The sequence below is a fragment of the Mycetocola sp. 2940 genome (assembly GCF_040548835.1).
Lineage (GTDB): Bacteria > Actinomycetota > Actinomycetes > Actinomycetales > Microbacteriaceae > Mycetocola_A.
The window spans coordinates 1-52,312 of the sequence record NZ_JBEPSK010000019.1; the positions used below are offsets into that span (position 1 = coordinate 1).

Below are 52,312 nucleotides of genomic sequence, written 5' to 3' on the forward strand. Positions count from 1 at the left end.
GGGGGGGGGGGGGGCCGCGGGGGGGGGGGGGGGGGGGCGCCGCCCCCCCCCCCCCCGCGGGGGGGGGGGGGGGGGGGGGGGGGGGGGGGTTGGGGGGGGGGGGGGGGGGCCCCCCCCCCCCCCCCCCCGACTCCTTCACCGGCGCGAGCGGGGGAGACCAGCCCGAACGAGGATGTTCACCATTCGGGACGGCGGGTACAGGTCTGCCGGCTCCCAGCGTGACACGGTGCGGACGATGCGCCGCAGCCGGTTCTCCCGATTTTTTTCGGCGATGACGACGTCTTCGGGCTTCCGTCCGCGCAGGAAGGCGGGATTCCGGTACTTGTCCCGCCCATCACATTCGCCGGCGTGATCGAACTCACGCCAGTAGAAGTCCGTATCGGCGACGAACCCATCGGAGTACACGAACCTCTGCTGCAGCTCGGGCCGGGGAAAGCCCGCGAGGTGGATCTGGACCCTGCTGTGGGATTCCTCGGGCGAGTCGGAGAGAGGGGTGGCGAAATTCGCCGCCGCCCACGCCTTCCTCCACCCTGGTTTCCCTTCGATCGCAGAGCAGCGATCCAGGAGGTCCCTCGTGGTCGTCAGGATGCCGCCCGCACGATTGCGGTGCAACGCGGAGTCCATCGCGACGACGGCATCGGGGAAAGGGAGGATGCGAGAGAGGTCGACGACCGTCTGGGCTGGGGAAGTGACCATCAGCTCGCCGACGCGAAACACCTCGGTGCTTTCCAACCCGGTGCAGTGGCGGATCATCCGCCCGTCCGAGCGACCACCCGAGGCGCGTTCAAGGGTCACATCCACGTTCTGCGGCCACTCGCCGAGAAGCTGGATCCCCCACAGCGCGGCCGCAGCGTAATGCGAGAAGACGACGGGTGTGCGCAACCGTTCGGCCGTGGCGAGCACCAGCATCCTGTGGCGAAGAAGAGGATCGAGCGCTTTCCACCGCTCCGAGTCTGCGTAGATGCCCGCGGTTACGCGCACCAGTTCGTTGCGGCGCAGGCTTCCCCTGACGGTGTGGTCTGCTCCGATGGCGACGAGGTCGCGCCGCCGGACAAGGAGGTCATAGTGAGGATCGGTCATCGCAGCAGCATCCGTCTCCGCCGGACCGTCACAGCCGGTTCAACGCTGTCCGTGGGAAGCATGCAGGGCAGCTGGCGGTGTGGAGGAGTTGCGGCGGAGGACCGTTGCGCGGGTGCGGTGGTGTGACGCTGGCGCGATTGCGCCCGCGCGGCGCGCATAAACCCGCGCGGCGCGCATAAACCCGCGCGGCGCGCGTAAACCCGCGCGGGCACTGCGTATGCGACCGCAGTGGCGAGCCCGCAGTGGCGAACCCGCGGAGGCGATTCGGCAGAGGACGGGCGGCTCGGCGCGCGTGTTTTCGTCGGGCGCGGGTGCACTTGCGCCCGCGCCCCATAAAAACACCCGCGCGGGCCCCCGTCGAGGTCCTCCCGCGCGACCGGCAGTCAACCCGCAGCCCGCCTGCGTATACTTAGGCGCACAATGGACGACCCCCCACCTGCCAGTTCGCCCGAAGCCCACCAACCCGTCTCGCCCTGGCGGGAGTTGATCCATGTTTGAGTGGATCCTCCTCGCCGCCGGACTCGCCCTCACGGTCGGAACCGGTCTCTTCGTCGCGAGCGAATTCGCCCTGGTCAACCTCGACCGATCCGATCTCGAGGCTCGTCAGGCTCGGGGTGAGACCCGGCTGGGCATGACCATCGCCGCGCTCAAGATCACCTCGACCCACCTGTCGAGCGCCCAGCTCGGCATCACCCTCACGACACTGCTCACCGGTTACACGATGGAACCGGCGATCAGCACGCTCCTCACGCCCCCGCTGCTCGCGGTCGGCCTGCCCGAAGCAGCGGTCACGCCGATCGCGGTGACCGTCGCGGTCGTCGTCGCCACCCTGCTGTCGATGATCATCGGCGAGCTGGTTCCGAAGAACTTCGCGCTGGCACTTCCGGTCGCCACCGCGAAGCTGGTGATCCCGTTCCAGACGCTGTTCACCACGGTTTTCAAACCGGCGGTGAGCCTTCTCAACGGCAGCGCCAACGGCATCCTGCGCTCCATGGGCATCGAGCCCAAGGAGGAGCTGTCTGGCGCCCGCACGGCTGAGGAGCTGTCGAGCCTCGTCCGGCGCAGCGCCGGCGCCGGAACCCTCGAGAACGACACGGCCACCCTGCTGAACCGCACGCTGCAGTTCGCGAACCACACGGCGGCCGACGTCATGACCCCGCGGCCGCGCGTCGAATCCGTGCGCCGCAGCGCCTCAGCGCAGACCGTCGTCGAACTCGCCCGCACCACGGGCTACTCCCGGTTCCCGGTGATCGATGAAGACGCCGACGACGTCGTGGGCCTCGTCCACGTCAAGCAGGCGATCGCGGTTCCGCGGAGCAAGCGAACGGATGTTCCGGTGTCGGCCCTGCAGTACGACATCGTCCGCGTCCCCGAAACGATGCGTCTCGACGCCCTGCTCGAGGAACTGAGGGGGCGCGGCTACCAGATGGCCGTCGTCGTCGACGAGTACGGAGGAACGGCGGGCATCGCCACCCTCGAGGACCTCGTCGAGGAACTCGTCGGTGACGTGGCCGACGAACACGACCGCACCCGGGCCGGCGTCGTCAAGTCGCTGGACTCGATCGTCTTCCCCGGCAGCCTGCGACCGGACGAACTTCTCGAACGCACGTCGATCTCGGTGCCGGAGGACGGCCCGTACGACACCGTCGCCGGTTTTGTGATGAGCGAACTCGGCCGGCTGCCCGTGGTCGGCGACGAGGTGTCGATCGCCTCGGGAACGCTCCGGGTCGAACGTCTCGACGGACGCCGCATCGACCGCATCCGCTTCACCCCCACCCCCGCCGAGGAGGGCGAAGACGATGAGTGACTGGGCAGGAATCGCCTGGCTGTTCGTGCTGCTGGCCGGGAACGCGTTTTTCGTCGGCGCCGAATTCGCCGTCATCTCGGCCAAACGGTCGCAGATCGAGCCGCTGGCTGAACAGGGCAAACGCAGCGCCATCACCGCGCTGTGGGCGATGGAACACGCCACCCTCATGCTGGCCACGAGCCAGCTGGGCATCACCGTCTGCTCACTGCTGATCCTCAACGTCTCCGAGCCGGCCATCCACCACCTCCTCGAGGTGCCCCTCGGCCTGACCGGCCTGCCGGAGGAGGCCATCGGCACGATCGGCTTCATCATCACGCTGGTGCTCGTGTCGTATCTCCACGTCGTCTTCGGCGAGATGGTGCCGAAGAACCTCTCGTTCTCGGTGCCTGAGAAGGCCGTGCTGTTCCTCGCGCCCCCGCTCGTCTTCGTCGCGCGCGTGTTCAAGCCGGTGATCTGGGCGCTCAACGGCACCGCGAACGCCGTGCTGCGCCTCTTCGGGGTCGAACCCAAGGATGAGGCGACGTCGACGTTCACGCTCGACGAGGTCGCCACCATCGTCAACCAGTCGACGAAGGAGGGGCTGCTTCTCGACTCCACCGGCGCGCTGCTCGCGGCCTTCGAATTCACGAACAAGAAGGTTCTCGACGTCGCGATTCCGGTCGAGAACCTGGTCACGCTGCCGTTCGACACGACACCTGAGCAGGTCGAACGGGCGGTCGCCAAGCACGGTTTCTCGCGCTACGTGGTCGTCGACCGTGACGGACGGCCGAGCGGGTACCTGCACCTCAAGGACATCCTCCGCCTCGAATCGTCGGCGGAACCCGGGGACGAGAACCTGCCGGTGCCGGCGAAGCGGATCCGGCAGCTGGTCTCGATCTTCCAGGACACCGACCTCGAGGACGCCCTCGCCATCATGCGCCGGTCGGGCGCCCACCTGGCCCGGGCGTTCAACACCGAGGGAGAGACCACGGGTGTGCTCTTTCTCGAGGACATCATCGAGGAACTCGTCGGCGAAGTTCAGGATGCCACGCAGCGCCGCTGACCGGCGCGTTCAGGCAGACAGGTACGGTGCCCGCAGGTACTGGCCCGGCGCGAGGCCGTCGACGCCGGCCGAGGCCGCGGCGCCCAGCGCGAAGTGCGGGTCGCGGAGCGCCTCGCGACCGATCATCACGGCATCCGCGCGCCCGGAGCGGACGATATCCCCTGCGTCGACCGCGTCGGTGATGAGGCCAACCGCGGACACCGGCACCCCGGCGGTGTCCCGGACGTAGGTCGCGAACGGCACCTGGTAGCCCGGCGCGAGCGGAATCTGCACACCCGGGATCGCTCCGCCGGTGGAGATGTCGAAGAAGTCGGCGCCGGCGTCCGCTGCCCACCGGGCGACGGATGCCGTGTCGGCCTCGTTCCAGCCGCCCTCGGCCCAGTCGGTCGCTGAGAACCGGACCATGAGCACGGTCTCGCCGATCGCGGCGCGCACCGCCTCGACCACCTGGAGCAGGAAGCGCGCGCGGTTCTCGAGCGGCCCGCCGTACGCGTCGGTGCGCGTGTTGACGAGCGGGCTGAGGAACTGGTGCAGGAGGTACCCGTGGGCGGCGTGGAGTTCGACGACGTCGAAGCCGGCGGTCACCGCGCGGCGGGCGGCATCCGCGAACGCCGTGACGATGCGGGCGATTCCGCTGTCGTCGAGGGCGGCCGGTGCGTCGAAGTCGGCGAAGGGTTCCGGGGTGGGGCCGACGGCCTGCCAGCCTCCCTCAGCGGGAGGTACGGTGCCGCGACGCTCGGTTCCCCACGGCGCGTACACGGAGCCTTTGCGGCCGGCGTGGCCGAGCTGGATCCCTGCCGCGGCGCCCTGCGACCGGAGGAAGGCGGCGATCCGAGCCCACGCCGCAGCCTGCTCGTCGTTCCAGATGCCGGTGTCCTGCGGCGAGATCCGGCCGACGGGCGTCACCGCGGTGGCCTCGGTGAACACGAGGCCGGCCCCGCCGATCGCGAACTGGCCCAGGTGCACGAGGTGCCAGTCGGTGGGAACGCCGTCTTCGGCTTCCACGGAATACTGGCACATCGGGGCGATCCACAGCCGATTGCGCAGGGTGAGTGACCGCAGGATCAGCGGTTCGAACAGTGTGGGCATGGTGCTCCTCCCGGCTCTTCAACCTATCGTGAAGGCATGGAGAAATTTCCCGGTACGAACTGGATGCCGTGGGCTGAACGCGACGCGGCCGAGTACGTCGCGGTTCCCACCGTCGCGAGCGACAAGTACAGTCGTGGCGTGCTCGGCGTCGTCACCGGCTCCAGCGCCTACCCGGGGGCAGCTGTCCTCGGTGTGGAAGCGGCGGCGAGGACCGGGATCGGCATGATCCGGTATCTCGGTGACGCCACCGAGCAGGTTCTGGCACGGCGGCCGGAGGTCGTGTCAGCGCCCGGCCGGGTCCAGGCCTGGCTGATCGGCTCAGGCACCGATGCGCAGGACCTCGGCCTGCTCGGCGCCCTGTTCTCGGACGCCCTCGCCTCGACCGAGCCTGTCGTCGCGGACGCCGGTGCGCTGGAGAGCGTCGCGCTCGCACCGCGACGGGGCGTCATCGTCACGCCGCACTATCGCGAACTCGCTCGGATGCTGGCCGCCGCCGGCACCACCGTCGACGTCGCCGCCATCGCCGCTGAACCCGAACGCTGGGCGGTCCGCGCCGCGAACCGCCTCGGCGTGACCGTGCTCCTCAAGGGCGCGACGACCTGGATCGCCGAACCGGACGGCCCGCAGCTGTCGGTCTCCCTCGCACCATCGTGGACGGCCACGGCCGGCGCCGGCGACGTCCTCGGCGGCATCCTCGGCGCCCTCCTCGCCACACACACCTCAGCGGCGCTCGAGCCGGGGATGCCCGCCCGTCTCGCCGCGTCGGCGGCGGTGATCCACGGGCTCGCCGCGTCGATCGCGTCGCGCGGCGGCCCGATCGTCGCCCTCGACATCGCCGAGCGGGTGCCGGACGCCATCCGCCGCCTGCTCTCCGGAGAATCAGCGTGACGCCTTTCACAGCCAGCTCACAGCCACCGCAACGAAGAGCTTCTGACACCCGCGCTAGCGTTACGGGCACGGCAGGGAAATCACCGGAAAGAGACAGGCAATGCAGATTCGAACAAGACAGAACGTCGCAGCGGCCCTCGCCGGAATCGCGATGGTCGGCCTGGCCGGATGCTCCGGTTCCGGTTCGACCGCCACCGAACGGTCGGAGGCGCCGTCGGACTCGACGGAGAGCCAGGACTCATCTGCGAGCGCCGAGTACCAGGACGGTGAATACACCGCCGAGGGAAGCTATGTCTCGCCGGGCGGTCCGGAGTCCGTCACCGTGACGCTGACCCTCGAGGACAGCACGATCACGGCCCTCGAAGTGACCGGGTCGGGCGGCACCCCGAACGCGAAGAAGTTCCAGGGCGAGTTCATCGAGGGCATCGATGAGATCGCCGTCGGCAAGAACATCGACGAACTCGACGTGTCGAGGGTCGCCGGGTCGTCCCTCACCAGCGGCGGCTTCAACAACGCCCTGGAGCAGATTCGGGCTGATGCCAGCTGACCAGACCACGACACCGCTGGTCTTCGAGGCGATCGGCACACGGTGGCGCATCGACTCGGCCGTCCCGTGCGACCGGGCGCTCACCCGTGCGATCCTGGACCGGATAGCCGAATTCGACCAGACCTGGTCGCGGTTCCGGAGCGACTCCGTCGTCGCCGCAATGGCGCTGGCGGCGGGCAGCTGGGACCTCGGCGCCGACGCTCCTCCGCTCTTAGCCCTCTACCGTCGGCTGGCGGATGCCACGGACGGCGCGGTTTCGCCGTTCCTCGGAGACGCGCTCAACCGGCTCGGCTATGACGCCTCCTACTCGTTACGCGAACGCGACGAGCCGCGGGCGGCGGCGCCCGGCTGGGACGACATCGCCGGGCCGGACGGGCTGGTCGGAACCGGGCTGGTCGGAACCGGGCTGGTCGGAACCGTGCTGACCACGACCCGCCCGGTGACCATCGACATCGGCGCCGCGGGCAAGGGATACCTCGTCGACCTGGTCGCCGGCCTCCTCGCCGCCGCCGGCCACACCGCATTCACCGTCGACGCCTCCGGCGACATCGCCCACCGGGGGGCGCCGATCCGGGTCGGGCTCGAGCATCCGTACGATCCCACCCGCGCCATCGGGGTCGTGACCCTGGCCGGCGGCGCGCTGTGCGCGTCGGCGACCAACCGCCGCGCCTGGGGCGACGGACTTCACCATGTGCTCGACGGCCGGACCGGATCGCCGGTCGAGGAAGTCGTCGCGACCTGGGCGCTCGCGCCTGAGACGGCAACCGCCGACGGAGTCGCCACCGCGCTGTTCTTCGCGGCGCCCGGCGGCCTCGCCGCCGAATTCGGGGCCGAGGGCGTGCGGATGTTCACCGACGGGCGGATCGAACGATCTCCCGGTTTTCCGGGGGAGCTGTTCCGATGAGACGCCACGTCGACACCTGGATCCACAGTGTCACCATGTACCGCCTGGTCAGCATCCTGCTCGGGATCCTCGCGGCGGTCAGCGTCGTCCTGTCGGTCACCGGGGTGCTCTTCTTCACCCCGCTCGAACTCGCCGCGGGCCTCGTCGTTGCGGTCGGCGTCAGCGTCGTCTCCAACCTGCTGGTCGCGCCGCTGTTCCGGGTGGTCCCGCACACCGAATCGGCCATCATCACCGGACTGCTGCTGTTCTTCATCCTGCGGCCGAGCATCGAACCGCTGGAACTGGTCGCGACCGCGGTCGCCGCGCTCGTCGCCACGCTGTCGAAGTACATCGTCGCCGTGCGCGGCAGGCACGTGTTCAACCCGGCCGCCTTCGGCGCGGTGGTCGTCGGCGTGACCGGGCTCAGCGTGTCGTGGTGGTGGGTCGGAAGCGCCGCGCTCCTCCCGGCTGTCGCGCTTGCTGCCCTCGTCGTGCTGTACCGCACCCGGCGGTTCGCCCTGGCCGGCGTCTTTCTCCTCGTCAGTGTGACGACCGTCGTCGTCCAGTTGCTCGGCAGCGGCATGCCGCTCGGGGCGGCCCTGGCCACCCCGTTCACCTCGTACCCCGTGGTGTTCTTCGCCGCGTTCATGCTGACCGAGCCGCTCACCCTGCCGCCCCGGCGCTGGCAGCAGCTGGCCGAGGCGGCGATCGTGGGGCTGCTCTTCGCCCTGCCGTACGCTTTCGGCCCGATCTCAGCGACCCCGGAGCTGGCCCTCGTCGTCGGAAACCTGCTGGCGTTCTTCGCCGGGCAGCGTCGCGGCATCCGCATGGTCCTCGAATCGCGGATGCGACTGACCCCGACGACCGTGGAACTCCGGTTCCGCCCCACCGCGGACGTGCGGTTCACGGGCGGCCAGTACCTCGAACTCTCCCTGCCGCACCCGCACCCCGACGCCCGCGGCACCCGCCGCATGTTCAGCATCGTCTCGGCGCCCACCGACCATTCCGTCGCCGTCGCCTACCGCGAGCACGAGCCCGGCAGCAGTTTCAAATCCGCGCTGGCGCGGCTCGAACCGGGAGACGCCGTGCAGGCGACCGGTGTCTGGGGCGACTTCACGCTGCCTGCGGATGCCGCGAAGCCGCTCGTTCTCGTGGCCGCCGGCATCGGGATTACGCCGTTCCTCAGCCAGCTGAAGGACCTGCACCGTTCCGGGGCGCAGCGCGACGTCGTGCTCGTGTACGCGGTGCCGAGCCCGCTGGAGATCGCCTACCGCACCGAGCTGGTGCTCCTCGGTGTTCCGGTGTTCCTTGCTGCGCCGAAGGCGCCGGTCGAGCTTCCGCCCGGCTGGACCTACCTCGGCCCCGGCCGGCTCACCGGCGACCGGCTGCGGGCCGCGATCCCCGACCTGGCCGAGCGGACGGCCCTGATCTCCGGGCCGCCGGGGCTGGTCGACACCCTGCGGCCGGCCTTCGGGCGACGGGCGCGGACGGACGTGTTCTCCGGTTACTGATCCGGCGTTGCCTAGGATGGGAGCGGTGAACAGGCGAATCGGCTTCTGGACGGCCTTCGTCGTCGTGCACGCTGTTCTCGTCTGGATCTGTCTCGGCCTGCCCGGCACCGGGGTGGGCCAGAACGCTCTCGGGCTTCCCCTCGGCGACGTCACCTTCGTCTACCGGCCGTGGATCGAGCAGGCATTGTCGGGCGGACCGATCGTCGGGATCACCGAGCCGTGGGTGTACCCCATCGCCGCGATCGTTCCGATGTTCGCCGCGATGGCGGCGGGGCCCGACCAGTACGGTCAGGCGTGGCTGGTTCTCGTCACCCTGCTCAACGCGGCAGGTTTCGCTGTGCTCCTCGGCACGCGGCCGTCGCGGCGGCGGGAGGCCGCGGCGTGGTGGTGGCTGGCCTTCACAGCGCTGCTCGGCCCGATCGCCCTCGCACGGATCGACGGCGTCACCGTGCCGGTCGCTGTCGTCGCGCTGCTGATCGCGGCGCGGCATCCGTTTCTCGCCGGGGTCCTCCTGGCGATTCTCACCTGGGTGAAGGTCTGGCCGGCTGCCCTCATCGCCGCGCTCGTCGTGGCATCACGCGACCGGGTGGCGGTGCTTCTCGCCGGCGCGGCCACGAGCGCGGGGATCGCGGTGCTCGTCTTCGTGCTGGGCGGCGGAGAGCACCTGTTCGGCTTCGTCGGCGAGCAGGCCAGCCGGGGGCTCCAGATCGAGGCGCCGGTGGCGACGCCGTACCTGTGGCTCGCGTCGGCGCAGGTGGAGACCAGTTTCATCTACTACGACCGGCAGATCCTGACCTTCCAGGTCGCCGGGCCCGGCAGCGGCGAGGCGGCCCGCCTCATGACGCCGTTGCTCGCGCTCGCGGCGACCGGAGCCGTCCTCGCCGGTGTCCTCGCGGTGAGACGCGGAGCATCCGTCGTGCGGCTGCTTCCGTCGCTCGCGCTCGCACTCGTCCTGGTGCTGATCGTGTTCAACAAGGTCGGCTCGCCACAGTTCCAGACCTGGCTGATCGCGCCGGTGGTTCTCGGCCTGCTCTACCGGGGGCGGCACTTCGCCTGGCCGGCCGCTCTCGCCCTCGGCCTGGCCGCGCTCACCCAGCTTCTGTACCCGTATCTCTACGGCATGCTGCTGACGGCGACGCCGGCGATGGTCGCCCTGTTGAGTGTGCGCAACGCCGGGCTGGTCGTGCTCCTGGCCTGGGCGCTCGTCGACGTCTGGAGGGCAGGTGCCGCAGCGGATCAGTCCTCGTCGAGCGCCTTCTCGAGACGCTCGACCTTGCCGGTCAGCTCACCGGAGTAGCCGGGCCGGATGTCGGCCTTGAGCACGAGCGACACGCGCGAGCCGAACTGGCCGACCGCGTCGGTCGCGCGGCGGACGACGTCGAACACCTCGTCCCAGTCGCCCTCGATGGTGGTGAACATGGCGTCGGTGTGGTTGGGCAGCCCGGAGTCCCGGACGATGCGGACGGCCGCAGCAACGGCGTCGTGGACGGAGCCGTCGGCGCGGCCGGTGCCTGACGGGGCGACAGAGAAGGAAACAAGCATGGCATCATCCTCCCACCGCCGGACGGAAGCGGGAAGGGCGGGTCAGTCGAGGATGATGCCGTCGAGGATGGCGCGCTTGCGCAGGGCGACCTTCGTGCCGACGTCGAATCCCGAGGCGCGGTACTTCTCGCGGATGCGCTTGAGGTAGCTCTTCGCGGTTTCCTCGGAGATACCGAGTTCGTAGGCGACCGATTTGACCGGCTCGCCCGCCGCGTAGAGCGCCATCACACGGCGCTCCTGCGCGCTGAGCTTCGGTGACCCCGTCGTGGTGGCGTTGAGGGCGATGTCGAGTTCGTGCGAGATGAAGGACTCACCGATGTAGGCGGCGCGGATCGCTTCGACGATCATCGTCGGGTCCTCGGTCTTGACGAGGTAGCCGAGCGCGCCGGATGCGAGAGCTTCGCGAACGACAGCGGGGTCGGAGTATGTGCTCATCAGAACCGTTTTCACCCCCGTCGTCTTGAGGATCGACAGCTTCAGCGAGACCGGGATGTTGTCCTTGAGGTCGAGGTCGAGGAGGACGACGTCGACGGGAAACTCCGAGTGGGTCAGAAGCTCGGGCCAGGTGGGCACAGCGGCGACCATGCTGATGTCGCTGGCGGCACCGCGGATCCACTCCGTCAGGGCGCCGAGAAGCATCTTGTGATCGTCGACGATGGCGAGACGGATCGGGGTTTCCACGCTGGTCATGTGTCGTTCTCCTCTGTGTGTCCTCGGTCTACTGGTCGATCGGACTCTCGACCGTGCACTCAATCACGACCATGAGGGCACCCGGCGTCGTTGTATCAACATAGCGTCCCGTGCGACCCAGGTGCTGCCATGTTGCGGGTTCCACGTCGACGCGCCGCATGCCGCGGGCCTCGATCTGGATGGGGAACCGCAACCGGGGGCGTCCTTTTCCCGGGATCGGGACGGCGGGACCGAACGTCACCACGGCATGGCGTGTGGTGCGCTGCTCCGCGTACATCAGGAGCCAGAGCGCCGAGAGCAGGCCGTCGCGCTGGCGCCGGTCGAGGAGAGCGGCCAGGGCCTCGTCATCGTGGAGTTCGACCGACACCGACAGGAAGTCCGACTCGGCGATCGCGTGGTGGAGCCAGGTGTGACGCCGGCCCGCGATGAGGTGACGCCGCAGCACGGTGGACAGTTCACCGGCCCGGTGCGCCCGATCCGGTTCGAGCGGGAGCGGTTCACGCCCCGAGGCGATGTCGTTGAACAGCTGCTCCACCTCGAGGTCGACCTGGGCGAGTTCGTCCGACTCGAGCATGCTCACACCGAAGGCGGGTGCCATCACCGTGCTCTGGATCAGGACACGGTCGAGCGCCATCAGCACCATGCGCCGGTAGGAGGCGACGAGGATGCAGGCGATGAGCGGAGGCAGGACTGCGAACGCCGTCAGCAGCACCTCGGCCCCGGCGGTGAGCGGATCGGTGTGGGGCCGGAGCGCGTAGGTTCCGAGCAGCGCGGCGCCGAGGATGCCGGAACTGATGGCGACGTCGCGCACGGAGCGCAGCGTGACGGTGCCGAGGAGCACTCCTCCGGCGGCGATCGCCGCCGTGGGCTGGACGCCGTCCCCGGCGTCCCAGACCGAGGCGAGGTCGAGGGCCACCACGACAGCGAGGCTCGCGACCAGGAACGCAAACCCGACGTTGCCGAGGAGATAGCCATTGGCGCGGACGGCGATGATCGTGAGAACGGATGCCGCAAGCAGCAGCAGCCAGGAACTCGCGGTGAGCAGGGGGTGCGGCAGGTCCATCACACTGAGGCTGAACCGCCACAGGGCGTGCAACAGCACTACGCTGCCCGCGATCGCCAGCGACGTGCCAAGCTGGCTGGCGCCCAGGGTGGCCCGCGCCGAGGCTGCGCGGTCGGGTCGTTCGGGCACGCGCGTCATTTGCGCATCTCCAGGACGACGGTGGTGCCCGCGCTCGGGGCGCTGAAGACGCGCACACTGCCGCCGGCGTCGCGGACCCGCGCCACGACCGAGTCGGCGAAGCCCAGCTTGCCGTCAGGCACCGTCGCCGGGTCGAAGCCGCTTCCGGCATCCGTCACCACACCGCGGACCATCTCACCGTCGTCGCTGAGGGTGACGTGGGCTTCACTCACCCCGGAATGCCGCCGCACGTTTTCGAGGCACTCCGACAGCGCGAGGATGAACGCCTCGAGTTTCGTTCCGGGCAGGCCGATCTGTCCAGACCCGTGCCATTCGATGTCGAGGCCCATGGAGCCGAACCGTCCCTTCAGCGCCTCAAGGGTTCCGCCGAGGGAGAGCTCTGCCGTGTTGGTGAGGGTGTATTCGCCCGAGGACCGGGGCTGCGGTGTTTCGCCGAGGCGAAGCCGCTTGAGCAGGAGCCCGTCCGACTCCGCCTGCGCGCGCATCGACTCGACCGGCACACCCACCCCGGAGTGGGCGAGCAGGGTCAGAGTGGCGAGGACCGTGTCGTGCAGCAGCCGGGCGTCCCGATGCCGTTGTGCCTCGGTCTCGCTCGCCCGCCGTTCGACGTTGTGCGCACGACCGATGCTCGAAACGCGTCGCATGACCCGCGGGAAGCTCGAGCGGAGCCAGATTCCGAACAGGGTGGAGATCGCCCACCCGGCGAGGACGAACACGAGCACCGTCGGCGTGTGCGGGTCATTGCGGGTATTGAGCAGGAGGAGGTACGAGACGGTGAACGCGAAAGCCATCAGAAGACAGAGGATCTGCCCCCACGACGACACGAGGATGGTGGCTATCGATCCGATGCCCCACGCGCCGATCGCCGCGATGGCGCTCGCGGTGGCGACATTGAGCTGACCGCCCGCAGGCATGTGGATGCCGGCCATGAGGCACAGCCCGATGGAGATGGTGAGAACCATCCAGAACGGGTGCGGCCGGTGGGTCATCAGCAGCTGGGTTGCAGTGAGAGCGACGAGCAGGGAGGAGCAGGCGATCGCGTTCGTCGCCGGCATCGCCCCTGGCAGCCAGATACAGACTGCGGCGACGGCTGCCCCCGAGATGCCGAACAGCCGGGTCGTGCGGAACAGCAGCCGGGCCAGCTGCCACGAGAACCGGTCGCGTTCCTCCGTACTGAGGCGGGAGGGACTCATCATGCCGCTCGCGGGCCGGAACCCGGGTCGTCGTCGCAGCCGATCATGTTGAGAAGTCTAGGGGAGCGAAAAGCTCAGGAAACCCCGGCGGGAAGCCGGTCGGCTGTGGCGAGCAACCGGCGGAGGTGGGCACTCACCGCATCCGCCTCGATCAGGAAGCCGTCATGACCGAAATCGGAGGTGATGACCGCCGGCGTCCGGCCGTCGATGTTCGACCGGATGCCTGCAGCGATCGTCTCCTGCCCTTCCAGCGGGAACAGCCGGTCCGAGTCGATACCGAGCACGAGGCTGGCTGCCGTGACCCGCGCGAGCGCTGCGTCGATACCGCCCCGACCGCGGCCGATGTCGTGCGAGTTCATCGCCTCGACGAGGATGATGTAGCTGTTGGCGTCGAACCGCCGCGTGAACTTGTTGCCGTGGAAGTCGATGTACGACTCGACGGCGAATTTTCCGCCGTCGCCGAGGGGGCTGATCGCCGACTGCCAGGTCCGGCCGAACCGGGCGTTGAGTTCGTGCGGGCTGCGGTAGTTCAGCAGGGCCATCCGCCGGGCGAGAGCGAGGCCGCGGTGGGGGCCGTTGCCGTCCTGCGCGTCGTAGTAGTGCCCGCCGGCGAACAGCGGATCCATCCGGATCGCTTCGATCTGGACCGAGTTGAGGGCCACCTGGTCGGACGTGGTGTGCGGGGGAGCGGCGAGGACCGCGAGCCGGGCGACCCGGTCGGGGAAGCCGACGGCCCACTCGAGCGCGTGCATGCCGCCGACGGACCCGCCGACCACAGCAGCCCAGCGGTCGATGCCGAGCTGGTCGGCGAGCTTCACCTGCGCCAGGACCTGGTCGCGGATGGTGGTGTACGGGAACCGCGACGACCACTCGTAGCCGTCAGGAGCGAACGACGCCGGACCGGTCGAGCCCTGGCAGCCGCCGAGCATGTTCGGTGTCACCACGAACCACTGGTCGGTGTCGATGGCGAGGCCGGGGCCGACGATGCTGCCCCACCAGCCGTCGGTGGCGTGCCCGTTGCCGGCGGCGCCGGCGACATGGCTGTCGCCGGTGAGCGCATGGGTGATGAGGACGGCGTTGTCTTTCTCCTCGTTCAGCGTGCCCAGGGTTTCGTAGGCGATGCGCACGTGCGGGAGGTGTCCTCCCGCTTCGAAGTCGAAAGGACCGAGGTCGGCGAACAGGCGGTCGCCTGCGGGGTCGCCGTCGCGCCACGCGCCGGTCGCCGGGGGTTTGCCGAGCAGGTGCCGAGCCAGCTCCTCGGTGATGAAGCTGGACGGGACCGTGTCTTCAGGTGTCTGCCAGTCCATGGTTCCATTGTGTCGGCTCCCGCCCGGGCGGTGTGCCGTGTTACGAGGCAGGCTCCTGGGCGGCCGCGGGCTGGCCCTTTTTGTCATGATCGCGGGACGTTTCCCGCGAAGCGCGCAAGCGCGCGATCCTCCTGCGGGCGGCATCCTCCGACGTGGACCTGCCGCCGAGGACACGACGGACGATGGCCAGGACGAGCCGGGTGGCGGTGATCGCCGGCAACGGCGAACGCCGCAGCCCGAGCAGTTTCCGGTATTCGCGCGGAATGGATGCCACGGCGCCGGCGAACATGATTCGGTACGCCGGCATCATCGTGCGGCGAAGCGGTGGATTCCGGATGAACCTGACCGCCTCGCGCACCCTCTCGTCTGACTGCAGCACACCGGTTCTCCGGTACTCGGCCAGGGCGCCGGCGAGGTCAGCGGCGGTGTGCGGGGGGTTCGTGACGCCGACGAGTGTTCCGGCACGCGCCCAGGCCCCGACGTAGGCGTCAGGCCCGCCAGGCACCGGCTTTTCCCAGAGGAGGTGGGAGGCCAGGAAGGAATCGGTGAAGACGATGTGCACCCAGCGGAGGAGGTCGGGATCGCCGGCGGAGTACTCGTGCGTCGCCCCCGCGCTGTCGGTGTACGTGCCCTGCACCCGCTCGTGGAACGCCTGGACCCGGGCGGACTCGCGCTGGGCGGTCTCCGTGTCGCCGAACGTCACGGTGATGAGCCACTGGATGGTGCCGGCGAGTCGGCCGAGCGGATCCTCGCGGTACCGCGACCAGTCGTGCACTCCGGCCATCGCGCCGGGGTGGAGCGTCTGGAGCAGCAGAGCCCGAATGCCCGCCACCATCGTGGCCAGTCCACCGTGCACCGCCCAGGGGGCCGAACCGGGTCCGAAGTACCCGGCGTCGGTTCCCTCTTCGATGCGGTCGACCCAGCGGGGCCGTCCATCGCTCGAACCGGACAGGGTCGTAAGCAGATGGGATCGCCAGGTGTCTCGAAATCTGCTCATGACTCCTGAGGATAACCGCAAGGCCGCGAAACCCCCTGTACCAGTCCGCAAAGAACTGCTACAGGGGAATTCAAGTTGCGGGTCAGCCGCGGGCGGCGACGACCACGGCGCGCGCCGCGGCGAGGCCCTTCTCGAGGTCAGCCTTGAGGTCAGCGACGTTCTCCAGACCGACGGAGAGGCGCACGAGCCCGGGCGTGACGCCCGTGGTCAGCTGCTGCTCCGGGGTCAGCTGCGAGTGCGTCGTCGACGCCGGGTGGATGACGAGTGACCGCACGTCGCCGATGTTCGCGAGGTGCGAGAACAGGCTCAGCGTGTTGACGAGTTCGCGCCCGGCGTCGACGCCGCCCTTGAGTTCGAAGCTCAGCACCGCACCGACGCCCTTGGGGGCGTACTTGTTGGCGGCCGCGTACCAGGGGCTCGACGGCAGGCCCGAGTAGTTCACACTGGCGATGTCGGGGTGGTTGTCGAGCCACTCGGCGATCTCCTGCGCGTTCTGCACGTGGCGCTCGATCCTGAGCGACAGGGTCTCGATGCCCTGGATGAGCTGCCAGGCGCTCGCCGGGGCGATCGCCGCACCGAGGTCGCGCAACAGTTGCACGCGGGCCTTGATGATGTAGGCGAGGCCGTCGCCGACAGCGGTGGTGTAGCTGGCGCCGTGGTACGACGGGTCCGGCTCGGTGAGCCCGGGGAACTTCGCGACGTTCTTCGTCCATTCGAAGGTTCCGCCGTCGACGATGACGCCGCCGATGACGGTGCCGTGGCCGCCGAGGAACTTCGTGGCGGAGTGCACGATGATGTCGGCGCCGTGTTCGAACGGGCGGATCAGGTACGGCGTCGCGATCGTGTTGTCGACGATGAGCGGGATGCCCGCCTCGTGCGCCACGCTCGACACCAGCGAGATGTCGAGGATGTTGATGCGGGGGTTTCCGATGGTCTCGGCGAAGAAGGCCTTCGTGTTCGGGCGGATCGCACGGTGCCACTCGTCCGCGTCGTCCTGGTCCTCGACGAACGTCGTCTCGATTCCGAGCTTCGCGAGCGTGTACTTGAAGAGGTTGTAGGTGCCGCCGTAGATCGACGACGACGAGACGATGTGGTCGCCGGCCTGGGCGATGTTGAGGATCGAGAACGTCGATGCTGCCTGGCCTGAAGCGAGGAGGAGGGCGCCGGTGCCTCCCTCGAGCGCAGCGACGCGCTCCTCGACGACGGCCTGGGTCGGGTTCTGGATGCGGGTGTAGATGTTGCCGAACTCGGCGAGGGCGAACAGGTTCTTCGCATGGTCGGCGCTGTCGAAGACGTAGCTCGTGGTCTGGTAGATCGGCGTCGCACGCGCCTTGGTCGTCGGATCCGGAGCAGCGCCCGAGTGGATCTGCTTGGTTTCGAACTGCCAGTCGGCGGTGGAATCGGCCATGATTGCGCCCTCGTTCTCTGTATGGTGGTGGAAGACTACGGATGCTCGTCCCTTCGAGCCTAGGCAGGAAGCGAATGCTCGACAACGCCCAACGCAATATGGCGTAACGCGCTCGCCTTAGGCTGGTGCCATGAATGCACAACGCGTGGTCGTGACCGGAGCGAGTTCAGGGATCGGAGCGGCAACCGTCCGGTTGTTCCGGTCTCGAGGGTGGGACGTTGTCGGGGTGGCCCGGCGCGCCGACCGGCTGGAGGCGCTCGCCGCCGAGACCGGAGCGCAGGTGGTCGTCGCCGACCTGACCGTGCAGGCGGACGTCGACGCACTGCGCGACGCGGTTGCGGCATCCGGCGGAGCGAACGCCCTCATCTGCAACGCGGGCGGCGCATTCGGGATGGCCTCGGTCGAGGCGAGCGACCCCGACGACTGGTCCCGCATGTTCGACATCAACGTCCTGGGCACGAAACGGGTCATCTCGACCCTGCTCCCGATCCTGCGCCAGGCGGATGCCGCGTCGATCGTCGGCGTCACCTCCATCGCCGGCTCGATCGCCTACGAGGGCGGCGGAGGCTACAACGCGGCGAAGTTCGCGCAGCGCGCGCTGCTGCAGGTGCTGCGGCTCGAACTGGCCGGCGAGCCGATCCGCGTGATCGAGGTGGCGCCAGGGATGGTGCACACCGAGGAGTTCTCGCTCGTGCGGTTCGGCGGAGACCAGGCGAAGGCGGACGCCGTCTACAACGACGTGCCAGACCCGCTCAGCGCCGACGACATCGCTGAAACGATCGTTCACGCCGTCGAGCTTCCCGCCCACATCAACCTCGACTCGATCACCGTGAAACCCGTGGCACAGGCGGCGCCGCACAAGGTCATCCGCGGCGACCTCCGCATGAAGGGCTGAACATGGACGGTGCCCTGCCGGGCGGCAACATGAACGCGGTGCACCGCGTCGGCGACACCGTTCGACGCACTGCGGGACCGTGGACGCCGACGGTGCACCGGTACCTCCGGTACCTGGCACGCAACGGGGTCGGCTGGGTGCCGACCCCGATCGGGGTCGACGGCGACGCCGAGATCGTCAGCTTTGTCGAAGGCAACGTTCCGCTGTACCCGCTCCCGGACTGGATCTGGGATGACGCGGTCCTCGTGGACGGCGCCCGGATGCTGCGGCAGCTTCACGACGCCTCCATCGGTTTCGCCGTCGACGACGCGGTCTGGCAGTCGCCGACGACGATCCCGTCCGAGGTGATCTGCCACAACGATTTCGCCCCGCACAACCTCGCGTTCAACGACGAGGGCCGGATCACCGGCGTCATCGACTTCGACATGTGCTCCCCGGGACCCCGGATCTGGGATCTCGCGTACTTCGCCACGCGGACGTGCCCGCTGACCGCTTCCCCTCCCGACGGGGCGCCCGGGCCGGACGATGCGCGCGGGCGCATCGAACTCCTGCTTCGGGAATACGGGTCGGATGCCACCTGGAACGACGTCGTCCGGGTCGCCGTCACGCGGCTGTACAACCTCGCCGAGCTGTCAGTCGCGAAGGCCGATGAGCTGTTCAAGCCGCAGTTGCGCGCCGAAGCGGTGGCGTACGAGCGAGACGCCGAGTACCTGGCCGGCTGGCTGTAACCCCCCGCGAGTTGCTCGGTATGCGGGGGTCTGCCTCGTCCCGCACCGCCGCATCCTCAGCATCTCGCGGGGGTGAGGCGCGTCAGAACGGAGTGATCCCGTAGACCGGCTGATCGGGCGCCAGCAGGGTGCGCAGCGTCCGGACCGCGCCGGGGGAGTGCTCGATGAGCTGCCCGGCAGCGGCGAGCGTGCCCGGGTCGGCGCCTCCGAGGTAGAGCGACCCGAGCACCCAGGCGTCGAGTTCGAGGTCGGGCGACGCGGCATCATCCCGTGTGACGGTCGCGCCGGCATCCGTCACCGCCAGGCGGAACACCCCCGCCGCGTGGCCGAGCGCGTCGACGACCCGGAGGACGACCTTCCCGGTCGAGCCGTACGGGCGGGCTTCGAGCGCGCCGATCGGGTCGAGGATGCGCAGCCACAGCCAGTCCTCCTCCGCCTTCACGGAGAGGAGCCGCGGGTTCTCCAGGGCCCAGGCCAGCGGCTCGTCGAGTCGGCCCTGGTGCCAGGTGACCGTCTCGGTCAGGTCGATCGAGGCGAGGTACTGCCACAGCCCGAGCGCGGCGTGGTCATCGCCGGCGACGAAATCGAGCAGTTTGACCGTGCGCGGGTTCCCAGTGACCTTGTAGGACACGTAGCCGTCGATGCTGCCCTGTTCGTCGTAGTGCAGCGCAGCGCGGACGCCGCGGTCCTCCTGCCCGTCGGAGTCCACCGTGCCCGAAACGTGGTGCCAGATGCCGAGGTAGCGGTCGACCGAGCCGGTCTGCGCGGCGTGGAAGCGCGCGAACACCCGGGGCCCGATCTCGGTGAGGGCCGAGGCGTCGACCTGCTCGCAGCTTCCGCGGGTGGCGGTCAGGAGACGGAACCGCGCGTCGGTCGCCACCTCGATGCTGCGCGTCCAGACCGCAGGGCCGAAACCGAAGCGGCGGTAGATCGTGGCCTCGGATGCCGTCAGAGCGGCGATCGCGAAACCCTCGGCGTGAGCGATGGCCAGGTTCTCGGTCATCATGCGGCGGAGCAGGCCCCGGCGGCGGTGGGTGGGTCGAACCGTGACGGCGGAGATGAGGTGGGCGGGGAGCATCCGCCCGCCGCCGACGTTGAGCGACTTGGGGTACGACGCGAAGGTCGCGACCGGGTATTCCGCCGGGAGGGAGGCTTCCGGGCGGGAGCGGGCGTACGCGCCGGTGAGGGTCTGGCCGTCGGTGACGAGTCCTTCCGCCACCCGGGCCAGTGAGGCTTCGGTGAACCGCTTGTCGTGGAAGCCCTGGGCGTCTGCCTGCAACCAGCCGCGGGTTTCGGAGGTGACCGGGGTCCCGGACGGTGCGAAGCGGCGGAACTCGTAGTCGTCGTCGATAGTGTTCACGCCGAAACCCTACGCTGTCGGAGCGTGATCCGGACAGCAGCGCCGAGGCATGGCATACGACGGCGGGTGCGGTCAATCCCGGGCATTCCCCGTCACCCCTGTGCCCTCCCGCTGTAGCGTGATTGCATGACGATCCCGACCACTGAACTTCCGGCTTCCTTTCCTCCCGAGCGGGAGGTACTCGGCTGGGAGGAGTTCGGCGAGGCCGCCCGCGAGCTCGCCGGTAACGTCGTCGAGTCCGGATTCCGGCCCGACATCGTCGTCGCCGTCGCCCGCGGCGGCCTCTTGCTCGCCGGATCGGTCGCGTATGCGCTCGGCACAAGGAACTGCGGCAGCATCAACGTCGAGTTCTACACCGACGTCGATGAGCGGCTTCCCGAACCGGTCCTGCACCCGCCGCTGCTCGATGCGCCCGCGCTGAACGGCAAGAACGTGCTCCTCGTCGACGACGTCTCCGACTCCGGGCGCACCCTCGCGATGGTCGTGGACCTGCTGAAGGACCACGGGGCAACGGTCCGCTCGCTGACCCTCTACTGCAAGCCGCGCACGGTGCTCGTGCCCGATTACGTCTGGCGCGACACCGATCGGTGGATCACCTTCCCGTGGTCGGCCCTCGCCCCGCTCACCGCACCGTAGGCTCGATGCATGAGTGTGCACCTGGTAGGCGGCGGTTGGTCCGAATCGAACGACGGGGCGGTTTTCGCCCCCTTCCTGGCTGAAGCCGCCGAACGCGCGGCAGCGGCCGGCTTCGAGGGAGCCCCGCGCATCGCCGTGGTCGTCGTCCGCGACGGTGACGGAGCGGAGCACGCCGAGAAGCTGATCCAGGCGACCGGCGCGACGGCGGACTTCGACGCGGTGGTCACCGCGCTGGCGCACGGGGAAGAAGCCACTCCGGCGGCGCTCGCCGAGGTCCACGGCATCCTCATCGGCGGAGGGCTCACTCCCGCGTATCTCGAGGCGCTCCGTCCGATCTTCGGCGAGATCCGCCGACAGGTGGCCGCGGGTGTGCCGTACCTCGGCTTCTCGGCCGGGTCGTCGATCGCCTCGGAACACGCACTGGTCGGTGGCTGGCGTATCGGCGGTGTCGAAGTCAGCCCGGAGGACGGGTCCGAGGACCTTGACGAAGTCACTGTCGAAAACGGCATCGGGCTCCTCGACATCTCGGTCGACGTGCATGCCGTGCAGTGGGGGAACCTCTCGCGGCTCATCGCCGCGACCGAGGCCGGGCTCGTCGCCGGCGGCATCGCCATCGACGAGAACACGGCGTTCATCGTCGGTGAAGGCGCCCTCCGGGCGGTCGGGGCCGGCAACGTGTGGCAGGTTCTTCCCACCGAGGCGGGTGTCCGGGTCTCCTCGCTGGCCGGCGGATGACCGACCGGTTCGACCTGGCGGCACTGGCGGAATCCGGCCGTATCGATCCGGGCTGGGCGAGCGCCCTCACCCCGGCACAGGGGCAGCTGGATGCCATCGGTCGAGTCCTCGACGCCGACGCGGCGGCGGGCGTCCCGGTGCTGCCTGCGGAGGAAAACATTCTCCGGGCGTTCGCCGCACCCCTGGCCGACGTCCGAGTGCTCATCGTCGGCCAGGACCCGTACCCGACACCCGGCCATTCGGTCGGCCTGGCCTTCGCCGTGGAACCTCACGTACGGCCGCTCCCGCGAAGCCTGGCCAACATTTTTCGGGAACTCGCTGACGACCTCGGAACGCCGCCGCCGGCATCCGGAGACCTGACCGGCTGGACGAGGAACGGCGTGCTGTTGCTCAACCGTGTGCTCACGGTGCGCGCCGGCGAGTCCGGCTCCCACCGCGGCATCGGCTGGGAGGCGGTGACCGACTGCGCGATCCGCGCACTGGTCGGCCGGGACGCGCCGCTGGTCGCGATCTTGTGGGGGCGTGACGCCCAGGCGCTCACCCCGCTCCTCGACGGCACGCCGATCGTGGCGAGCGTGCACCCCAGCCCGCTGTCGGCATCGCGCGGTTTCTTCGGGTCCAGGCCGTTCTCACGAGCCAACGACCTCCTGCGGGACCAGGGCGCAGACCCGGTGGACTGGAGTCTCGCCTCGGCCGGGCTGTGGTGAGACACACTCGAGATCTTGCGTCGTCTACGCTGTAACTGTGCTTGAAGAGGAATACCAGCCCCGCAGGAAGCTGCCGCCGCACCTGCGCAAGAAGCCTGAGCCTGAGGCGCCCTTCCTCTATGAGATCCGGGACGCCGAACTGGCCGATCTTCCGCACATCCGTGAGATCTACAACTACTACGTCGCGAACAGCGTCGTCACATTCGACGAAGAGAAGATGTCGCTGGCGAAGTGGAAGGCGAAGTACGCCCGCCTGAAGAAACTCGGCCTGCCGTTCATCGTCGCCGAATCGCCGAACGAAGTGATCCTCGGGTACGCCCTCGTGTCGCCGTGGAAGGAGAAGCGGGCCTACCGCTTCACCGTCGAGAACTCGATCTACCTCGGGCCGGCGTCGACGGGCAAGGGGCTCGGCCGGGTGCTCCTCGGCGCCCTGATCGACCGGTCGAAGGAGGCGGGACTCAAGGAGATCCTCGCGGTGATCAGCGACAAGGGCGCAGAGGCGTCGATCGCGCTGCACGAATCGTTCGGGTTCACCGAGATCGGTAGGATGGGCCGCGTCGGCTTCAAGTTCGAGCGCTGGCTCGGCACCGTGCTTCTCCAGAAGTCGCTCAAATAACGGATGCCGGCCGGCTGCGATAGCGTGTCGGCATGCCGAAATCCGCTCCACACGACCGCCCGGCGAAGAACACAGTTCTTCGTTCATACGCCGGGGAGATCCACGCGGATCCGGCCGATGTCTACGCAGCGATCAAGCGCCGGCTGACGCCGCCCGACCCCGACGTGACCGCTTTCACCGCGGACGACGCCGAACAGCTGCTCATCGTCCAGGGCGGTTGGTGGTACCGCGGCGAATACCGCGTGCTTTCGTCGCCGGGCGGATCCCGCATCGAGCACGAACTCGTCAACGTTGCGCAGCGTGCCCACTGGGCGGGGCCGATCGCCGGGCGCACATCGATCGCCCAGTCGGCGCACGTCTTCGGCCGGCTGCTGACCGAACTGGCCGCTGAACTCGAGGAGTGAGCCCGCAGGGCGGGTCGTCGGGGTGTTTCCTGCAGGAGGTGTTCCGAAATCCATGCGGGCATAGGCTCAAGAGGTGACCGAACTGCATGAACTCAGCGCCCTCGACCAGTGGCTCGCCCTCCAGCGAGGCGAAGTCTCGCCGCCCGAGTTGACGGCGCATTACCTCGACCGGGTCGAGAGGCTCGATCCGCAACTCGGAGCCTTCGTCACCGTGACTGCGGATGCCGCCACCCGGCGTTCGCAGGACCTCGAACGCACGGTGCCCCGCACGAGTGCGCTCTGGGGGTTGCCGATCGCCGACAAGGACCTCACCATGCGCCGCGGCGTCCCCACCGGGTTCGGTTCCCGGGCATTTGCGGGCACGATCTCGCCCCGGTCCGATGAGATCGTCGAGGTGCTCGACGGCGCAGGGGCGATCAGTCTCGGCAAGACGAATACACCCGAGTTCGGGATGCACGGCTACACCGAGTCCCTCGTCGCGCCGCCGGCACGCAACCCCTGGGACCTGGACCTCGGCGCCGGCGGGTCGAGCGGGGGAGCGGCGGCCGCGGTATCCGCACGGCTGCTGCCCTTTGCGCCCGGCAGCGACGGCGGCGGCTCCATCCGGATCCCGGCGGCCGCATGCGGCCTCGTCGGCATCAAGCCGTCGCGCGGTCTCGTGCCCGCCGGGTCGGGCATCGACTCGATCGGCGGACTCGGGGTCAAGGGTCCGATCGCCCGCTCGGTGACCGATGCGGCGCTGCTGCTCGATGCGATGATCGGCCGCAGGAACGGGCGCATCGATCACCACTACGCCCTCCGCGCACCCGACGAGAACGACGGGGACCTCCTGGGGGCGGCAGTCCGGGGAGAGGGCCGGTTCTCGATCGGTGTGCTCAGCAACTCGCCGTTCGAAGACGGCATGGAGATCCGCGTCGCCCCTGAGGCATCCGCTGCGGTCAGCATCGCCCTGGCGCACCTGGGTGCGATGGGACACGGCATCGACGACGTGCGCCTCGAACACGACGGCGTGTACCCGGATGCGTTCCGCCGGCTGTGGCGGATCTCGGCGGCGTCGATCCCCGTCGACGATGACCGGTTGTCGCTGCTCGAGCCCGTGACCGAGCATCTGGTCCGGTCCGGCCGGGAGCTCGGTGCCCGGGAGGTGGCTGAGACGCTCACGGTCATGACGGCTTTCGAACGCAGCGTCCTCGAGCAGTTCTCGCGGTACGACGTGGTTCTCACACCGACCCTCGCGCAGACGCCGCGGCCGATCGGGTCCTGGGACACCGAGGATGCCGAACGGAACTTCATCCAGCAATGCCAGTACTCGCCGTTCACGTCCTTTGTGAACGTTGCCGGGCTTCCGGCGATCACCCTGCCGGTGGCCGAGACCGCTGACGGACTGCCGATGGGAGTCCAGCTGATCGGCCGTCCTGGCGGCGAGTCCACGCTGCTGTCGATCGGCAGCCAGCTGGAGCGTCGCATCCGCTGGCACCTGCGAACGCCGCCGGTCGCCGCTCGGTGACGCCGGGCGGGTGGTCCACAATGGTCGTATGACCACTGCTGCCCGCGTGCATCTTTCCAAGACTCAACCGACCGCATACGAGAAGCTCGCTGCTTTCTCCAAGGAGGTCGGTCACCTGGCCAGGGACGCGGGAATCGAACCGCTGCTGTGTGAACTGATTCAGATGCGTGCATCGCAGATCAATGGATGCGCCTACTGTCTGCGGGTGCACACGAAGAAGGCTCTGTCGCTCGGAGAAACGCCCGAGCGGATGACCGTGCTCTCCGCCTGGCGTGAGGCAGGCCTGTATTCCGAACGGGAGCGCGCAGCCCTCGCCCTCACCGAGGCGATCACCCTGGTCTCGCAGGGCCACGTCACCGACGAGGTGTACGCGGCATCCCGTGAGATTTTCGGCGAGGAGGAGTTCGCCACACTGTCGTGGATGATCGTGTCGATCAACGCTTTCAACCGCATCGCTGTGACCAGCAGATACCTGGTCGACCCCGAGGAGTCCTGACCGGCGACGCTGGGAGCGTGCTGAGGGTCGGGCTCTCGTCTGGCGAAGTCAGGTAAGGCTTGCCTATACTGAGGGGGAGATGAATCTTCAGACCCGCACCGACCACACCGGTCACAGAGCCAATGAGGCGAACCACAAGCACCGCGTTCAGTTCCTCATCGCCGGTGACGAGTCGGCGCTTCCCGAACTCGAGGCGATGCTCACCACGCTTCCGCTCTGTGCGACCGGACGGGTGTTCGTCGAGGTCGGGTCCGAATCCGACATCGGGTCACTCCACGTTCCTCCGCGGATGACGGTGACCTGGCTTCCGCGGTCGCACCGATCAGGTGCACCAGGATCCGGCCGCAGTTGCGCTCCGGGTGAAGCGGCCTCGCGGGCCGTTCGGGCCTGGGCGGGTGAAATGCTCTGCGAGAATCCTCGCGAGATCCACGTCTGGTTGGGCGGCCACTACCGCGGCGTCGCTGAGGCGCACGATTACCTCACCTCGGAACTCGGTGTCGCCGAGGATGTCATCCAGACCCCTCCGGTCTATCGGCTGGGCCTCGCGCGCTGAACCTCGTCCCCGGACTCAGGTCTGACGGTCGAGCGTTTCGCCCCCGACATCGTGAGGTCGGCGCGGTCTCGCGTTCCGCTTGACGCTTGTGCTGAAACCCGACCGAGCGTCCACGCCCGCGACTCGGGCGCCGTGGATCGAATCGGCAACCCGCTCCTCGAACACAATCCGGGCAATGGGGTTGGCGTGTCGCCCGTCCATGCGCCGAGCTGGTCCTGAGTCAACCTGATCGTTCAAGGGGTGGTTCGCTGGACGGCGGCGAGCAGCCGTTGCTCGTTCCGCCTGGCGGCTCCTCCGCGGCGGCAACGTGGCTGGCACCATTCGCGCCGGCCGGGACTTCGGTATCGAGAATGTCAGTGACGCAGGCCTCGAACGTGGGGTCGGCCACGTCGACGCCGGCGGCGGCGGGGGCGGGTGCGTCAGCCTCGGGCGGTCCGTCGGGCTGGGGTGGTCCGTCGGCATGGGCGTCGGACTCTGCGGCGGCCGGTGCGTCAGCCTCGGGCGGTCCGTCGGGCCGGGGCGGTCCGTCGGCTTGGGCGTCGGCCTTCGCGGCGGCGGCGCGGCGTCGGGCGCGGTCGAGGGGGGATTTGCTGCGCAGCGGGATCGGTTTCTGGTCCGGGTCGACGGTCGGCGGTGGCACGGCGAAGTAGGTGGTGCCGTCGCGGATGATTTTCCAGCCGTTGTTGTGGATCAGCATGTGGCATCGCCGGCACATCAGGATCCCGTCGGCGAGGTCGGTTTTACCGTCGTCGGCGACCCATTCGTCGATGTGGTGCGCTTCGGTGTAGGACGGTGGCCGGTCGCAGTCGAGGAATCCGCAGCCGCCGTCGCGGATGGCCAGGGCGATGCGTTGTTTCGTGGTGAAGCAGCGTTGTTCCCGGCCGACGTCCAGCGGGGTGCCGGCCTGATCGACGGTGACCACGGTGATGCCGCTGATGCAGATCTGCCGGTCGATGAAACTGCCGGGGACGGCGTCCCCGGTCTCCTCGAAGTAGCCGTTCCCGGTCGCCGTGGTGGTTCCGGTGTCGGTTCCGGTGGTGGTTCCGGTGTCGGTCGATGCGGGTGCGGTACTGCTGGGCAGGTTGTCTTTGGTGACGATCACCCGGACGCCAGGCTGGCGGGAACCGAAGGCGAGGGTCCTGTCGGCTTCGGAACCGGCCTTGAGCAGGTCGATCATCAGGTCGAACACGATCTGGTCGTTGCTGCGGCTGTCGGTGCGCAGCTTCTCCGCCCTCGCGGCCTCGTCCGGGTCGACGAACCGGGGCCCGCCGCGGCGCGGCCGCATCGCGGAACCGACGATCGCGTCGACCCAGGCGGCGGACTCCTCATCGAACTGCACCCACGCCGTCCGGGCGCCCTCCCGGGTGCGGCTGAACCGCCAACTCCGGTTCTCGTAACGCTGGTCCCAACGGATCTGCACCCCGGCCGGGTCGATCTCGTCGCGCAACTGCCGGGCCCGCCGGCCCAGCTCGTCGGCGTTCACCCCGGCCGCGTCCGTGACGATCTCCACCGCCGCGGCCCGTAACGTCTCAGCGTCGACCCGGTCGTTCGGCTCGCCCAGGCCACGCATCACGATCGTCACCGCCTCGGTCCGCAGAACCCCGTCCCGGACGGCCCGGGTCAACGGTTCATGCCACGGCAGCACCGGCCGGGCCGGCGGCAACGATGGCTCCGCACCGGGTTCGGCACCGGGGTCGGCACCGGGTTCGGCACCGGGGTCTGTTCCGGTGCCGGTCTCGAACAGTGCAGCACCAGCCGGGCCTGTGCCCGGGCCGGTGGGGTACCCGGCAGCGGCGGCGGTGGCGGCATCAGCCTCGCCCATCGCCCCGCCGAGCTTCACCTGACGGAACGCCTCACCCCGGGTCGACCCGGTCAGCCGCTGCATCATGTCGACCGCGGTCCCATCGCCGGTGGACTGCGCCAACCCGGCATAACCCAGCGCCCGCTCGGACCGTTTCGCGATCACACCGGCACCGGCGGCGAGGATCGCGTCGAACTCCGACCGGGCCCGCGCCGCCTCCGTCAGCAACGCCTGCACCTCACCGTTGTCGGCCCGGTCGATCAGCACCGTCAACGGCACCGCGCCTGCCGAACCCGACACCGCAAGTCCCGACACCGCAGTTCCCGACACCGCAATTCCCGACACCGCAGCACCGGTTAACGAAGAACCGGTACCGCGGAACTCCGCGATACCGGCCGACGAAGCGCCCAGAGAGCCGGGCGCCGCCTGGAGCTCCTCGGCGACCCTGCCCTCGAACACGGCCAACCGATCGGACACACGCAGTGCGACCTCCCGGACCTGCTCGGACATCTTCGCCATGCCCCCATTCTACCCAACACCCACCGACATTCGCAGATATGTTCGATACAACTGTGGATAACCCGAGCCACACCGCGAGCTGCTGCCTTTGCAGTGATCGACCACTTGACCTTGCCCGGCTTCAGACCCCCGCAACCCCAGCATCCCGCGGGAGATGGGCCGCTTGCGATAATGGGGCCATGACATCCGACATGCCAGCCCTGCCTCTGAACGACGGACACTCCATCCCGCAGATCGGCCTCGGCGTCTACAAGGTCCCCGAGGACTCCGTCGCGGATGTCGTCACGACGGCCATTGACGCCGGGTACCGTCATCTCGACACGGCGACGCTGTACGACAACGAGCGGGGCGTCGGGGAGGGCATCCGGCGGTCCGGAATCGACCGCGACGAGATTTTCGTGACCACGAAGGTCTGGAACTCCGACCACGGGTTCGACAGCACGATGCGCGCTTTCGAACACAGCATGGAACTGCTCGGGCTCGACCTGCTCGACCTGTACCTCATCCACTGGCCGGCACCCACCCAGAACCGCTACGTCGACACCTGGCGCGCGCTCGAACGGCTCCAGACCGAAGGGCGGGTCACCTCGATCGGGGTCAGCAACTTCCATCCCCACCACCTCGACCGGCTGTTCTCCGAGACCGGCATCGTGCCGGCCGTCAACCAGATCGAACTCCACCCGTGGCTGCCGCAGCGCGAAGCGCGGGCGTTCCATGCCCTGAACGGCATCGTGACCGAAGCATGGTCGCCGTTCGCCCGCGGGGGCATCCTCGCCAATCCCACGCTCGACCAGATCGCCGGAAAGCACGGCGTCAGCGCCGCCCAGGTGGTGATCCGCTGGCACCTCCAGCTGGGAAACGTCGTGATCCCCAAGTCGGTGACACCGTCGCGCATCGCCCAGAACATCGACGTGTTCGGTTTCGAGCTCGACGACGACGACCTCGCCGACATCGCCACCCTCGAATCGGGTGAGCGCACCGGTCGCGACCCCGACGACCTGGACTGACGAGGCCGGGCTCAGCCGAGTGCAGCCCGGACCTGCGGCAGCACCTCGGTGGCAAGCAGCTCGATCGACCGCATCACGAGCGCGTGGGGCAGACCCGACCAGTCCATCTGCAGGCAGTGGCGGTCGTAGTTCAGGTGACCGTGCAGGGCGACGATCTTGTCGGCGACTTCGTTCGGGCTCCCGGCAAAGATCGCCCCGCGCCTCGCGGTCTGCGTGTCGTACCCGAGCCGGCTGGGGGCGGTGAAACCCCGCTCGGCCGCGATCTTCGTCATCGACGTCTTCCAGTACGGGAAGAAGGTGTCCTTCGCCTCCTGGCTCGTCGGGGCGAGGAATCCAGGCCCCGAGACGGCCACCTTCAGGCCGGATGCCGCGTGCCCGGCCTTCTGCGCCGACTCACGGTACAGCGCTGCCAGCGGCGCGAACTGCTCAGGATAACCACCGATGACGGCATAGTTGATCGGCAGGCCGAGGTAGCCGGCGCGCATCGACGACTCCGGGTTGCCGCCGGTAGCGATCCAGATGTCGAGCTTCCCGGCGTGCGGGCGCGGCAGGATCAGCGCGTCGTCGAGGGCGGGGCGGAACCTGCCGCGCCAGGTGACCCGCTCGTTCGCGTTCAGAGCGAGCAGCAGGTCGAGTTTCTCCTCGTACAGGTCGTCGTAGTCGGCGAGGTTCGCCCCGAACAGCGGGAACGACTCGATGAACGAGCCCCGTCCGGCGGCGAGCTCGACCCGGCCGCCGGTCAGCAGGTCGATGGTTGCGAATTGCTGGAACACCCGCACCGGGTCCTCGGTTGACAGCACCGTCACGGCGCTGGAGAGGCGGATGCTGTTCGTCACGGTCGCCGCCGCGGCGAGAACCGTGGACGGTGAACTGATCGAATACTCCGGTCGGTGATGCTCGCCGATGCCGAACCAGTCCAGTCCCGCCTCGTCGGCGAGCCGGATCCGCTCGATCGTCTCAGCGAGCTGTTGCGCGGGCGGGAAGAGCGCGCCCGTTCCCGGGTCGGTGGGGATGTCGCCGAAGCTGTACACCCCGAGTTCCATGGTCACGACCGCGATGCTTCCGGGCGGCGCTTGGCACGCCGGATATAACCGCCCTTTTCCAGTCCGGCTTCGATCTCGAACCGGTTCTTCAGCGGGTTGCGCCCCGCAGCGAGATAGAGCAGCGGGAACAGCATGCCGTAACGCTGCCATTGCCGCTTGTGCACGGCTTCGTGCTCGAGCACGTCGTCTGAGACATTCGTGCTGGTCAGGTAACAGCCGCCGACACACGAACCGCCGCGACCGAAGGTCCAGGTCGGCATTCCGGTGAAGACCCACAGGCCGTTTCGCCGTTGCACCCGCCCGGTCGACCAGATCGATCCCCAGACCAGGCCCACGAGGTGGGCGTAGAGGTAGCCCAGGCGGCTGACCGGGGAGTCGAAGAGCATCCGCTTCATCGTGCGTTCCGAGCGTGGCGTGCGGTGACGGTCATGCTCCGAGGCTACCGGCCCGACGGTGTGCCCGGCCCGGTCAGCGGGCGAGCGCGCCGAGGATTCTCAGGATGGTGCCGAGGTCGTCGATGGCGTGCGTCGCGCTCGCGGGGGCGAACCCGGTGATTCCGGCGCCGGCGAAGGTGAATTCGGCTTTCACGGCGGCGATCAGGTCGACGAGGTGCGCGGCCGGCAGGCCGAACGGTTCGGCCCAGTCGGTGCCGGCGATGTCAGCCGGGTCGAGCACGTCGAGGTCGACATGGATATAGACCCGCTTCGCTCCGGATGCCGTCACCGCGTCGATCAGGGCGGCGGGCGTCGCATCCTCGACCGAAAGCATCCGGATGCCTGTGTCGTCGAGGCAGGCCTGCTCGTCGGGGTCGATGTCGCGGGCGCCGATGATCACGAGCCGCTCGGTCGCCAGCGGCGTTTTCGGAGCCAGCTCAGGGATTCCGTCGCCGATCAGCGCCCGAAGGACCATGCCGTCGAACGATCCGGACGGTGATTCGCCGGGGGTGTTCAGGTCGGGGTGGGCGTCGAACCAGAGCACGCACGTGTCGTCGCTCGTCGAGAGAACGGAGTCGACGGCGGCGAGCTCGACGGAACATCCGCCGCCCACGGTGATGACCGGGGCGGTCGCGGCGCGAAGGGCGGCGTCCTGACGGTCACGGATGATCCGGAGCGACGAGAGGCGGTTCACCCCGGTCTCGAGGGATTCGCCCGCCTCAGTCGGCACGTCGACGAGGATGGTGGCGGAGGAGGGGAGGTCTCCGCGAATCGCCTCGGCTCCGTCGATGAGGCGCATTGCGCGGGATGAACCGGAACCCTGCCATGCGGGCACAACCACGAATGTCGCCATCCCCTTAGTATCCGGTTTTCACGGACCTGACGCGACACGGGCCCGCCGTTCGGGCGAGTATTGCCCCCGGTTTCACGGCGGATGGCAGAAATGTGCTCGCTCAGGGCAGAATGGTCAGGCTGGCCAGCAACGAGCGGAAGGGGCCGGGATGACTCCGAACACCGTCGATCGCCGCCTCGTCATGGTCGAAGTGACCAGCCAGCGCGAGAACTCCGCGGCCTACGACGCCTACGTGCGCACGATGATCGACCGGGCCGCCGCCGAAGCCCGCGCCTCAGGCTGGGACGTGACCCAGCTGTCCGCCGCCGACCTCGGCGTCGACGGGCTGCTCCACGCCGCCGATCATGCCGATGCGGTCGTCATCATGGGCGGCGAAGACATCGACCCGCAGTTCTACGACGGCGAGCGCGGCTACGAGGGTGAGAGCTACCACTTCGAGGTGGCAGATGCCGCCCAGATCGAGCTGGTCCGGCTCGCGGTTTCGCGCCACATTCCTGTGCTCGGCATCTGCCGCGGCCACCAGATCATCAACGTCGCGCTCGGCGGCACGTTGCTGCAGCACGTCGACGACGCCGGGCACCGCAACATCGACCTGCCCGTCGAGTACGCGCTTGTCGAGCACCCGGTCCGGCTGGAAGCGGGCAGCGCTCTCGGCGACCGCTTCGGCCGCGACCACATCGTCGTGCAGAGCGCCCACCACCAGGTCGTCGACCGGCTCGGCGCTGGCCTTCGCGCGGTCGGCTGGGCGCACGACGGACACATCGAGGCGATCGAGCACGACACCCTGCCGATCACGGGCGTGCAGTGGCACCCTGAGGCGCTCCTCGCCCCGGCCGGTCAGCTGCGGGTGCTGCTCGACGGTCTCGCCGCGCAAGCCGGCGCCGTCCTCGAGCGCGCCTGACGGCATCCGTCGTCTCATCGACGCCGGCGACCTGCCTGGAAAAAGGAAAAAGACGCGAGGCAAGGATGCCGCGTTAAGGCTGGTCCTTCTCTCGCGTCTTCGTCCTTCTGCCGTGCTGAGCCCGGCAGCGCGCGCTGCTACTGGTTGGGGGTGTACGGCGCGCTCTGGGTCGCCTCGACCGCCGGCTGAGCCTGCGAGCCGGAGATGGCCGGGGCGCCGGACTTCATCGCGGCGAGGCGAGCTTCGACCTCGGTGAGTTCGCCGATGTCCTCGAGCGATTCGAACTGGGCGTCGAGGCTCGATGCCGCGAGTTCCTGCTGGCCGCGCACCTTGGCCTCCTCGCGACGGATTTTGTCCTCGAAGCGGCTGACCTCGCTCGTCGGGTCGAGGATGTCGATGCTCTTGACGGCATCCGCGACCTTCCGCTGGGCTTCGGCGGTCTTGGAGCGGGCGATCAGTTCGCTGCGCTTCGACTTGAGCTGCTCGAGCTTCTGCTTCATGCCGTTGAGGCCGTTCTTCAGCTGCTCGACGACCTGCGTCTGAGCGGCGATCTGCGGCTCGGCCATCTTCGCCTCGTTCTCGGAGGTGATCTGGCGCTGCAGCGCGACCTTTGCGAGGTTGTCGAACTTGTCGGCGTCAGAAGCGTTGCCCGAGCCTCGGTACTCGTCGGCCTTGCGGCTCGCGGCGAGTGCCTTGTTGCCCCAGTCGCTCGCGGCGCGCACGTCTTCGGAGTGGTCTTCCTCGAGGAGGCGCAGGTTCCCGATGGTCTCGGCGATGGCGCTCTCGGCCTCGGCGATGCTGTTGGTGTAGTCGCGCACCATCTGGTCCAGCATCAGCTGGGGGTCTTCGGCCTGGTCGATGAGCGCGTTGATGTTCGCCTTCGCCAGCTGGGCAATGCGCCCGAAGATCGATTGCTTGGTCATGGGATCTCTTCCTCTCGATCGGTTTTTCATATCTCTTTCGGCCGTCAGAAACGGCCGCCACCCCGCCGGGAGCGTGTGCCGCCCCCGCCGAAACTTCCGGCACTGCGACCGCCGCGACTGCCGCCGCCGAACCCGCCTCCGCCGCCGAACCCGCCTCCGCCGCCGAACCCGCCTCCGCCGCCGAACCCGCCGAATCCGCCCGAACCGCCTCCGCCGCTGAGCACCGAGTTGATGATGATGCCGCCGAGGATCGCGCCCATCATGCCGCTGCCTGACTGCTGGCCGCCCATCATGCCACCACCCATGCCGCCTATGGGGCCGCCGAAGCCGCCTGGCTGCATCCCGAAACCCGAGACGTCCGACTGGGCGGAGTCGATCGCGGCGCGGGCGAGCTGGTCGGACCTTTGCGCATAGGTGAGCGCTGACACGGGGTCGGATGCCGCCAGTTGCTGCGCCTGCACCAGGTTGCGTCCCGCTTCGGCCAGGCGGGTGCGGGCGTCGGCGCCCACGGCGCCGCGGCGAGCGGTGATGTAGTCCTCCGCGGCTGAGACCTGTGCCCCTGCGGAGGAGAGAGCGTGGCCCAGCTGGGACTGGGCTCGCTGCACCTGCGCCTGGGCATCCCGGACCTGCTGGAGGATCCCGTCGATCGAGGTGTTCGCGGCTTCGAGCTGTCGGAGCAGGTCGAGCGGGTTGTGCGCTCCCGTGCGTTTCTGCTCCACGTCGGCGACCGCGCTCTCGGTCGCCCGGATCACGTTGACGAGGGAGCCGTCCGGGTCAGGCTGCGATTTCGCGAGCTGGAGGTCACTGCGCAGGTCGTTCACGGCATTCGAGATCGACCGCTGGGCGGTGTCGAGGTCCGCGCCGAGCTTGTCGATCGCATCCAGCAGCATCGCGGCCTGGTCGATGGCCTCCTCTGACGCCCGAATGTCGACGGCGGCCTCGCCCAGCTGTCCGGCGGCGATGTCTTCATCGGCAGCAGTCAGATTCTCAGCGGCGAACGCGAGCCGTTCCCCTGACTGCTCGATGTTGTCGGCGACGGTGCTCAGCGCGGTGGCGTCGTACCGGGTGGAGAGGGACTGCAGGGCGGCGGATGCCGTCGACAGTCGCCCCGTCACCTGCTGGTGTTCCGTGCGGAGTGCCGCGACGGCCGCCGGGGCGTTTTTTTCGAGCTGGCGCAGTTCGTCGAAAGCTTCAGCCTCACGGTCGAGCGCGGCGTTGGCGTCCAGACAGAGCCGGATGATCTCGGCGTTCCACGCACGCACCTGCTGTTCGGTGTCCGGGTGGGCGTCGGCGAGGCTCTGCCGGATGGTGAACGCTTTCGACAGGCTCTCCTGCGCGGAGGTAATGGCCGAGCGGAAGGCGGTGACGGTCTCCTCGCCGTACTGGGCGACGGCGAACCCGAGTTCTTCCTGGCTGGTCTTCACCGCGTCGTCGGTGGCGACGAGCGCGCTGCCGGCCTGGCGTTCGAGGTCGGCCGTCTCGACGGCGGCGAGCTCTGCCGGCTCGCCGGCCCGCGGATCGACGGCCTGCTTCTTGTTGCGCCGGCGCAGCGTGGTGGCGATCACGATGACGCCGATGACGACGATTGCCCCGATCACGAGCCAGACCACGGAGTTCGATGCGCCGCCATCGCGGGGTGACGATGCGATGTCTTCTCCGGCGATGGCATTGCTGAGGCCGGATGCCGCCGCGACGGCCGCGCCGGCCCAGTCCCCATCGCTCAACTCTGGCTGCACAAGCTGCTGTTCGATCTCGCTCAGTTGTTCGTTGCTCACCGGCCCGTCGCTCGCCCCGGAGAGGTAGTAGTTCTGCTGCTCGGTTGCCACGGCAAGCAGGTACTGCGAAGGCCCGAGGCCGTTCGCCTCCGCCGTCGAGTTCGTCCACTCGGCGGCGTCACTCGGATTGGTGAACTCGTCGACGTAGACGACCCAGAGGTCAGCCCCGGAGTCGTTGTTGAGGGAGTCGATCGCCGCTTCGATCTCGGCGACCTCCGAGCCGCTGAGCACTCCGACCTCATCGAGCACCCGCCCGGCCGGCAACTGAACCGGGTCGGTGGCGAGCGCGGCGGCGGGGGTTCCCAGCACCAGAGCGGCCGTCACTGCCGCAAGAGCCCAGAGTGAGCGTGCCCGCATCTGCCCGCCTTCTGTCGTCAATGGAGAATCACCTGCGAGTCTAGGGTTGCCGGGCTGAATGCGTCCAGAGAGTGCACGTGAGGCCCCTGGGGTCGCCGCGTGGCATCCTCGTGTGCTAACGATTCACGGCTAACCTTGCCCGGGTGATGAACGACCGCTACGGAACCGATGTGCTCGCGACGAACTGGCGGGCCAGCAAAACGCCCCCTCCGCTCGAGCAGGAGGCGACCGCCGACCTCGTCGTCGAGGAGGCATCGACCGGCTGGTGCGGCGCCGTCACCGGGATCGAAGGCAAGACCGTGCAGCTCGAGGACCGCCACGGCAAACGTCGGGTGTTCCCGCTCGGAGCCGGGTTCCTGCTCGAGGGCAAGCCGGTGATCCTCGTCGCGCCGAAGAAGAAGACAGCGTCGGGCCCCGCCCGCACAGCCTCCGGATCGTTCGCCGTCGCCGACTCCCGCGCACGGGTCGCCCTGCCCTCCCGCATCTACGTCGAAGGCCGTCACGACGCCGAACTCGTCGAGAAGGTCTGGGGCGACGACCTCCGGGTCGAGGGCGTCGTCGTCGAGTACCTCGGCGGCATCGACGACCTCGCCGCGATCATCACCGACTTCGCGCCGACCCCGAAACGCAAGGTGGGCGTGCTCGTCGACCACCTCGTTCCCGGGTCGAAGGAGTCGAGGATCGCGGATGCCGTCATGCGCGGCAGCCACGGAGGGAACGTCCTCGTGGTGGGGCATCCGTACATCGACGTCTGGCAGTCGGTGAAGCCGGCCCGGGTCGGTCTCAAGCAGTGGCCGGACATCCCGCGTTCGATCGAGTGGAAGAAGGGCATCTGCGCCGCCCTTGGCCTGCCGAACGAGAACCAGGCCGACATCGCGCGCGCCTGGCAGGCCATTCTCGGCCGGGTGCGCAACTTCTCCGACCTCGAGCCGGCGTTCCTGGGGCGGGTCGAGGAGCTCATCGACTTCGTCACGGCGCCCCAGCATCGGTCATCCTGAGGCCAGCACCGCCGCAACCGCGGCACGGCGACGGGTAGGAGAGGTGAGCACGTCGACATTGTCCGACCACTGTTCGATCGCTCCCACCCCGCTCGGCAGAGCCCGGACGCGCTCATCGGTCACCGAGGCGAGAAGCTCCTGTGACACTGTGCCGAGGCCGAGAAAGGGCCGATCGTAGAACGGCGAAACCGCAGGGTCGGCCGTCGGCAGCCCGACGTCCCGCTGCAGTTCGTGCATCATCGTGAGTGCCTCGGCGAGGAAACCCTCCCGCTCCTGCCAGGAGTCGGCGGTGAGCGCCCGGTCGAGGGCCGGTGCCGCCGCGCCGGCGCGGGGGAGCGCTGAGAACCGCGTGCCGAGCCACTTGGGGTACGGCGGCCAGCGCCGCTCGAGTAGAAAACCGAGCCGCATGATCGCGTTCGCGATCCGTGCTGCGATCAGTCGCGATCCGGTGTCGTCTCCACGCACCGCGGTACGGCCGACGAAGGGCAGCTCCTGCCCGATCCGAGCCCAGTCAGCGGCCAGGACGTAACGCCACAGATCGTCCGGGTACCAGGCGAGGGTGTCCCGCAGCCGGCGCAACGCCCCGGCGGAGTCGGCGAAGACCTCCCCTGCGGTGACTTCGAGCACCGCCTGCCCGGTCAGCGACAACCAGTCGGCAATCGCCAGATCGCCCGCCTCGACGCCCAGCCGTGAGAAGACGAAGTGTTCCGCCGTCGACACGTCCACCTGAGGGGCGGGGAGCGGATCCCAGGTGGTGGCGAACCGCGTCGGATGCCCGCGGTATTCGGGCGGGAGGTGGTCGGCGAGGTGCGCCCGGACCGGCTCGACGACATCCGCTGCCACCAGCAGCGTGAGCCTGAGCCCGAAGTCGTGGTCACGCGACATCTCGTCGTCGAGGCCGAGCACATCAGAGCCGCTGCCCAGTCTCCCGGCCGCATGGGGAAGCCCGGGCCACCGGGAGTCGAGGAGTGGCGCGACGACGTCGGTGTAATAGCCTCGGGCGAGATCCGTGCCTGACAGGGTCATGTTCGTCATCGTGTCAACTCTGCTGCCCAGCCGCCACCTGCGCCCCTCCCGGCGACGCACGAGGACCGGCGAGGATCCGGTCCCGCAGGGCATCCACGTCCCATACGTTCGCGAGATCGGGCCAGTCCCAGCCGAACCGCAGCGGACTGATGTCTTCAAGCCACCAGGTCGCGAGGCCCTCGAACTCCTCAGAGGGATGCTGCCCGTCGGCATCGGAGCGCCCGGAGGCCACCACATCGAACGGTGCGGCTGGATCGGTGCGGTGGGCGTGAACGTAGTCGACGGCGGGCTGCAGCGCCGAAGGGGAGAGCGTCCCGTCGACCATCGGGACCATCCCGTCGAATCGTGCGGCTCGACGGAACGGTCGGCCGTTCGGCCATGAGCCGCCCACCCAGATCGGAATCGGCGCGTGGGGGGCCGGGAGGAACGTCATCGGCTCCAGCGAGTAGTGCGTGCCGGAGAAGCCGAACGCCTCGCCGCTCCACAAGCCGGTGAGAACGGCCAGGCCTTCGTCGAGCATCTGACCTCGAACGACCGCGTCGGTCTCGTCGCCGAAGAACCGGAAGTCCCATTCGACAGGCTCGCCCAGGCCGACACCGAGGATCAGCCGCCCACCCGAATAGTTCTGCAGCGATACAGCCTGCCGAGCCAGTTCCCAAGGCCGCCTCCGCGGCAACGGGGTCACGAGGGGGCCGAGCATGATCCGATCGGTGGCCGCCGCGACCGCGGTCAGGGCCACCCACGGGTCGACGTGGTCGTTGCGGTCGAACTCGCAGAACAGCAGATGGTCCCAGAGGAAGAAGCCGTCCCAGCCGGCCGTTTCGGCGTCGCGAGCGAGGCCGGCCAGCGCGCGGGCGTCGCCGAATGCACCGAAGTTGGGGAGATGAACACCGTACTTCATGCCGGCACTCTACGGCTCCCCGCCGACATCGACGACAGACCGGGCGAGGGCCCGCGTCCTACTTGAGCTTCCGGCCCTCGGCGATCATCGCGGCAGCCTTCGCAATGCGGGTGGCACGGGTCTCGGCCCGTTTCGCCTCGGCGATCCACAGCGCGTACTCCCGCTGGTGTGAATACGACTGGCCGCGGAACGTGTCGAGAACGCCGGCATCCGTCCAGGCGGCGACGATGTCGTCCTCGAGGTCGACGACGCGCGGCTGGGTGTCGAGTTCGATGGTGACGGCGACGGTGTCACCCGCCTCCTTGCCCAGCCGGGAACGGATTTCGCCGAGCACGAGAATCATGTGCCCGTCGCCATAGGTGACGAGTGATCCTCGGTACGGGATGCCGTCGAAGGTCGCGTTCACCGGAACCCGGCCGCGAGTGCCGAACAGCTTCTCGACGTCGAAGGGGAAGGCCACGAACGCGCTCGACCCGGAGGCATCGGAGCGGGTGAGGACGGCGTCGAAGGCGACGGGTCCCGGGTCTGAAAACGTGGGCATGGCGGTCAGCCTAGCCGGGCGGGGTCCGCCAGGACACCGGCAGAACCGACCCCGGCGATCGTTCGCCGTCCAGCGTGTAAGTGTGCCCTCGGCAGGATTCGAACCTGCGACCTGCGGTACCGGAAACCGACGCTCTATCCCCTGAGCTACGAAGGCGTGCGAAACAAAACTATCAGAATTCGGCGGCGTCGAATCCCCGTCGGCAGCAGAGGTCGAGGGAACCGACGCCGCGGTGCCCTCATGTAAGGATGGACACATGCATCGCACTGTTTCGGCCGCCCTTGAATTCCGGCTGGGCGGGCACAGCGATGTCATCCTGTCGATCGCGGTGGCCGCCGGAACCCCCATCCTGTCGGAGACGTTGTCCATCCGGTCGGATCGCGGGCAGATCGTCCCGCAGGAGCTCGTCGACCGTCACGGCACCCGGCTGCACCGGATCGCAGCGCACGCCGGTGGGTACAGCATCCACTACCACGCTGTCGTCGCCGGGCAGCGACCGGTCGAACCGGCCAGCCCGCTCGATCATCTCCTGTACCTGCGGCCGAGTCGCTACGCCGAGTCTGACAAGCTGTTTCGTTTCGCCCGCGAACGGTTCGGTGGTCTGCACGGGCAGGTCCTCCTCGACGCTGTCGCGTCGTTCGTCCACGACGGACTCAGCTACGTGCCCGGTTCCAGCGGGCCCAGCGACAGCGCGGCAACGACACTCTCGTCGCGTGAAGGCGTCTGTCGCGACTACGCCCACCTGGTGATCGCCTTCCTGCGCGCCTGCGACATGCCCGCCCGCATGGTCTCGGCCTACGCCCCGGGGCTCACGCCGATGGATTTCCACGCCGTCGCCGAAGCGTGGGTCGACGGACACTGGCGAATCGTGGATGCCACGCGGCTCGCCCCACGGCAGTCGCTGGTTCGCATCGCGACCGGGCGCGATGCATCCGACATCGCGTTCGTCACCAACCACCACGCGAACCTCACCCTCGACCGGGTCGAAGTCGGCGCGGTGGCGCAGACGCTGCCGATGGACGACCAGCGAACGCCGGTGCTGCTCTCGTAGCAGCCGCGACGTGTCAGTCGGAGCGGCGCGGGTGTTCCGGCTGCACGCGCCTGTTTCTTCACCCGCGCGGTGCGAGAACACCCGCGCGGAGCCGAACGGGCTCGCCGAAGCCCGCGTGCACGGCCGCATACGGGCCTCGCGAACGGATGCGCTACGACAGGTGCCCGATCGCGGCCTCGGCGAGTTGCTCGGCGTCGCCCGGTTCGAAGAATGACATCCCGCGCAGGGTCAGCCAGTACGACCCGGTGAAGACCTGCGCCTCGCCCTCGTCGCCGACCACGGTGAAGAATCCCTCGACCGGGGGAGCGGCGTAGGTCGGTACCTGCGTGCTCTCGGTGACGGCGCGGTTCTTCAGGTCGGTCAGTTCCTTCTCGGGAAGCTTCGCGAGCGCAATGTCGAGAACCTCGTTGCTCGTGTTGTGAACCCACTGGCAGGTGAGGCCGTTCATCGCGGCGATCTCAGCGGCGAGGCTGTCCGCCTTCGGAGTGCTCTCGGTCATCAGGCTGACGTTCGGGTTGATGGCATACATGTCGTCTGGCGTGATCAGCGCATCGCAGGCGATGTCGACCGGTTCGCTCATCACCGGCGTCTCGGTGGGGGTCGGGCTGGCGATCGGCGCCGCTGTGCCGTCGGACGCCCCAGGCGTCGGCGTCGCGGAGGAGGACGGGGCCGCGGCCGGCGCGCAGCCGGCGAGAAGGAGTGAGCCGAGAAGAGCTGCGGCGACAGCGAACGGGCGAAGCGGGCGAGTCCGGGCGAACGAAGAAGCCATGTCCAACTCTCTGTGGGGGATCCTTCGACACTAACAAGAGCTACAGTCGCCTTCGCGCATGCGCGCCGGGGCATTTCCCCGCTCCGGATAGAATCGAGCGCGTGACTCCTGACGACCTTGCCGCTGCCCTGTTCGAACTCGTCGTTCCTCTCGCGGAGGAGCGCCGAGCCGGCGCCGGAGCAGAGATCCGCCGCGACGACGTCGTCCTCGAGCGTCCGCGCAACCGCGACCACGGCGACTGGGCCTCCAACATCGCCATGCGCATTGCCAAGCGGATCGGGGCAAACCCGAGGGAGATCGCCGCGGAACTCGCCGCAGGACTCGCTTCCGTTCCCGGCGTCGCCACCGCTGAGGTCGCCGGCCCCGGGTTCCTCAACGTGCGCCTCGACGCCGCCGCCACCGGTGCCCTGGCGAAGGTCATCGTCGATGCCGGCGCGGCGTACGGCCACAACACGTCGCTGGCGGGCCAGTCGATCAACCTTGAATTCGTCTCCGCCAACCCGACAGGGCCGCTCCACATCGGACACACCCGCTGGGCCGCCCTGGGTGACTCGATCGCCCGCGTGCTGAAGGCATCCGGCGCCACCATCGCCAGCGAGTACTACATCAACGACGCGGGCAGCCAGATGGACACCTTCGGCGCCTCCATCCTCGCCGCGATCAAGGGAGAGCCGACGCCCGAGGGTGGCTACCCGGGCGCGTACATCGGCGAGCTCGGGCGCCAGGTGCTCGAGATCGAGCCGAACCTCCTCAACCTGTCCGATGGCGACGCCCTCGCCACCGCCCGAGAGCTCGCGTACAAGTTACAGCTGGTCGAGATCGAGAAGTCCCTCGCGAGCTTCAACGTGCACTTCGACGTCTGGTTCTCCGAGCGCGAGCTGCACGTGAAGAACACCGAAACCGGCAGGAGCGCCATCGACGACGCGGTCGAGCGACTGCGCGAGCAGGGTCACGTCTTCGACGAGGACGACGCCGTCTGGGTGCGCACCACCGACTTCGGCGACGACAAAGACCGCGTCATCCGCCGCGGCAACAACATCTACACCTACTTCGCCGCGGATGCCGCCTATTACCTCTCAAAATCGGATCGCGGTTTCGCGCACAAGATCTACCTCCTCGGCGCCGACCACCACGGCTACGTGCACAGGCTCAGGGCGCTCGCCGGCGCGGCCGGTGACAACCCGGACAAAGACATCGAGATCCTCATCGGGCAGCTCGTCAGCGTCAACGGCGCGAAGCTGTCGAAGCGTGCAGGCAACATCATCGAGCTCGACGATCTCCAGGCCTGGCTCGGCACCGACGCGTTGCGCTACTCGCTCGGGCGTTACCCGGCCGACTCGCCCCTGACGCTCGACCCGGAGCAGCTGAAGAAACGCAGCAACGACAATCCGGTCTTCTACGTGCAGTACGCCCACGCCCGCACCCACTCGGTGGCACGCAACGCCGAGGTAGCGGGAGTCGACCGCAGCGCGTTCGTGCCTGAGCTGCTCGACCATGAGACGGAATCCGCGCTGCTCGGCGCGCTGCAGGAGTTCCCGCGGATCGTCGCCCAGGCTGCCGAGCTGCGCGAGCCGCACCGCGTCGCCCGCTTTATCGAAGAGATCGCCGGGCTGTACCACCGCTGGTACGACAACTGCCGCATCATCCCGCTCGGCGACGAGCCGATCTCGGACGTGCACCGCAGCCGGCTCTGGCTCAACGATGCGACCGGCCAGGTCGTGCGAAACGGGCTCGATCTGCTCGGCGTCTCCGCGCCGGAGCGAATGTAGCGTGGGGGATTCCGGCGGCTGGGCGCAACTCCAGCAGGAAGCTGATTCCGACGCACCGGCGCGCAAGCCCGCGCGGCGTCGTGCACTCACCGCCGTCGTCATCCTCGTCGTCGCCGTCCTCGTGGTCGTCGGCGGTGCATTCCTCGCCGAGTACATCACCCGCGGCGTCGCCGAGGACGCCGTCGCTGTCGCCGTGGAATCGAACCTCCCGTCGAATGTCGACGCCACGGTGGACGTGGATATCGCCGGGGACTGGGTTCTCCTGCAACTGATCAGCGGCCGGATGGACGAAGTCACGATCACGTCCGACGACGTCACCTTCGACGGTACCCCCGTCGAAAACATGGCGGTGACGGCATCCGGGGTCCCGATCGACCTCAAGGTACCGGTCGAGAACATCGCCGCGACGGTGTCGCTCGACCAGTCGACACTCAACCAGGTGCTCACACTGCCCGGCAACGACCCCGAAGTCTCGCTCGCGGAGGGCTCGGTCGTCTATGAAGACTCGACCGAGGTGATCGGAATCCCGATCGGATATGCCGTGACCGCCGCCCTCAGCCCCGACGGCACCGACGTTCTCGTCACCCCACAGAGCGCAGAAGTGACGACCGAGATGGGCAGCATCGACCTGTCCGGCATCGTCGACCGGCTCGTCGGCGCTGAGCCGGTCCGCGTCTGCCTCGCCGACAAGCTCCCGGTGGGCGTATCGATCTCGGCCATCGACGTTCGCGACGGTACTGCGCACCTCAGCCTGGCCGCATCCGACTTCATCCTCTCGGGCTCGTCCTTCCGCACAACGGGGGAGTGCCCCGCCTGACGGATGCCGCCAGCCGGATACCCTGCATCGCATACGTCGCATGCCACAATTTCACGAGGGGCATCGATCTCTCGGTAGAATTGAACTGTCTCCACCGCTCACCCGCGCGGTACGTCCCCCTCCGCACGATTGGTTCCTGCTGTGGCTTCTCACCCACTCGCCCCGTCGTGGCTGCGCGCGCCCGATGACGCGAACGCCCTGGCCGAAGGAGTCTGGCCGGCGAACGCTTCGCGGGCGTCGACCGGTGAACTCACCGTCGCCGGTGTTTCCGCCCCCGACATCGCCGCCCGGTTCGGCACCCCCGTCTACGTCGTCGACGAAGCGGATGCCCGCGACCGCGCCGCACACGTCCTCGCCGCCTTCTCCCGCGAGTTCGCCGCCGTCGGCAGCTCCGCCATCGTCTACTACGCCGGAAAAGCCTTCCTCTGCACCGAGGTGGCGCGCTGGGTCACCGACGCCGGGCTCAACATCGACGTGTGTTCCGGCGGAGAGCTGGCCGTCGCCCTCGCCGCCGGCGTCGACCCCTCACGCCTCGGCCTCCACGGAAACAACAAGTCGCTCGCCGAGATCGACCGGGCGGTCGAAGCGGGCATCGGCGCCATCGTGGTCGACAGCCTGCAGGAGATCCCACGGGTTGCCGCAGCCGCCGAGCGGCACGGCCGAAGGCAGCGGGTCAGGCTCCGGGTCAACAGCGGAGTCCACGCACACACGCACGAGTTCCTGGCGACGGCACATGAGGACCAGAAGTTCGGCCTCCCGCTCGAGCACGCCGCCGACGCTGTAACGCTGATCCGCAGCTTCGGTTCGCTCGACTTCCTCGGGCTGCACTGCCACATCGGCTCGCAGATCTTCGGATCGGACGGGTTCGCAGAGTCAGCGGCGCGGCTGCTCGCCGTGCACCGGGACCTGCTCGCCGCCGGCCCCGTGCCCGAACTGAACCTCGGCGGCGGATTCGGCATCGCATACACCGACGCCGACGACCCCACGCCGATCGACGACCTCGCCCGCGAGATCGCCCGGATCGTCGCCGCCGAATGCGACAGCCTCGGCGTGCCCATTCCCCGGGTCGCGTTCGAACCGGGGCGCGTCGTGATCGGCCCGAGCACGTTCACTCTCTATGAAGTCGGAACCACGAAGGACGTGGAACTGCAGACGGATGCCGGCGGCTCGGCCACGCGGCGCTACGTCAGCGTCGACGGCGGAATGAGCGACAACGCGCGCCCCGCCCTCTACGGTGCCGACTACTCCGTCCGGCTGGCCGGTCGTGCCTCCGACGCCGAACCGGTGCTGATCCGCCTCGCCGGCAAGCACTGCGAGTCCGGCGACATCATCGTCCAGGACGACTACCTGCCCGGAGACGTCGCCCCCGGCGACCTCGCCGCCGTTCCTGCGACCGGCGCCTACTGCTGGTCGCTCGCGAGCAATTACAACTACCTGGGGCGTCCGCCGGTCGTCGCTGTTCGAGACGGAGTCGCCCGCGTGATCGTTCGCGGCGAGACCGAAGCTGACCTGCTGGCGCGAGACGCCGGATTGGATGCACGATGATCGAATACCGCACTGTCCGAGTGGCCCTTCTCGGGGCCGGTTCCGTCGGTTCGCAGGTGGCACGACTCCTCCTCGCTCACGGTGACGAGCTCGCTGCTCGGGTCGGTGCGAAGCTCGAACTCGTCGGCATCGCCGTTCGGGACCTCGACGCCGACCGCGACGTCGACCTGCCCCGCGAACTGCTCACGACGGATGCCGAGACCCTCGTCCTCGGCGCCGACATCGTGATCGAGCTCATCGGCGGCATCGAGCCGGCCCGCACCCTGATCCTCCAGGCCATCAACGCCGGCGCGGACGTCGTCACCGGCAACAAGGCGCTCCTTGCCGCCCACGGCTCGGAACTCTTCGACGCCACCGAACAGGTCGGCGCCGAGATCTACTACGAAGCCGCCGTCGCCGCAGCGATCCCGATCATCCGCCCGCTCCGCGACAGCCTCGCCGGCGACAACGTCAAGCGCATCCTCGCGATCGTCAACGGCTCGACCAACTTCATCCTCGACCGCATGGACCGGTTCGGCGACAGCATGGCCGATGCCCAGAAGACGGCGTTCGAACTCGGCTTCCTCGAAGCGGACCCGACCCTGGACGTCGACGGCTACGACGCCGCCCAGAAGGCCACCATCCTCGCCAGCCTCGCCTTCCACAGCACCGTGCCGCTCGAGGGCGTCTACCGCGAGGGCATCGCCGACATCACGCCGGCCCAGATCGACGCCGCACGCACGGCCGGCTACGTCATCAAGTTGCTCGCCATCGCCGAACGGATCACCGCCGACGACGGAACCGAGGGAATCTCGGCACGGGTGTATCCCGCGCTCGTCGACCGCGAGCATCCGCTTGCCGCCGTCCACGGCGGAAACAACGCGGTCTTCGTCGAAGCCGAAGCAGCGGGCCCGCTCATGTTCTACGGCGCAGGCGCCGGAGGGGTGCAGACCGCATCAGCCGTGCTCGGTGACCTCGTCTCCGCCGCCCGCCGTCACATCGCCGGCGGACCGGGCCTGGGCGAGTCGACCCACGCCGACCTTCCGCTCCTGCCGATCGGTGCAGTGATCACCAAATACCAGATCACGCTGCGGGTGAGTGACCTCCAGGGTGTGCTCGCCGAGGTGGCGACGATCTTCGCCAACGGCGGCGTCTCGGTCGAAACCGTCGAGCAGACGGTCGACCCGGAGGAAAGCGGTACCGCGTTCCTCGTGATCGGCACCCACGCCGCCCGCGAGCACGCGCTCCAGGCCACCGTCGCGGCCCTGAAGGCCAGCGACGTTGTGAATTCAGTTGTCAGTGTTCTACGAGTTGAAGGAGTCTAGATATGGCGAAGCAGTGGCGCGGAGTTCTGCACGAGTACGCAGACCGTCTCGATGTGACCGACAAGACCCCCATCATCACCCTCGGTGAGGGCGGAACTCCGCTCATCTACGCCGCGGCGCTGTCCGCACGCACCGGTGCGAAAGTCTGGGTGAAGTACGAAGGCATGAACCCGACCGGGTCCTTCAAGGACCGCGGAATGACGATGGCCGTGTCGAAGGCCGTCGAGGCGGGCGCGAAGGCCGTCATCTGTGCCTCCACCGGAAACACCTCGGCATCGGCCGCCGCCTACGCCGCGCACGCCGGCATCACCGCCGCGGTACTCGTGCCCGAGGGCAAGATCGCCATGGGCAAGCTCGCCCAGGCCATCGCGCACAACGCACAGCTGATCCAGGTGCAGGGCAACTTCGACGACTGCCTCGACATCGCCCGCGAACTCTCGGCCAACTACCCGGTGCACCTCGTCAACTCGGTGAACAACGACCGGATCGAGGGCCAGAAGACGGCGGCATTCGAGGTCGTCGAGGTGCTCGAAGACGCCCCGGACTTCCACTTCATCCCGGTGGGCAACGCCGGAAACTACACCGCGTACACCCGCGGCTACACCGAAGAACTCGAGCGCGGCATCAGCACGAAGCTGCCGCGGATGTTCGGATTCCAGGCCGCAGGCAGCGCCCCGCTGGTCACCGGCAGCATCGTGAAGAACCCCGAGACCGTCGCCAGCGCCATCCGGATCGGCAACCCGGCGTCTTGGGACCTCGCGCTTGCCGCCCGTGAAGCAACCGACGGCTACTTCGGGGCGATCGAGGACGACATGATCCTCGCTGCCCAGCGCATCCTGTCCAGCGAGGTCGGCATCTTCGTCGAACCCGCGTCCGCGATCAGCGTCGCCGGCCTGCTCGAGCGGTCCGAAGCGGGACACGTGCCCGCCGGATCCACCGTCGTTCTCACGGTGACCGGTCACGGGCTCAAAGACCCGCAGTGGGCACTCCGCAACGCCGACGGCGGCGACATCGCCCCGACGATCGTTCCCGTCGACGTCAACGAGGTCGCCAGCGTCCTCGGGCTGGCCAAGGACTCCGCGTGAGCCTGACGGGCCGCTCCGTCACGGTTCGCGTTCCGGCCACATCGGCCAACCTCGGGCCGGGCTTCGACACGCTCGGCCTCGCCCTCAGCGTCTACGACGAGGTCACCGTCACCGTCCGGGACGAACCGGGTGCCTTCGTGGAGGTCAACGGCGTCGGCGAGTCGGTCGTCCCGACCGACGCGTCCAACCTCGTCGTTCGGTCGATCGCGTACACGTTCGAAGCGATGGGGCAGCCCGTTCCCGGTTTCGACCTGGTCGCCCACAACGTCATTCCGCACGGTCGCGGCCTCGGCTCCTCAGGAGCCGCGGTCGTTGCCGGGATCGTCGCCGCGAAGGGCCTGCTCGCCGACGTCGTCGACATCGACAGCGACACACTGCTGCGTGTCGCCACCGAACTGGAGGGTCACCCCGACAACGTGGCGCCCGCCCTGTTCGGCGGACTCACCATCGCCTGGGTCGAGCCGACCGGTCCGCAGCACAAGAAGCTCCTCGTCCACCGCGGGGTGTCGCCGCTCATCCTCGTTCCCCAGCACACGCTGTCGACCAAGCTCGCCAGGAGCCTCCAGCCGGTCAGCGTTCCGCACGAGGATGCCGTGTTCAACGTCTCGCGGTCGGCCCTGCTGATCGCCGCCCTCACCCAGAGTCCCGAGCTGCTGTTCGCGGGCACCGAGGACCGCCTGCACCAGAGCTACCGGGCGTCGGCCATGCCGGAGACCGATCGGCTGGTGACCCTCCTGCGTTCCGCTGGACACGCGGCCGTGGTGTCTGGCGCCGGCCCGTCGATCCTCGTCCTCGCCGATGGCCCCGGCCAGCGACTCCAGGCGGCGGAACTCGTGGCGAACGAATCCGAGACCCCGTGGGAGAGCATGCTGCTCGCAGTGGATGTGCGTGGCGCGACGATTGTTTCGGACTGAGCGCGCCGAAACTGGGTGGCTGGGGGTCGCCGTCACAGGGTGGCTGGGGGTCGCCGGTACGAGATGGCTGAGGGTCGCCGATACGAGATGGCTGGGGGTCGCCGTCTCGTTTTCGAGATTGCCTTGGTTAAGGCTGCCGCCTTTCAGAACGCTCCGCGTTCTGGGGGTGCAGCCGGTACCCGCGAAAGTGGTAGAGTTGCCTCGATCCCGATAGGCAAGCCGAACAGGCAAATCTGGCCTCCGGGTGATTTCTGCAAACCCAACGCCATCGCCGACAGCATTGCGTGTCTGTTCTATGACACGCACGGCGCGCAGGGTGTGAGTCTTTTCTGACGGACGCTCCTGCCAACGCGATGTGCTCTCCTGACGTGTTCCACGGATCAGGGGGAAGGAACCCACTTTCAGTGACCAATGTCAACATCCGTTTCGATACGGAATCAGGCGCAAACCTGACCTCCCTCAAGGTCTCCGACCTGCAGCTGCTTGCCAGCCAATGGGGTATTCAGGGCGCATCCAAACTTCGCAAGGGGGAACTCGTGGAGAAAATTTCAGAGGCTCAGGCCGCTGCCGAGGTCGACGGGGCAACGCCGCCCGTCGTCGCCGAGGCGGATGTCCAGCTCGACGTTCCGGCCGAATCGCAGGTTGAGGTGCCGACCGAGGCACCCGCTGGTGTTGAGGCGCCTGCCGTCGTAGCCGAGCAGCCGCAGGCTGAGGCTCCCGAGCAGACCGCGCCGGTTGCACGCAAGCGCGCACCGCGACGCGCGACCACACAGTCCGCGAAGGATGCCGCACCGGTCTCCGCGGCCGGGCACATCAACTCCAACGGCGCCGCCCAGGTCCCGGACGCACCCCTCACCACCGGTGGCGTGCACCTGCCGGATGCTCCGGTGATCGCCGAAGCGCCCAGCACGGATGGCGTCGCACCCGAGTCCGCACCGCCCGTACAGGCTGAGTCCGGCGACGAGGCGGGCGCCCAGCGCCCCAAAAAGAACAACCGTCGTGGACGCGGTGCCAAGGCCGAGCGGGCTGAAGCCGAGCCGACCGAGCAGGCCGAGGAACCGGCAGCCGACGACGCCTCGCAGGGCGAGCCCGACGAGTCGTCGCAGGAACCCCGTCAGGGACGCGGCCGCAACCGGAACCGCAACCGCAACGCCGACCAGGCGCAGGACGACAGGCAGGGCGGCCAGAACGACCGCAACCGCACCAACGACCGCGTGGCCACCGAGCGCCAGGGTCAGGGCAACGAACGCCAGCCTGAGCGTGACGGCGACCGCCAGGGCCAGGAGCGCCAGGGCCAGGAGCGTCAGACCCAGGAGCGCCAGGCCCAGGAGCGTCAGGGCCAGGAGCGTCAGGGTCAGGAGCGCCAGGCCCAGGAGCGTCAGGGCCAGGAGCGTCAGGGCCAGGAGCGTCAGGGCCAGGAGCGCCAGGGCCAGGAGCGCCAGGGCGGCCGTGACCAGCAGCGCGAGCAGCAGGATGACAGCCGCAACGGCCGCAACCGGTACCGTGACCGCAAGCGCCGGGGCGGGACCGACAACGCCGACTTCGAGCCGGAGATCTCCGACGACGACGTGCTTTTGCCCGTCGCCGGCATCCTCGATGTGCTCGACAACTACGCGTTCGTCCGTACTTCCGGCTACCTGCCGGGTTCGAACGACGTCTACGTCTCCCTCGGCCAGGTCAAGAAGTACAACCTGCGCAAGGGCGACGCCGTCGTCGGCGCCATCCGCCAGCCGCGCGAGAACGACACCAACGCCCGCCAGAAGTACAACGCGATCGTCAAGGTCGACTCTGTCAACGGCCAGAGTGTGGACGAGGCGGCGGCGCGCGTCGAGTTCGGCAAGCTCACTCCGCTCTACCCGCAGGACCGTCTGCGGCTCGAGACCGAGCCCGGCAAGCTGACGCAGCGCATCATCGACCTGATCGCCCCGATCGGCAAGGGACAGCGCGGCCTCATCGTCGCACCGCCCAAGGCCGGCAAGACGATCGTGCTCCAGCAGATCGCCAACGCCATCTCGATCAACAACCCTGAGGTCCACCTCATGGTCGTCCTCGTGGATGAGCGCCCCGAAGAAGTCACCGACATGCAGCGCACGGTGAAGGGTGAGGTCATCGCCTCCACCTTCGACCGCCCTGCCGAAGACCACACCACGGTTGCTGAACTCGCCATCGAGCGCGCCAAGCGGCTCGTCGAGCTTGGGCACGACGTCGTCGTGCTCCTCGACTCGATCACCCGCCTCGGTCGTGCATACAACCTGGCTGCACCGACCTCCGGACGCATCCTGTCCGGTGGCGTCGACGCATCCGCCCTGTACCCGCCGAAGCGTTTCTTCGGCGCCGCGCGCAACATCGAGAACGGTGGCTCGCTCACCATTCTCGCCACGGCGCTCGTCGAGACCGGGTCCAAGATGGATGAGGTCATCTTCGAGGAGTTCAAGGGCACCGGAAACTCCGAGCTCCGACTGTCGCGCCAGCTGGCCGACAAGCGGATCTTCCCCGCGGTCGACGTCAACGCATCGTCGACGCGTCGTGAGGAAATGCTACTCGGTGCCGATGAGGTCCGCGTCACCTGGAAGCTGCGCCGTGCCCTCGCCGGTCTCGACCAGCAGCAGGCGCTCGAGGTTGTCCTGGGCAAGCTCAAGGAGACCCAGTCCAACGTGGAGTTCCTCATCCAGATGCAGAAGACGATGCCGGCGCCCGTCGCCGGGACCGGCCGCAGCCACGACCACGAGCGCGACCACCGCTAGCGACGTCGACGAACCCGTTTGCCCAGGCCTTGCCGCTCTCTGAGAGTCGCAGGGCCGGGGCAGGCGGGTTTTGTCATTACTCGACTGGCAGGTAGACAATCGCTAAAGGACGGATGAGAAATGTTTGAATCGGTATCGGTACTGATCGACGAGCACAAGGACCTTCAGGAGCAGCTCGCCGACCCGGCGGTCCACGCCGACCCGGCGCGGTCGAAGAAGATCAACCGGCGCTACGCCGAGCTGTCGAAGATCCTCGCGGCGCATTCCGCGTGGCTCGAAGCGCAGGAAGACCTCGCCGCCGCACGGGAGCTCGCGAAGGAAGACGACGCGTTCGCCGAAGAGGTCCCAGGTCTCGAAGAAGGCCTCGCAACGGCGCAGGAGAAACTTCGACGGCTGCTCATCCCGCGCGACCCCGACGACGGCCGTGACGTCATCATGGAGATCAAGGGAGGCGAGGGTGGAGCCGAGAGCGCCCTCTTCGCCGCCGACCTGCTCCGGATGTACCTGCACTACGCCGAGTCGAAGGGTTGGAAGACCGAACTGCTCGAGCGCACCGAAAGCGACCTCGGCGGGTACAAGGACGTCCAGGTTGCGATCAAGTCCAACGCCACCGACCCGTCGCAGGGGGTCTGGGCTCACCTCAAGTACGAGGGCGGCGTGCACCGCGTCCAGCGGGTTCCCGCGACCGAGTCCCAGGGGCGCATCCACACCTCCACCACCGGTGTCCTCGTCTTCCCCGAGGTCGACGCCCCCGAAGAGGTCGAGATCAGCCAGAACGACCTCAAGATCGACGTCTACCGCTCCAGCGGCCCCGGCGGCCAGTCCGTCAACACGACCGACTCCGCCGTGCGCATCACCCACCTGCCCACGGGCATCGTCGTGGCCATGCAGAATGAGAAGAGCCAGCTGCAGAACCGCGAGGCCGGCATGCGCGTTCTCCGCGCGCGTATCCTCGCGCGCCAGCAGGAGGAACAGGCCGAACTCGACAGCGCCAAGCGCAAGACCCAGATCCGCACGATGGACCGGTCGGAGCGCATCCGCACGTACAACTTCCCCGAGAACCGGATCGCCGACCACCGCACCGGCTACAAGGCGTACAACCTCGATGCGGTCATCAACGGTTCACTCGACCCGCTAATCGAATCGGCCATCCGGGCCGACGAAGAGGCGCGTCTCGCCGATATCGGCGACCAGAGCTGACCCCACACCCCTCTCCGCGAGAACCGGTCATCCCTCGGGGTGGCCGGTTTTTCTGTGAGGCGGATGCCGCGGCATCCGTACCGCGAATCGGTTCCGGTGACGCAAACGCACCGAATAAGCGCGCGGGTTCTAACGGTTAGAGCAACACCTGATTATTGAAGGGTGTTGATCGAGATGAGTCCGAGGTTCTCGGAGCGGATGCTGGGCGATGTC

At 68.5% G+C, this 52,312-nt stretch carries 49 protein-coding genes and 1 tRNA gene; 29 read left to right on the forward strand and 21 right to left on the reverse strand.

All coding sequences use genetic code 11. The annotated features are described in order from the left end of the window. Positions 1-135: 135 nt before the first annotated feature. Positions 136-1,080, reverse strand: a complete 945-nt coding sequence (locus ABIE24_RS16270; RefSeq protein WP_354501548.1) for a hypothetical protein — start codon at positions 1,078-1,080, stop codon at positions 136-138. A 490-nt stretch (positions 1,081-1,570) separates the two neighbouring features. On the opposite strand from ABIE24_RS16270, the gene ABIE24_RS16275 reads away from it, so the two are divergent. Next, the gene (locus ABIE24_RS16275; RefSeq protein WP_354501551.1) at positions 1,571-2,887 is read left to right on the forward strand and encodes a hemolysin family protein; all 1,317 of its coding nucleotides are present in this window, start codon (positions 1,571-1,573) and stop codon (positions 2,885-2,887) included. Continuing rightward, a complete protein-coding gene (locus ABIE24_RS16280; RefSeq protein ID WP_354501554.1) occupies positions 2,880-3,929 on the forward strand; it encodes a hemolysin family protein in 1,050 nt (349 codons plus the stop codon). The genes ABIE24_RS16275 and ABIE24_RS16280 overlap by 8 nt, the downstream gene beginning before the upstream one ends. A gap of 9 nt (positions 3,930-3,938) precedes the next feature. Here ABIE24_RS16280 and ABIE24_RS16285 read toward each other — a convergent pair whose 3' ends face one another. Further along, a complete protein-coding gene (locus ABIE24_RS16285) occupies positions 3,939-5,018 on the reverse strand; it encodes an NADH:flavin oxidoreductase/NADH oxidase (RefSeq protein ID WP_354501556.1) in 1,080 nt (359 codons plus the stop codon). A gap of 36 nt (positions 5,019-5,054) precedes the next feature. Here ABIE24_RS16285 and ABIE24_RS16290 point away from each other — a divergent pair, with 36 nt between their 5' ends. From ABIE24_RS16290 to ABIE24_RS16310, 5 genes are all read left to right on the forward strand, one after another. Continuing rightward, positions 5,055-5,906 carry an ADP-dependent NAD(P)H-hydrate dehydratase gene (locus tag ABIE24_RS16290; protein ID WP_354501559.1) on the forward strand — a complete coding sequence of 284 codons (852 nt, stop codon included), beginning with the start codon at positions 5,055-5,057 and terminating at the stop codon, positions 5,904-5,906. Between the two features lie 100 nt (positions 5,907-6,006). Continuing rightward, positions 6,007-6,453 (forward strand): FMN-binding protein, encoded by a 447-nt coding sequence (locus tag ABIE24_RS16295; protein ID WP_354501562.1) that lies wholly within the window; start codon positions 6,007-6,009, stop codon positions 6,451-6,453. Continuing rightward, complete coding sequence (locus tag ABIE24_RS16300; RefSeq protein ID WP_354501564.1) at positions 6,443-7,357, forward strand: FAD:protein FMN transferase; 915 nt, start codon at positions 6,443-6,445, stop codon at positions 7,355-7,357. The genes ABIE24_RS16295 and ABIE24_RS16300 overlap by 11 nt, the downstream gene beginning before the upstream one ends. Beyond that, a complete protein-coding gene (locus ABIE24_RS16305; RefSeq protein WP_354501567.1) occupies positions 7,354-8,847 on the forward strand; it encodes a ferredoxin--NADP reductase in 1,494 nt (497 codons plus the stop codon). The genes ABIE24_RS16300 and ABIE24_RS16305 overlap by 4 nt, the downstream gene beginning before the upstream one ends. A gap of 25 nt (positions 8,848-8,872) precedes the next feature. Then, positions 8,873-10,144: a glycosyltransferase 87 family protein gene (locus tag ABIE24_RS16310; protein WP_354501570.1), complete on the forward strand. Its 1,272-nt coding sequence runs from the start codon at positions 8,873-8,875 to the stop codon at positions 10,142-10,144. Here ABIE24_RS16310 and ABIE24_RS16315 read toward each other — a convergent pair. The 7 genes from ABIE24_RS16315 to ABIE24_RS16345 form a co-directional block, all read right to left on the reverse strand. Continuing rightward, entirely contained in the window at positions 10,084-10,389 is a 306-nt protein-coding gene (locus ABIE24_RS16315; RefSeq protein WP_354501573.1) for a thiamine-binding protein, read from the reverse strand. The genes ABIE24_RS16310 and ABIE24_RS16315 overlap by 61 nt on opposite strands. A gap of 42 nt (positions 10,390-10,431) precedes the next feature. Next, positions 10,432-11,079 (reverse strand): LuxR C-terminal-related transcriptional regulator, encoded by a 648-nt coding sequence (locus tag ABIE24_RS16320; protein ID WP_354501576.1) that lies wholly within the window; start codon positions 11,077-11,079, stop codon positions 10,432-10,434. Between the two features lie 28 nt (positions 11,080-11,107). Beyond that, the gene (locus ABIE24_RS16325; RefSeq protein WP_354501579.1) at positions 11,108-12,280 is read right to left on the reverse strand and encodes a hypothetical protein; all 1,173 of its coding nucleotides are present in this window, start codon (positions 12,278-12,280) and stop codon (positions 11,108-11,110) included. Continuing rightward, a complete protein-coding gene (locus ABIE24_RS16330) occupies positions 12,277-13,476 on the reverse strand; it encodes a sensor histidine kinase (RefSeq protein WP_354501581.1) in 1,200 nt (399 codons plus the stop codon). The genes ABIE24_RS16325 and ABIE24_RS16330 overlap by 4 nt, the downstream gene beginning before the upstream one ends. Before the next feature lie 71 nt (positions 13,477-13,547). After that, positions 13,548-14,780 carry a homoserine O-acetyltransferase MetX gene (gene metX, locus ABIE24_RS16335; protein ID WP_354501584.1) on the reverse strand — a complete coding sequence of 411 codons (1,233 nt, stop codon included), beginning with the start codon at positions 14,778-14,780 and terminating at the stop codon, positions 13,548-13,550. Between the two features lie 40 nt (positions 14,781-14,820). Further along, the gene (locus ABIE24_RS16340) at positions 14,821-15,777 is read right to left on the reverse strand and encodes an oxygenase MpaB family protein (protein ID WP_354501586.1); all 957 of its coding nucleotides are present in this window, start codon (positions 15,775-15,777) and stop codon (positions 14,821-14,823) included. An 82-nt stretch (positions 15,778-15,859) separates the two neighbouring features. Then, on the reverse strand, positions 15,860-17,185 hold the full coding sequence (locus ABIE24_RS16345; RefSeq protein WP_354501589.1) for a bifunctional o-acetylhomoserine/o-acetylserine sulfhydrylase: 1,326 nt from the start codon (positions 17,183-17,185) through the stop codon (positions 15,860-15,862). A gap of 130 nt (positions 17,186-17,315) precedes the next feature. On the opposite strand from ABIE24_RS16345, the gene ABIE24_RS16350 reads away from it, so the two are divergent. Beyond that, positions 17,316-18,080: an SDR family NAD(P)-dependent oxidoreductase gene (locus ABIE24_RS16350; RefSeq protein WP_354501592.1), complete on the forward strand. Its 765-nt coding sequence runs from the start codon at positions 17,316-17,318 to the stop codon at positions 18,078-18,080. A gap of 2 nt (positions 18,081-18,082) precedes the next feature. Then, positions 18,083-18,808 (forward strand): aminoglycoside phosphotransferase family protein, encoded by a 726-nt coding sequence (locus ABIE24_RS16355; protein ID WP_354501595.1) that lies wholly within the window; start codon positions 18,083-18,085, stop codon positions 18,806-18,808. An 82-nt stretch (positions 18,809-18,890) separates the two neighbouring features. On the opposite strand, the gene ABIE24_RS16360 is transcribed toward ABIE24_RS16355, so the two are convergent. Next, positions 18,891-20,168, reverse strand: coding sequence for a GNAT family N-acetyltransferase (locus tag ABIE24_RS16360; protein WP_354501598.1), 1,278 nt, complete (start codon positions 20,166-20,168; stop codon positions 18,891-18,893). Between the two features lie 126 nt (positions 20,169-20,294). On the opposite strand from ABIE24_RS16360, the gene ABIE24_RS16365 reads away from it, so the two are divergent. The 8 genes from ABIE24_RS16365 (at position 20,295) to ABIE24_RS16400 (ending at position 25,822) form a co-directional block, all read left to right on the forward strand. Next, complete coding sequence (locus ABIE24_RS16365; protein ID WP_354501601.1) at positions 20,295-20,804, forward strand: phosphoribosyltransferase; 510 nt, start codon at positions 20,295-20,297, stop codon at positions 20,802-20,804. Positions 20,805-20,813: 9 nt separating this feature from the next. Then, positions 20,814-21,539 (forward strand): Type 1 glutamine amidotransferase-like domain-containing protein, encoded by a 726-nt coding sequence (locus ABIE24_RS16370; protein WP_354501603.1) that lies wholly within the window; start codon positions 20,814-20,816, stop codon positions 21,537-21,539. After that, a complete protein-coding gene (locus ABIE24_RS16375) occupies positions 21,536-22,246 on the forward strand; it encodes a uracil-DNA glycosylase (RefSeq protein ID WP_354501605.1) in 711 nt (236 codons plus the stop codon). The genes ABIE24_RS16370 and ABIE24_RS16375 overlap by 4 nt, the downstream gene beginning before the upstream one ends. A 37-nt stretch (positions 22,247-22,283) precedes the next feature. Next, positions 22,284-22,862, forward strand: coding sequence for a GNAT family N-acetyltransferase (locus tag ABIE24_RS16380; protein ID WP_354501608.1), 579 nt, complete (start codon positions 22,284-22,286; stop codon positions 22,860-22,862). 32 nt (positions 22,863-22,894) lie between these two features. Beyond that, positions 22,895-23,266: a hypothetical protein gene (locus ABIE24_RS16385; protein WP_354501611.1), complete on the forward strand. Its 372-nt coding sequence runs from the start codon at positions 22,895-22,897 to the stop codon at positions 23,264-23,266. A 73-nt stretch (positions 23,267-23,339) separates the two neighbouring features. Next, entirely contained in the window at positions 23,340-24,773 is a 1,434-nt protein-coding gene (locus ABIE24_RS16390; RefSeq protein WP_354501614.1) for an amidase, read from the forward strand. Positions 24,774-24,801: 28 nt separating this feature from the next. After that, positions 24,802-25,269: a carboxymuconolactone decarboxylase family protein gene (locus ABIE24_RS16395; protein ID WP_354501617.1), complete on the forward strand. Its 468-nt coding sequence runs from the start codon at positions 24,802-24,804 to the stop codon at positions 25,267-25,269. A gap of 79 nt (positions 25,270-25,348) precedes the next feature. Further along, a complete protein-coding gene (locus ABIE24_RS16400) occupies positions 25,349-25,822 on the forward strand; it encodes a siderophore-interacting protein (RefSeq protein WP_354501619.1) in 474 nt (157 codons plus the stop codon). Positions 25,823-26,042: 220 nt separating this feature from the next. Here ABIE24_RS16400 and ABIE24_RS16405 read toward each other — a convergent pair whose 3' ends face one another. Beyond that, positions 26,043-28,142: an HNH endonuclease signature motif containing protein gene (locus ABIE24_RS16405; protein ID WP_354501622.1), complete on the reverse strand. Its 2,100-nt coding sequence runs from the start codon at positions 28,140-28,142 to the stop codon at positions 26,043-26,045. 179 nt (positions 28,143-28,321) lie between these two features. Between ABIE24_RS16405 and ABIE24_RS16410 the strand changes: the two genes are divergently transcribed. Further along, positions 28,322-29,149 carry an aldo/keto reductase gene (locus tag ABIE24_RS16410; RefSeq protein WP_354501625.1) on the forward strand — a complete coding sequence of 276 codons (828 nt, stop codon included), beginning with the start codon at positions 28,322-28,324 and terminating at the stop codon, positions 29,147-29,149. Positions 29,150-29,160: 11 nt separating this feature from the next. On the opposite strand, the gene ABIE24_RS16415 is transcribed toward ABIE24_RS16410, so the two are convergent. From ABIE24_RS16415 to ABIE24_RS16425, 3 genes are all read right to left on the reverse strand, one after another. Beyond that, entirely contained in the window at positions 29,161-30,192 is a 1,032-nt protein-coding gene (locus ABIE24_RS16415; RefSeq protein WP_354501677.1) for an LLM class flavin-dependent oxidoreductase, read from the reverse strand. A gap of 2 nt (positions 30,193-30,194) precedes the next feature. Next, the gene (locus ABIE24_RS16420) at positions 30,195-30,587 is read right to left on the reverse strand and encodes a Fe-S oxidoreductase (protein WP_354501628.1); all 393 of its coding nucleotides are present in this window, start codon (positions 30,585-30,587) and stop codon (positions 30,195-30,197) included. Between the two features lie 73 nt (positions 30,588-30,660). After that, complete coding sequence (locus ABIE24_RS16425; RefSeq protein ID WP_354501631.1) at positions 30,661-31,479, reverse strand: arginase family protein; 819 nt, start codon at positions 31,477-31,479, stop codon at positions 30,661-30,663. 148 nt (positions 31,480-31,627) lie between these two features. Here ABIE24_RS16425 and ABIE24_RS16430 point away from each other — a divergent pair, with 148 nt between their 5' ends. After that, positions 31,628-32,380, forward strand: coding sequence for a gamma-glutamyl-gamma-aminobutyrate hydrolase family protein (locus tag ABIE24_RS16430; protein ID WP_354501634.1), 753 nt, complete (start codon positions 31,628-31,630; stop codon positions 32,378-32,380). A gap of 137 nt (positions 32,381-32,517) precedes the next feature. On the opposite strand, the gene ABIE24_RS16435 is transcribed toward ABIE24_RS16430, so the two are convergent. Both ABIE24_RS16435 and ABIE24_RS16440 read right to left on the reverse strand, forming a co-directional pair. Continuing rightward, positions 32,518-33,303, reverse strand: a complete 786-nt coding sequence (locus ABIE24_RS16435; RefSeq protein WP_354501637.1) for a PspA/IM30 family protein — start codon at positions 33,301-33,303, stop codon at positions 32,518-32,520. A 44-nt stretch (positions 33,304-33,347) separates the two neighbouring features. Continuing rightward, positions 33,348-35,435: a TPM domain-containing protein gene (locus tag ABIE24_RS16440; RefSeq protein ID WP_354501640.1), complete on the reverse strand. Its 2,088-nt coding sequence runs from the start codon at positions 35,433-35,435 to the stop codon at positions 33,348-33,350. A 146-nt stretch (positions 35,436-35,581) separates the two neighbouring features. Between ABIE24_RS16440 and ABIE24_RS16445 the strand changes: the two genes are divergently transcribed. Next, complete coding sequence (locus tag ABIE24_RS16445) at positions 35,582-36,433, forward strand: DUF3097 domain-containing protein (protein ID WP_354501680.1); 852 nt, start codon at positions 35,582-35,584, stop codon at positions 36,431-36,433. Here the strand turns inward: ABIE24_RS16445 and ABIE24_RS16450 are convergent. The 4 genes from ABIE24_RS16450 to ABIE24_RS16465 all read right to left on the reverse strand — a co-directional run bounded on the left by ABIE24_RS16450 (position 36,425) and on the right by ABIE24_RS16465 (position 39,057). After that, positions 36,425-37,468 (reverse strand): DUF4037 domain-containing protein, encoded by a 1,044-nt coding sequence (locus ABIE24_RS16450; protein WP_354501643.1) that lies wholly within the window; start codon positions 37,466-37,468, stop codon positions 36,425-36,427. The genes ABIE24_RS16445 and ABIE24_RS16450 overlap by 9 nt on opposite strands. Positions 37,469-37,472: 4 nt before the next feature. Further along, positions 37,473-38,360, reverse strand: a complete 888-nt coding sequence (locus ABIE24_RS16455) for an LLM class flavin-dependent oxidoreductase (protein ID WP_354501645.1) — start codon at positions 38,358-38,360, stop codon at positions 37,473-37,475. A 58-nt stretch (positions 38,361-38,418) separates the two neighbouring features. Next, a complete protein-coding gene (locus ABIE24_RS16460) occupies positions 38,419-38,901 on the reverse strand; it encodes a DUF1905 domain-containing protein (protein WP_354501647.1) in 483 nt (160 codons plus the stop codon). 83 nt (positions 38,902-38,984) lie between these two features. Then, positions 38,985-39,057 (reverse strand) — tRNA-Arg (locus ABIE24_RS16465). A 100-nt stretch (positions 39,058-39,157) separates the two neighbouring features. Here ABIE24_RS16465 and ABIE24_RS16470 point away from each other — a divergent pair. Beyond that, positions 39,158-39,952 (forward strand): transglutaminase-like domain-containing protein, encoded by a 795-nt coding sequence (locus ABIE24_RS16470; RefSeq protein ID WP_354501650.1) that lies wholly within the window; start codon positions 39,158-39,160, stop codon positions 39,950-39,952. Between the two features lie 151 nt (positions 39,953-40,103). Here the strand turns inward: ABIE24_RS16470 and ABIE24_RS16475 are convergent, their stop codons facing one another. Continuing rightward, positions 40,104-40,721, reverse strand: a complete 618-nt coding sequence (locus ABIE24_RS16475) for an iron ABC transporter ATP-binding protein (RefSeq protein ID WP_354501653.1) — start codon at positions 40,719-40,721, stop codon at positions 40,104-40,106. A 101-nt stretch (positions 40,722-40,822) separates the two neighbouring features. Between ABIE24_RS16475 and ABIE24_RS16480 the strand changes: the two genes are divergently transcribed. The 8 genes from ABIE24_RS16480 (at position 40,823) to prfA (ending at position 52,099) form a co-directional block, all read left to right on the forward strand. Continuing rightward, positions 40,823-42,490, forward strand: coding sequence for an arginine--tRNA ligase (locus tag ABIE24_RS16480; RefSeq protein WP_354501656.1), 1,668 nt, complete (start codon positions 40,823-40,825; stop codon positions 42,488-42,490). A gap of 1 nt (position 42,491) precedes the next feature. Next, entirely contained in the window at positions 42,492-43,307 is an 816-nt protein-coding gene (locus ABIE24_RS16485) for an LmeA family phospholipid-binding protein (protein ID WP_354501658.1), read from the forward strand. 141 nt (positions 43,308-43,448) lie between these two features. Beyond that, the gene (lysA, locus tag ABIE24_RS16490) at positions 43,449-44,852 is read left to right on the forward strand and encodes a diaminopimelate decarboxylase (protein ID WP_354501660.1); all 1,404 of its coding nucleotides are present in this window, start codon (positions 43,449-43,451) and stop codon (positions 44,850-44,852) included. Next, a complete protein-coding gene (locus ABIE24_RS16495; protein ID WP_354501663.1) occupies positions 44,849-46,156 on the forward strand; it encodes a homoserine dehydrogenase in 1,308 nt (435 codons plus the stop codon). Before lysA ends, ABIE24_RS16495 begins: the two co-directional genes overlap by 4 nt. Positions 46,157-46,158: 2 nt before the next feature. Beyond that, the gene (gene thrC / locus ABIE24_RS16500; protein ID WP_354501666.1) at positions 46,159-47,241 is read left to right on the forward strand and encodes a threonine synthase; all 1,083 of its coding nucleotides are present in this window, start codon (positions 46,159-46,161) and stop codon (positions 47,239-47,241) included. Next, positions 47,238-48,155, forward strand: a complete 918-nt coding sequence (gene thrB / locus ABIE24_RS16505) for a homoserine kinase (protein WP_354501669.1) — start codon at positions 47,238-47,240, stop codon at positions 48,153-48,155. The genes thrC and thrB overlap by 4 nt, the downstream gene beginning before the upstream one ends. A 404-nt stretch (positions 48,156-48,559) precedes the next feature. Further along, the gene (rho, locus tag ABIE24_RS16510) at positions 48,560-50,899 is read left to right on the forward strand and encodes a transcription termination factor Rho (RefSeq protein ID WP_354501672.1); all 2,340 of its coding nucleotides are present in this window, start codon (positions 48,560-48,562) and stop codon (positions 50,897-50,899) included. A gap of 120 nt (positions 50,900-51,019) precedes the next feature. Further along, a complete protein-coding gene (prfA, locus tag ABIE24_RS16515; RefSeq protein WP_354501674.1) occupies positions 51,020-52,099 on the forward strand; it encodes a peptide chain release factor 1 in 1,080 nt (359 codons plus the stop codon). Positions 52,100-52,312: the final 213 nt, after the last annotated feature.

Coding starts and splice junctions, on each gene's coding strand:
- ABIE24_RS16325 (WP_354501579.1), bottom strand. CDS start 12,280: ATGACGCGCGTGCCCGAACGACCCGACCGCGCAGCCTCGGCGCGGGCC.
- ABIE24_RS16290 (WP_354501559.1), top strand. CDS start 5,055: ATGGAGAAATTTCCCGGTACGAACTGGATGCCGTGGGCTGAACGCGAC.
- ABIE24_RS16345 (WP_354501589.1), bottom strand. CDS start 17,185: ATGGCCGATTCCACCGCCGACTGGCAGTTCGAAACCAAGCAGATCCAC.
- ABIE24_RS16320 (WP_354501576.1), bottom strand. CDS start 11,079: ATGACCAGCGTGGAAACCCCGATCCGTCTCGCCATCGTCGACGATCAC.
- ABIE24_RS16430 (WP_354501634.1), top strand. CDS start 31,628: ATGACTCCGAACACCGTCGATCGCCGCCTCGTCATGGTCGAAGTGACC.
- ABIE24_RS16365 (WP_354501601.1), top strand. CDS start 20,295: ATGACGATCCCGACCACTGAACTTCCGGCTTCCTTTCCTCCCGAGCGG.
- ABIE24_RS16410 (WP_354501625.1), top strand. CDS start 28,322: ATGACATCCGACATGCCAGCCCTGCCTCTGAACGACGGACACTCCATC.
- prfA (WP_354501674.1), top strand. CDS start 51,020: ATGTTTGAATCGGTATCGGTACTGATCGACGAGCACAAGGACCTTCAG.
- ABIE24_RS16475 (WP_354501653.1), bottom strand. CDS start 40,721: ATGGCTTCTTCGTTCGCCCGGACTCGCCCGCTTCGCCCGTTCGCTGTC.
- ABIE24_RS16455 (WP_354501645.1), bottom strand. CDS start 38,360: ATGAAGTACGGTGTTCATCTCCCCAACTTCGGTGCATTCGGCGACGCC.
- ABIE24_RS16285 (WP_354501556.1), bottom strand. CDS start 5,018: ATGCCCACACTGTTCGAACCGCTGATCCTGCGGTCACTCACCCTGCGC.
- ABIE24_RS16460 (WP_354501647.1), bottom strand. CDS start 38,901: ATGCCCACGTTTTCAGACCCGGGACCCGTCGCCTTCGACGCCGTCCTC.
- ABIE24_RS16400 (WP_354501619.1), top strand. CDS start 25,349: ATGAATCTTCAGACCCGCACCGACCACACCGGTCACAGAGCCAATGAG.
- ABIE24_RS16315 (WP_354501573.1), bottom strand. CDS start 10,389: ATGCTTGTTTCCTTCTCTGTCGCCCCGTCAGGCACCGGCCGCGCCGAC.
- ABIE24_RS16350 (WP_354501592.1), top strand. CDS start 17,316: ATGAATGCACAACGCGTGGTCGTGACCGGAGCGAGTTCAGGGATCGGA.
- ABIE24_RS16405 (WP_354501622.1), bottom strand. CDS start 28,142: ATGGCGAAGATGTCCGAGCAGGTCCGGGAGGTCGCACTGCGTGTGTCC.
- ABIE24_RS16275 (WP_354501551.1), top strand. CDS start 1,571: ATGTTTGAGTGGATCCTCCTCGCCGCCGGACTCGCCCTCACGGTCGGA.
- ABIE24_RS16385 (WP_354501611.1), top strand. CDS start 22,895: ATGCCGAAATCCGCTCCACACGACCGCCCGGCGAAGAACACAGTTCTT.
- ABIE24_RS16395 (WP_354501617.1), top strand. CDS start 24,802: ATGACCACTGCTGCCCGCGTGCATCTTTCCAAGACTCAACCGACCGCA.
- metX (WP_354501584.1), bottom strand. CDS start 14,780: ATGGACTGGCAGACACCTGAAGACACGGTCCCGTCCAGCTTCATCACC.
- ABIE24_RS16450 (WP_354501643.1), bottom strand. CDS start 37,468: ATGACGAACATGACCCTGTCAGGCACGGATCTCGCCCGAGGCTATTAC.
- ABIE24_RS16415 (WP_354501677.1), bottom strand. CDS start 30,192: ATGGAACTCGGGGTGTACAGCTTCGGCGACATCCCCACCGACCCGGGA.
- ABIE24_RS16280 (WP_354501554.1), top strand. CDS start 2,880: ATGAGTGACTGGGCAGGAATCGCCTGGCTGTTCGTGCTGCTGGCCGGG.
- ABIE24_RS16435 (WP_354501637.1), bottom strand. CDS start 33,303: ATGACCAAGCAATCGATCTTCGGGCGCATTGCCCAGCTGGCGAAGGCG.
- ABIE24_RS16470 (WP_354501650.1), top strand. CDS start 39,158: ATGCATCGCACTGTTTCGGCCGCCCTTGAATTCCGGCTGGGCGGGCAC.
- ABIE24_RS16445 (WP_354501680.1), top strand. CDS start 35,582: ATGAACGACCGCTACGGAACCGATGTGCTCGCGACGAACTGGCGGGCC.
- ABIE24_RS16295 (WP_354501562.1), top strand. CDS start 6,007: ATGCAGATTCGAACAAGACAGAACGTCGCAGCGGCCCTCGCCGGAATC.
- ABIE24_RS16375 (WP_354501605.1), top strand. CDS start 21,536: ATGACCGACCGGTTCGACCTGGCGGCACTGGCGGAATCCGGCCGTATC.
- ABIE24_RS16340 (WP_354501586.1), bottom strand. CDS start 15,777: ATGAGCAGATTTCGAGACACCTGGCGATCCCATCTGCTTACGACCCTG.
- ABIE24_RS16420 (WP_354501628.1), bottom strand. CDS start 30,587: ATGAAGCGGATGCTCTTCGACTCCCCGGTCAGCCGCCTGGGCTACCTC.
- ABIE24_RS16330 (WP_354501581.1), bottom strand. CDS start 13,476: ATGATGAGTCCCTCCCGCCTCAGTACGGAGGAACGCGACCGGTTCTCG.
- ABIE24_RS16425 (WP_354501631.1), bottom strand. CDS start 31,479: ATGGCGACATTCGTGGTTGTGCCCGCATGGCAGGGTTCCGGTTCATCC.
- ABIE24_RS16300 (WP_354501564.1), top strand. CDS start 6,443: ATGCCAGCTGACCAGACCACGACACCGCTGGTCTTCGAGGCGATCGGC.
- ABIE24_RS16440 (WP_354501640.1), bottom strand. CDS start 35,435: ATGCGGGCACGCTCACTCTGGGCTCTTGCGGCAGTGACGGCCGCTCTG.
- ABIE24_RS16495 (WP_354501663.1), top strand. CDS start 44,849: ATGATCGAATACCGCACTGTCCGAGTGGCCCTTCTCGGGGCCGGTTCC.
- thrC (WP_354501666.1), top strand. CDS start 46,159: ATGGCGAAGCAGTGGCGCGGAGTTCTGCACGAGTACGCAGACCGTCTC.
- ABIE24_RS16370 (WP_354501603.1), top strand. CDS start 20,814: ATGAGTGTGCACCTGGTAGGCGGCGGTTGGTCCGAATCGAACGACGGG.
- ABIE24_RS16305 (WP_354501567.1), top strand. CDS start 7,354: ATGAGACGCCACGTCGACACCTGGATCCACAGTGTCACCATGTACCGC.
- ABIE24_RS16270 (WP_354501548.1), bottom strand. CDS start 1,080: ATGACCGATCCTCACTATGACCTCCTTGTCCGGCGGCGCGACCTCGTC.
- ABIE24_RS16355 (WP_354501595.1), top strand. CDS start 18,083: ATGGACGGTGCCCTGCCGGGCGGCAACATGAACGCGGTGCACCGCGTC.